Genomic DNA, 57,671 nt, shown 5'->3' with positions numbered 1-57,671 from the left:
AGAAATACATAGACCATGATCTGACAGCATATAATAATGCTTACGGAATAGATATATTTATCGCTCCCGATGCGGGACATAGCAAAGGACTTGGCTCAAGAAGTCTAAAATTAATGTGTTCTTACCTGTTTAATACTTTAAATGCCGACATAATCGAAATATGTCCGAGAAGTGTAAACGAACGTGCAGTAAGAGCATATGAAAAAGCGGGATTCAAACCTTATAAAAGACTTAAAAAAGGGGAGTTTTTTGAAGGTGAATGGTTTGAAGAAATCGTCATGATCATGACTAGATAAGTTAAAAAAGACCTTTATTTTAGGTCTTTTTTATAATGTTTCTTTAATTTTATAAATACAATCTTTTACTTTATATTTTCTTTCTATAGTGCTGTTATTTTCTACATAAATACTAATATTTTCTGATTTAAATATTTGTTTTGCTGTATTAAGTAAGTCTTCAACAGTTATATTTTCAAAGGCGCTTATTTCATTATCAATATTAAAATTTTTATTACCAAGTACAAATCTTTCATAACCGATTAAATCATTTAACTCCTCTGATGAATCAATTACATTAGAAAAATCTTTTAAAAATACTATGACCTCTTCCAAATCATTTTCAGTTATATCATGTTTAATATTTTTTATTTCTCCAAATATTATATTTAATGTTTTTATGAGAAGATGATTATGTACACTGCATGCTAATATAGCGGTATTGAAATCTTCATAATAATTTAAATCACAATCAATATCACCAATATACCCCAAAGTATCTTTAAGCTTGAATGAAAGCCTTGAACCGTCCCCTACAGCTAATATATTAAATAAAATTTCCACCATATGCATATCTATTTTTTTACATATATCGATTCTAATTTCTATTTCGATAATATCATAATCGCTCGGAACAATTGTAATATTACTCTCATCTCTCTTACAAAATTTTTTAGGAACAGTATTTTGCCTTATCAAAGGTTTACTAGAAAATGCAAGAGCCTTCTTTAATTTCTCATTTAAATAATTAATATTATCAGAATTGAAATTCCCGGTTAATACTATCACTGAGTTATCCTTATTAAAAAATCTTCTTTTATAATCATTGATTATATTATATGAAAGGCTATCTATTTTATGGCAGTCTCCCATGATTTCATTCTTAAAACAGCTTCCTTCAAAGTAATTATTATTTACGATATCATCAAAATAATAAGTGCTTTTTTCTTCAATTTGTCTTTTAACAACTTCTTTTTCAGCATTGATTTCTTCATCACTCCATGAAAAATCCTCATATAAATTTACGATTAAATCTATAAAATCATTATAATATTTTGGCAACACCGTTGCATAAAATCTAATATAATCTTTATATGTTGTACCATTTAAAGATACACCCATTTTATTTACCTTTTTATATAATTCTATTTGAGAAATATTATTTAATTTTCTAAAAAACATATGCTCGAGCAAATGGGAAATGCCTCTAACTTTATTATTTTCATATAAAGTCCCACCATGAAAATAAAAACCTATACCAATATTATGCAGATGTTCATTTTTACATATAATCATATTATCATTTTTATCTTTGCTCATAAAATCATCTCCATAGATATTTATTCTTCATTTAAAAAGTTTATTATCTTACTTTTTAATCATAACAGCTTAACGTTTTTAATTAAATTTATATTTTGTCTCGATATTAATTCTTCATAATGAAGAATTATTTATAATAAAAAAAATGAAAAAAAATTAATTTTAATATTTTTATAGTCACACCTTTACAATTCTTCAATTTGAAGAATTTTCTATATATCAAAAAGCAGAAGCCCTATCTTATTTCGTGAGTCTCAGCCCATTCCCAACCACATTGCTTCTGCCTTTTTTAATTTTAGTTCACTGTTCTTTCTCATTAAACATATCATATATTATAATATTTTATAATATATTAATATGTAATCTTATTATATTTTTACTTAATATTAAAATTAAAATTATAAAAATCATAATTTATATCCTTTATTAAATGCCCATTAATTATTAAAGAATTCTTATTGAGCCATTTTACTTTGGCAGTTTCCTCAGCTGCATTAAAATAAATATTTCTTTTTTTACCATTCTTATATTCAACTTCACCTCTAATATAATAATTTGTTGTTGCCCCACCATTAAACAAATAAATATTCACTTTTTTTTCATCATAGGGAGATTTTATAGAAAACAAATATTCTCCTTCAGGTGTAAGTTTTTGTGTTGAAACCCTTGGAAAACACGTTACTACAATAAAAGAGATAAGTATAAAACAAGCAAATATTTTAGCTATAATTTTAATTATATCTTTCATCATTTCTTCTTCCAACTTATACTATTTGAATAGGATCTAATCAACCAAGGACCAATTTTTCCCTTCTTCACGTCTTTTTTAGCTAATTTATATCCATATTTTATCATTTCACTATCTCTAGGGTCATCTCCATAAGATTTATAAAAGCTAAGGCTAGATGTTCCCGATTTAATCTGATATAAACCAGCGCCTAATCTTAATACTTTACTTGTAAACATAAATGCTCCAACTTATCCAAAATGTATATTACCTGGATCATCATAAGCTAATGTTTTTTTACCAAACTTATATTTTTTTGATGACTTTAACTTCCATGAATATTTTAAATCCCATTTCCCTTCGCTTTTAACCTTATTGATAAAATACTTAATACTATTTGTCCTTCCTCCTATTGCTCCATACATATATATATATTGGACCAATAATTTCCTCTAAATGCTTCATAATGCTTTTTCATAGCTTTTCTTAATTTCTTTGTTATGTCTACCTTTTTATGCCCACTTGGATCCGTAAAGTTGATAGGATTATTGGCACAGTAAGCATATAAGTGAAGTGATAACGGTTCTTCAAATTCTCCCCTATAAGTATCTACAGTCACAAACCTTCCTTCATCGGGACTGTAATACCTAGCATTATAATAATAATTTTCCGTCTCTTTATCATACACCTGTCCCGTATAACACACTTCATTTTCCAAACTTTCATTTCCAAGTTTTTCGGTTTCGCCAAACTCGTCATACCTATAAGCAACAGAACCTACGTTATCATCTCCTACAATAGTAGAAGTAGAGTTCCTCGTATCCTTATTATAAGAATAATATTTAGCACTGCCATTTTCAAATCTTGCGCTGGAAATCACATTTAAGCCGATATCGCACAATTCTTCATTTCGAAGAATAATCCGTATAACCAAAAAGCAGAAGCACTATTTATATAGAGAGTTTGACCCAACACAATCCCGTTGCTTCCGCCTTTTTATTTTCTTGACTTGTTTCACACTTTTTTCTTAATAAATATATGATATATTTAAATAAACATTTTCATTATTAATAAAATTTATTTAATTTTATAGATTTAATATAATCTATACATATTTTTTTAAACTTATTTGACCCTAACCCTTCAATACCTAATTCAGTATCTACTTCTTTTACCTTCCATATTTCAGAATCATAAAAAATAACGATTCTCATAGTACTAGTACTTGTTGCATAAATATACTCTGAAGTATTTGGGTCTTCGACAAAATATCCTGTTTTATAGTAAATAATATATTTTTTGTCTTCATTATAAATACATTTTATAGGATACGGTTTAACTAAATTTTTATATTTATCATCTATATAATAATGATATGATTTTATTAGGTTATAATTATCATTTGAAATATTCTTATTATATTTATCATAATTATTACTTTTAATCAATTCTGTTACAAACTCTTCACATTTTTTAGAGTTTTTTTCCTCATTATTTTGTTCATAATATATTTTATCAACAAGTTGAATTGGAGATAATGTTAATATATCATATAAAAAATAAAATATCCCTATTATAAATGATAATATTAATAAAATAAATATAAAATATTTTTTCAATTGATCACATCCTAACTATATTAACTTTCATAAATCTACTATTAGTATCAAAGGATTTAGATAGTGGCCAATAAGCTCTATCCGTGTTATGTCCAGCATATTTTATATCTTTATCTCTAGTTATAGAACTAACTATACCAGCATGATTTACACCAAACCCCTGTAATCTGAAAAATATAAGATCTCCCTTTTTAATATTATTTTTTTGACTTTATCAGCTATATATTTCTTTTTATTTATTTTTACAACTTTTTTCCCTTTCTTCATATATGAATATAATTTAGGTGTCACAGCCCATGCTTTACTCCATGTCCATTTACCATACTTACCATTTATTGGAGTTTTCCTTTTATTACAATACCACTTCTTATTTTTTGCAATTCCTCCATATCTAACACACTGTGAAACAAAGTTAGCACAATCTCCACCACCATTAGTATTAAAATTTGGATAATTTTTATTATATTTAAATGCATATTTTTCTATATATTTAGTAACTTTATTTCTATCATATTTATGCCCACTAGGATCAATAAAGTTAATCGGATTATTAGCACAATAAGCATACAAGTGAAGACTTTGAGGTTCTTCAAACTCTTCCCTATAAGTATCCACGGTCACAAACCTTCCTTCATCAGGACTGTAGTACCTTGCATTATAGTAATAATCCCCGGTTTCCTTGTCGTATACTTGTCCGGTGTAACATACTTCGTTATTAAATTCTGTATTACCCACTATTTCAGTACTTCCGAACTCATCATATTTATATCCCGTTACACCCTTATTTAGTGAGTCCACAACTACAGATGTCGAACCTCGTCCGTCAGAGTTAAGTGTATATACTGATAATTTATTATTATTGAATCTTAAAGTGAAATCTGTATCCAATATATTTTCTATGGTTTTCTTATTATTTTCATCTGTTGTATACAAAATTTCTTCGCCGTTGTAATAATAATTATTCACCTTAGTAACAGGAGTTTCCTTACTACTATCAACAACCTCTTTCCTTATCCTCTGCCCTTCATAATTATACTCATTGTTCTGAGTCAAAGTAACATTCTCCCCGTCCTTAGCCTCAAACTTGGTCATCTGATTGGAGATATCATAAGAATAATTCGTTTCCTTACTTCCGCTCACTTCTTTCTTCGTGTTCCCGTTTGCGTCGTAGGAATATTCCTTTATTATGCTTTCTCCGCTCTTTACCTTTAATAGTTCGTTTAAGTCGTTGTATTCGTATTCTTCCCTCGCTCCGTCTTTTGTCCTGCTTAGCCTGTTGCCGACTTTGTCGTAAGTATATGTTGTGGTGCTTACGCTGTCATTATCCAGCTTATCCGTTACATCGACCTTTGTAAGCCTTGTAAGTTCGTCGTAGGTGTAGCTAAAGAATTTTATCTTCTATAAATTTTCCATTATAATCATAAAGAAATAGATGACTCCTTTCTTGACCTAATCTACTATTTATTAAAATATTTTTTTTATTTATAGCTAATAAATCTAAGTCTTCACCCCTTGTTCCTAATTTATTATATATAGTTATAAGAGGTTTGTTTATACTTTTACCCTTTAAATTATCTTTATAAATATAAAAATTATCTTCATCTTTTGTTATGAGATAAGCATTTTTATGCGTATAGTAACAACTATAATAATCTTCACTGTCCTTTAAATACTTTTGATTTAAAAATGTATAATGTTTATTATTCAAATCGTACTTTAATAATAAAATTTTATTACTATACTTAATAAATATATAAATATAATTATCGGCTACATTAAAATCAACTATCTCATAATTAGATAAATTCTCTCCTTTAATATTTTTTATATCCTTTAAATTAATTTCTGTATTTATTTTATTTTTTTTTAAATCATAATGATAAATTAAATCAGATTTTATATCATCATTTATATTTTTAGGATCTCTTCCTATATAATACAATGTTTTTAAGTCTACAAAAATAAATTTATTTTGATCAATATTGGGAATATTATAAAGTTCATTTTTATTGGTTAGAATTTCTAATTTATTATTATCTGTGTATTTATAAAAATAAACTTTATTATTGGCAATAACATAATTTTCTATATTTTCTTTAATAATTTTTTCATTTTTATTTTCATCTAAACAACATAAATTTCCTGTACTTTCATTTAAGTAATATAATGTATTTTTAAAATAATTCAAGTTTTTTACACTATGATTTGTATCAGAAAAACTTTCATAAATATTTTTATTATTTATGTTATATAAAAATTTGCTTGTTGATAAGTATGAATTAGATTTACCATCTGAAACATACATTTGAAAATAGTTATTAATAATATCATTATTATATAAATCACAATCGTCATTGAACAATGTATTGTTGCTACAAGCACTCAAACTAAATATTATTAATATTGATAATATACTTATAAATATTTTTTTTAACATGTTATATTATTCCTTTAGTTTCCTTTAAAAATGAAATTTATATAAATTTAATAATTTTCTTACAATTCTTCAATTTAAAGAACTTTCTATATATCAAAAAGCAGAAGCCCTATCTTATTTCGTGAGTCTTATCCCATTCCCAATTACATTGCTTCTGCTTTTTGGAGTTTTATATCATATTTCTCTCACATTTAATTTATCATAAAATCATGTATTTTTCAATATATATAGATTAATATTTATGATATATTATATTTATTTCATTATAAATAATTAAAAAGCCCGCTATTCTTCATTATGAAGAATAGCGGGTAAAACAGAAGTACTTTTATGAATATCAGTGAAAGATAATCATTGTAGTATCATATTCCTTTTTTTCTACTCCTGTTTATATCTATTTTTTGATTTTATTAATTAGTTTCCTTAACTGTCCTGCTCCTAAATTCTTTGTTCCTACTTGCTGAGCTCTTATAGATATAAATATTTTATCTGTATATACAAATAAATGAGCTTCTTTTTCATCCCAACTATTTGCTGGTAAGGGAGTATAATTTATATAATAAAAATAATTAAATCCATTAATTGTACCACTATTTAGTACACATTGCCTTTTAATAATAGAAAGTTCACTATTTAAAACCTCTTTTTTTATATAATGTTTTACCCCGTCATATTCTTTTAATAATACTTTTTTTATCTTTTTCTTATCAAAAATGCACTTATTTAAATTTATAAAACAAATATTACTTTCCATATCATCATATTGATACCTTATTCCGTCTATATCATTATCTAATTTTATAAGTTGAGTTAATGGCAATTCATTTATATCTGAAATATTAATTATGTTTTTACTATTATTTCCTATATATTTAATACCTTTTAATGTTTTAATATGATTCTCATTTAATGTAAAACTATTTAAAATTTTTTTAATATGATATATTTCAAAAAACATATCTTTATGTATTTTTATAGAATTATATAGAAAAGGAAAACTAAATATTAATATTATTATAAATATTATATATATTCTTTTTTTCATTAATATGTACCTACTTTACATGTAAAACATATACACTTCCATCTGGATAATCATCAAAATACTTCATTACATTCTTATTCCATGCAGGATCAGTATGTCCAGTATATTTAATACCATATTTTTTTTTCTTTGTATTATTTACCACATTGTTAATCATTGCAGCATGATTTATACTTTTCTTCGGTGTTCTTCTAAAATTTAATATATCTCCTTTTTGAGGTTTATATTTTTTAATAAATTCTTTCATATTAGTATTTTTCTTTATTTCCCCTTTACATGTAACTTTACCTTTCTTTAAATAATCTCGCTGTGGATTAACTTGTCTCCAACTAGATGCAATTTTCCAATCATATTTTTTACGCCAATCTCTTTTTGCATAAGGAGAAGTTTTTTTCTTTACACTTCTTTTTGAGTACCAGTCTTTATCTGTTTTAATACCACCTTTGTATAAACATTGAGAAACAAAATTCGCGCAATCACCAGTTTTATAATAATAATAACCTGTTTTTATATAATCATAATAACCTTTATTCCACATTTTACTTGCATAATTCATAGCCTTACCTCTATCATACTTATGCCCACTATAATCATTATAATTAATAGGATCATTCTTACAATAAGCATACAAATGCAAACTTAGTGGCTCTTCAAACTCACCCCTATAAGTATCCACAGTCACAAACCTACCGTCATCAGGGCTATAATACCTCGCGTTATAATAATAGTCCCCGGTTTCCTTGTCGTATACTTGTCCGGTGTAACATACTTCGTTATTAAATTCTGTATTACCCACTATTTCAGTACTTCCGAACTCATCATATTTATATCCCGTTATACCCCTATTTAATGAGTCCACAACTACCGATGTAGAACCTCGTCCGTCAGTATTGAGAGTATATAGCGTTGGCTGATTGTTATAAAATCTTAAAGTAAAGTCTGTATCTAAAATATTTTCTGTGATTTTCTTATCATTTGTATCAGTTATATACAAAATTTCTTCGCCGTTGTAATAATAATTATTCACCTTAGTAACAGGAGTTTCCTTACTACTATCAACAACTTCTTTCCTTATCCTCTGCCCTTCATAATTACATGGATAATTCTTCATTTCGAAGAATTATCCATGTAATCAAAAAGCAGAAGCCCTATCTTAATAAGCGAGTCTCAGCCCATTCCCAATCCCGTTGCTTCTGCCTTTCGTTTATTTAGTTTATTTCACATTTTACTCACATCAAACATACTATATATTCTATTATTTTTCAATATGTTTAATTTAAAACATATCATTTATAAAAATGTTCATAATTAAAATCCTCATCATACTCTTCACTATTTCTAAAATCATATTTATCTTTTTTTACATCATTTATTTTTTTACCATTAATAACTATACTATTATCATTAATCCATTTGGATTTAACAATATTAACTCTATAGTCCCAATAAATATTTCTCTTTTTTCCAGTATTATTATCTATTATTTCACCTCTAATAGCATAATCGGTAGTCGCACCACCATCACATAAATATGCATTAAAAGTATATTTATGTGATGGTGAACTGCTTCTAAAAATATGCTTACCATTTGGCAAATTAGACATTGAAAAAAAACTTCTATGTATAAATAAGCCAATAAATAAGATAATTACAAAAAATATAATTTTTTTATTTAATAATTTTTTCATTTATTTTTTCCATAACTTTCTCTTATTTGCAATTTTTTGCTTTTGCTGGTTTTTATGCCTATCCCAATGTACATTATAACCTAATCTTATCATTTGAGTATCTCTAGGATCATCTCCGTATGACCACCAAAACTTCCATTTAGATGTTCCACTTTTAATTTGGTATGCACCAGCACCAGCACATAAAACAGCCCTTGAAAAGAAACCAAAACCTACATACCCAAAATGAATATTACCAACATCTGCAGCATCTTTTAATTTAGTTTTATAAAAATAATAAGTTTTATTCTTCTTAAATTTCCATTCTTTTTTTCGTTTTAAATCCCAGGCACCACCAGTTTTTACTAAAGAAACAAAATGCTTATAAAATCCAATTATACTTGAAGGCTTATACCAATGAACATTCTTTTTTATATAAGATAGTAAATGATTATAACTTGAATTCATTTTTTTATCCAACTTATCATTTAAATATACTATTTGTTTTTTCTTTTTCTTATGCCCACTCGGATCCGTAAAGTTGATAGGATTATTGGCACAATAAGCATACAAATGCAAACTTAGTGGCTCTTCAAACTCACCCCTATAAGTATCAACTGTCACAAACCTGCCGTCCTCAGGGTTATAGTATCTCGCATTATAGTAGTAATCTCCAGTCTCTTTATCATACACCTGTCCCGTGTAACACACTTCATTTTCAAAGCTTGTATTGCCTAATACTTCGGTACCGCCGAACTCATCGTACTTATAAGCCACGATACCAACATTATCGTCACCGACAAGAGTTGAGGTGCTGTTTCTAGTATCTTTATTATAAGAATGATACTTAAAATGACTATTATCTAATCTTGCACTTGAGATTACACTACCATCTAAGTTTAGGATATTAGATGAAATAAGCTTATTTTCATTATCTGTTGTACAAATAACATTCCCTCTATCATAAACATAATTATTCACCTTAGTAACAGGAGTTTCCTTACTGCTATCAACAACCTCTTTCCTTATCCTCTGCCCTTCATAATTATACTCATTGTTCTGAGTCAAAGTAACGTTCTCCCCGCCCTTAGCCTCATACTTGGTCATCTGATTGGAAATATCGTAAGAGTAATTCGTTTCCTTACTTCCGCTCACTTCTTTCTTCGTGTTCCCGTTTGCGTCGTAGGAATATTCCTTTATTATGTTTTCTCCGCTCTTTACCTTTAACAGTTCGTTTAAATCGTTATATTCGTAGTCTTCCCTCGCTCCGTCCTTTGTCCTGCTTAGCCTGTTGCCGACTTTATCGTAAGTATATGTTGTGGTGGTTACGCTGTCATTATCCGGCTTATCCGTTACCTCGACCTTTGTAAGCCTTCCCAGTTCGTCGTAGGTATAACTCTTTACTGCATGAATTTTATTTCCCACTTCCGTCAGATAATCGTTGAAAATTTCTTCGGTTAGTATATTCCCGTTCTTGTCATAAGTGAATTTATATTCTTCTTTTGCGTTTGTAAGGTCGTCACCGTTTGCATATTTGATATGAGTCACTCTGTCGAATAAATCATATTCATAGCTTCTTAAAATATAGTTGTCATTTCCCGCGTCAAATCCGGTGTAGTCCTTGATATTTTCCACATTCCCCTTAGGAGAATAAGTGTACTGCCTTACAAGTTTTTCTGCCGAACTCGAAGATGTAACGGCTTTGATGTTCATCACTTTTCCGTTTTCACTGTATTCGTATATGACTTCTTTCGTTCCCGCTTCTAAGTTTGGATAAGTGACTTTGATAAGTTCGTTCTTGTCGTTATAAGAATATCTCAATCTTTCGTTTTCGCTCGGAGTTTCTTTTTCTCCCTCGTAAGAACTTACCAGCCTGTTCCTTCCGTCATAAGAGTTAAGTGTATATCTCACGCTTGATACTTCTTCACCGCTGTACTTGCTTTGAACGACTTTTACTACATTCCCGCTTAAATCGTAGCTGTAGACTATGTCTTCGCTTTTCTTAATGTCATCTTTTCTGAAATGCTCTTCCTTTAAAAGTTTCCCGTCATAATCATATGAGAAGGTCTTATAGTCACCGTTTGAATAAGTTTCTTTTACTTTGTTGTCGTTCTTATCGTAATCGTACTTCGTTACGATTTTCTTTTCCGTCTCGGTCCCTTTTCCTATATCCCTTATCTCTACGGTGTTCCCGAAGCTGTCCGTTACTTCTTCGCTCTTGTTTCCAAGGGCATTTTTTGTTTCTGCCTTCGTGTTGTCGCCTTCGGATATGTTCTCCATAGTCTCGGTTACGTTTTCTCCGGGAAGGATAACTTTATTTAGCTTCTTATCCTCGGTATATCCATATTTTGTCTCATTCCCCATAGGGTCCGTTTCGCTTATCTTATTACCAAGTTTATCATATTTTGTTGTTGTAACAAGGGATTTTTGGTCATCGGCAGTGTAAACTTTGTTTTCCGCATCATAAATCGGATTTTCTATTGTGCATGTTTGCTGCCCCTTTTCATCATAAAGGTTCATGGTAAGTCTGCCATATTTCACATCTGCGTCATCTTCGATGTTAAATGTCTTTATAAGCTGTCCCTGATTGTCATATTCATTATATGTGGTGTTCCCTCTGGAATACTCTTTTACATTCTGTCCGTTTACATCCGAATAACTTATACTTTCTATGCCGTCGGTAGTACTTGTTTCTTTATAAAGGAAATCATAATTTCTATTTTCTTCATTCCCCATAATAAAGTCAGTTTCATTTCCCTCTGCATAACCGTAAGAATTAGTCGTTACGCTCGATTGTCCGTCTTTCACAGTTTCAGTCCTAACAGCCTTATTCATATCGTCATATTCATAAGTGATTTCGCTTCCGTCTTCTTTCTTTTCGTAAACGAGGCTTCCGTTGTTATTATATCTGTTTTCGGTTACTATAGGCTTATTGCTTCCGCCCTCTGCTATTTCGCTGTCGGTAAGTGAGTTCTTCGTAGTCTTTATCACTCTGTCATATCCGTCGTACTCATACATCGTAGAATAACCTTTTGCGTCCGTTTCTTTCGTTACTCTGCCAAATTTATCATATTCACTATTTGTAGTTCTCTCTTCACTTCCGCTTGCATTTTTAGTCGTTTCACTAACGGTGTTGCCCTTATCATCATAAACATATGATGTAGAGCTTATTTTATTTCCTGCGGTTATGTTTTCTTCAATTAAAAGCTCACCGTCTTCGTCATAAGTATTTATCGTTTTATCACCGGAAACCGTTTCTTCTTCTGTAAGTATATTCCCTTTTTCATCATAATCATATTTATTTTGTTCTAGGGTCTTTCCATCTAAAGTGGTTATTTCACTGTCGGCGTCAAATTCTTCGCTGTCATACTTATATTCTGTCACGCTTCCGTCTTCCGCAGTTTCTTTTAGAACGTTTCCTTTAGTATCTGCGATACAAGCGAGGGAGTTATTATCAGGTATCGAATCATACTTAGTGGTGGAAACCTTTTCCTTACTGCCTTTTTGAACCGTTCCGTTACTTAAGGTATAAGTATCCACAGTCTTTGTTGTCTTTACTTCGAGCCCGTTTTCATATTCGCTTACTACTTCGTTGCCTTTAGCATCTTTACTGTATATGATATTTCCGTCAACATTATACTTGACTTCACTGCTTGCAATAACAGTAGGGTCCTCTCCTATAATATTTTTAAGTTTATCTCCTATATCCGCTTTTTTATGGATATATTCTGTTGTCTTATCAAATTTCTGAGCACTTTCATCTCCACCGATTTTACTATATTCATAGCTCTTACCTTCTCCGTTAGGATAAGTTACCTTTTTAACCATGTCAAGCTTATCGTTATCATTATAATAGTCTATGGTATATTCATTATTTTCGCCGTCTTTTATGGTACTAAGATTACTTCCGCTTGAGTATCCGTAACTGTAATCAAGAGAATTATTTTCATCGACATGACTATTTACACTGGCTAGGACTTTTCTATTCTTACCAAGTCCGAAGCTTACATTTTTATATGAATATGTAACGTATTTACCATGAGGCATATTTACTCTTTCAATCATATTTTCATCATTATATTCAAAAGTCATAATGCTTCTGCTGTTTTTGAATTTTTGCTGATTTTCACTGCTCTCGCTAAGCTTGGTTTTATACTCATTATCAAATTCACTTATTGATTTTCCGTTTAAAACTTCGACTTCTTTAAGCAATCCTTTTTTGCCTTTGCTTCTGTAATCTATATTTGAATCCATCGGAGCGTTAATATCTTCATCAAAATACCTATATACCATCGTGTTCCCGTTTCTGTCTTCGGTCGATATTATCTGTGAATTTCTGTCAAAGGTAGAAGTATCACCGTCTTTTGTTTTGATAATATAATTTACATCTATTACTTCACTTAAATCTCCGTCGCTGTCAATATCATCTATATCCAATTTTTCTATTTTAGTTAAAAGAATGTATGTTCCGAACGGACTTTGATATTTTGTCTCTCTGGATACTATATTTCCGCTTGCTTCATCGATATTTTCTTTAACGGATAATTTTTCATTCTTTATCTTTGCAAAATTATAAATCGTACCGCTTCCGTCTTTATAGACCATACCCATTTCATCGCCGTACTCATCATATGTCTGAAGTAATATTTGATTGAATTCATAGTCCCAGCCTATTCCAAGAGGTGTCACACTCGTGGAATTACTGTTATACACTCTCGACATATCTATATCATAATTCTTGCCTTTTACACTTCCGTCGGACTGTTCGTATACGAAGTTACCCATACTTTGCTCTACTTTACCGTTACTTACGGGAGTTTCAAAATCAAAATATCCCAAGTAATCTTTATCTCCGAGGCGCTTTGTATACTCATTTAGAGCAGGCAGTGTAGAAGGATTATTTCCAAGTGTACCGTTACTCTTCCTCACCTTTCCGCTGAAATCTTTGACTGCCTTTACCTTGTATGAAAAGTCTTTTTCGTAATTCATTATAGCGGAAGATCTGGTCATAATTCCTTCATTATTATTGGCATTACTGTACTGATCTATAGGAGTATAGCTGTCAAACCAGTAATTGTCTTTCACACCTTCGGCTACGACTTCGGCTTTATTGACATCAAATGTATCTCCTTCACTTCTGTATATTTCATATATAACATTATCGTTATCGGCTCCTTCGACTTTATCCCAGCTGATTTTGGTTCTGTAATTCAGTCCGCTCTTAACCTGCACGTTTTTAGGATTGTATTTATTCATCATATCAACTTTTAAAACATCCCCGCTTGAACCTTTTGCAAGAACATTAACCGAAGATATTGAAGGAGAGTTTTCACCATTCCCTTTCAAGACAGCTTTTAGTTTTATATTATTTAATTTTAAACTATCTAATATAAATTTATCTCTGCTTCCTCCTAAATAATATTCTTCATCATTATTTACTTTGATATAATCTTTATCATTAAGACTTAAGTAATATTCGACCTCACAGCCTTCAGGAATGGTATCTTCTGCCATGACTTTAAGAGATAATGTATTTTCTGATACGATCCCGGCAGCATCAGACTTGATTATGTATTCGCCGGATATGCTCTTATCTGTAAGGCTTATCAAATTATTTTCTCTTTCTAAGTTAGTTAAAGTCTCATCACTTACATCGATATTATCATATAAATTATAATCATAAGTCGGAACAGAATATTTAGGTGTTTCACTTACTGTATCCCTGACGATCAAACTATGTATACTGTCATCAGAAAATTTTTCATTATCTGAGAAATCAAATTTACCGTCTTCACCCTTTGATTCAGTACTTCCATCTATATAATAACTTGTATTATTCTCGTTATAAGATTCGTTTTGAAGGGTCTTTAAACTAAAGGAAGCTTTTTCTTCCCCAACCAAAACCATATCTTCACTTTTTCCACCGTCAGTAACAGTAGTTTTTTCTACACTAAAATCTGCATCGTGATGTATGACATCTTTCTTTTCAACTACAATTACATTATTGGTATTATTAACGTTATTACAAGTATCTTTAGCTTTTACTTTAATACTTAATTTCTGTCCTATAGGGTATTTATCATTATCCTTCAAATTTAAAACAGCTAAAGTACCGGAAATATTATCTTTTTCTTTTGGATTATCAACAGTTTTTACTAAAGTATAATCAGACTCTACCGTATTTTCTCCATTTGCAATCATAACATCGTAACTAAGTAAATGCGGATCTTCCACTGTACCTTTTAAGAAAACCAAATCTATAAATTTAGAATTCATAGCAGGTTTAGATATGCTAATAACAGGTGCGGTAGCATCTACGGTGTACTTCAAGCTTCTTATAGTACCGCTTACGCCGTCATGATCTACAGCTTTAAAGTAAAAAGTATGTGTTCCTTCCTTTAGGTTTTCAACACTAAGGTTTGCTGTTTTATTTTCATATCTGTTATTCTCATCTATATTAGGATTGGAATCTTGTATACTAATCCAATTTTCTTTATTGTCCATGGCATACTCGATATGATCTACTTTGGATATACTTTCGTCCCCCCTGACCCAACTGTAATTTAGTTCTATATTATCATTGCTTCCTCCAAACACCTTAGCAAAGTCTACTATAGGTGTAGGCGGAGGATTTGATATGCTTACATTTCTTAAAACTTCATTCTTGTTTCCAGCCTTATCATTTACGACTATTTTTATTTTATAATTACCCTCGTCATAATTTGTTGTATCAAAATTATAATTTCCGCTGTTTTCAGTGAGCAGTTTTTCTTTTCCATTACTGTAAACAAGATATATCTTACTATCCTTTATCCCGCTTATAGCATCAGCTGCCGTATATGAAATATTGGAAACCAATTTCAAGACGGCATTTTCATCGGGAGTATTTATGTCAATTTCAGGAGAGGTCGTATCTTTATTATATATAAAATCTTTTTCATCATAAATTAGGTTATCACTTGAATAAAATCTTAATCTGACTTTGTATTTTCCGTCAACCAGTGTATCTATATTTCCAAATACATTACTTACATCATATTCTTTATATTCCTTTGGATATCCTGTTACGGAAGAAGGGAAAACAAGATTTTTTTCACTAAATCCGCTAACGGCAATCCCGTCTTCTTTTAAAACATTACAAGTTATCTTACCTAAATTTAATTCTTTATCACCGTCTTTATAGTTGACCTTCCAAGAAATAAACATTTCTTTATTGACGTTATTAATATATGTATCATCAGATAATGACGAAGTCGTATTTGCATGATCTATCTCAGGTTTTACCATATTAGAAATAGAATGATTAGCACTTTGAACAAAAGCAGATTTATTGTTAGCCTTATCAATACTGGCAATCTTAACATAAACGTTCTGGTTCGCTTCCACATTGGTAAAAGTATAAGTAGACATATTTGCAGTGGTAACATTCTGGATAACATTCCCGTCTTCACCGTAAAGTATGATATTGTGTTTAGCAACACCGGATGAATTGGTTCCAGGGTCACTTCCCGATGTATAAGTTACTTTAACTTTAGAAGTTGTTTGAGATGTACCGTCTCTGCTTGAAGTTAATTTTATGTTACTGACTTTATTAGGTGCAGTATTATCGACATAAATATAACAATATGTACCACTTCCTTTATTATTGCCTTTATCTACTCCTCTGATCCCTATGCCGTACCTGCCTTCGCTCCAGCCGCTTGATAAGGCAGCTTTTGTATTATAAGTACCGCTTGCCGCTACAGTTCCCGTATTCTTATATGCCATAGTTTCTGTTGCATTATCAAATACATTATCAGCCTTATATCTTATATGTCTTGCCTGAACAGCTTCTAAACAATTTGAAGTAACACCTGTCCATTTTACAGCTAGAGCTTTATCCCCGCTTTTATTGTTTACATAAACTGTTTTGGCACCATTTACCGTTACTTCTGCTTTTCCCGGCGGTTTAGGAGAAGGAACAGTATAGTTGACAGAAAGAGTAGGTCTCTTTGCCGCAGTGGAAGATCTCGTACCATGGAAAGAATTATAATTTTTAGTACCTGAACTTTCTACACTCGCTTTTAGCAATATACCGTAATTAGCCTGTGTACCCCTTGCCCATTCCTGTACAAGCTTTGTTATATTCAAAGAATGCACTGCGGTAGTATTGCTAAGCTTCTTTGAAGCATATACAGTCGAAGTCCATTTAGGTCTTTTGTTCCATGTGACCTCACCCAATGCCCAAGATGAAGCATTTTTATGAACTTCCACGGTTGAAAAAGGTGAACCGTTACTTAGCTCATAAAGTTTTAATGCGGCACTTGTGACATAATTATTCTTGATTTTAGCACTTAGCTCAGGAAATTTCATTAAAGTCCTGCAGACTTTATCGGTGGAACCATAACCTATCGGCATTTTTCTGATCGTACTAACGTAGAAATTTGAAGTTGGATATCCGCTTTCTATATATACATCTTTAACGCCGTCTGTAGACTTTGCGGTATATGTAGGGTCGATAATAACAGGATATATTCTGTTATCATCATCAAGATAATCCCTTGATACCGTTAAAATAAGTTTATATTTATCATTTTCTTTATCTATTTCCTCTAAAGAATAATGTAAGTCTTCACTGTATGCACCGCCTTCGGAGCTGTCTGTCATATAAGGCACTAAAATAGCACCCTTCTCTTCTCCCGAAATTTTATCATTAAAAAGAACTCCTCCTACTTCGGGAATAGTAGGAACCATTCCTTTGCAGGTAAGTTCATAATAAAATTTATTATTATCCGGTTTTTTATTTAAAATTATATTTTCTTTAATACCGTTATCCAAAGGTATATATTCAAGCTTTACGTTCTTATCATCCGTACCGTATATAATTTTGGTATTCTTTTCTTCATTACCTTCATATATATCCGTTACATTCTCTTTTTGTAATTCACCCTTTGTCTCATTGCTATCTGCTTCTTTTTCAAATATCGGTCTGAAGGTAACTTGATCTTTACCATCTTTGGAAACCGATATAAGTTTATTATCCGCAAAATCCGAAGGCAGCATAACATCGGTCACACCACTTACATTTTTATATTTGTAATCGGAAGCACTTCTGCTTCTCTTTTGAGGAAGAGTCTCAATGGAACTGTCGTAATCAACATATTCACCGTTTTCGTCTTTTTCTCTGACGTTATCTGTATACATGTCGATCGTTCTGGAACCATCTTCGTTTTCATAAATGGTGTAATCTTTCCCTTTTTCGATTACATCATCTTTTCTCGATGTATCTACTCTCATGCTTTTTACATCACTATTTTCAGAAGCCTTAGCAAATATTGGCGAAAATCCGCCCAAGAAAACTTCAAAAAACAATAAAAATGCTACGAGTAGCGATACAAACTTCTCTATTCTTCTTCTAATTTTTCTTTCCTCTTTCATTTTATACTCCTTTATACCACAAGCTCGCACCATGTTATTTACACATGATATTCACTTAATTTTCATATAATAAGAATATCATATAGTAATATCGTTTACAACAATATTTGATAAAATATGTCATTATTTACCATTATTATTTCTTATTAAGTAACATAAATAAAAAAGACTTCATTTAGAAGTCTTTTTCTATGATTTTATAATTATTTTCTATCGTCTTTTTAACATCGATCCTTCTTTGATTGGAGCTTCCAACAAAGGTTTTATCATAAGTTTTATTTTTAAGCTCAAATTTTCCATCCATTATATAATCATTTAATTTTATAAGCTTTAATATATAAGGATCATTTTCACTCATTTTCAATAAATCTTCAAATAAAAATCCGGTATAGGTAATTAAATTCAAACCTTTATTTTTAATTTCCTTCCCTATTAAATATAAACTTTTAGCCTGCATGAAAGGTTCTCCGCCTGAAAAGGTCACACCGCTTAAAAGGGGATTATCAAATATAGCATTTAATACTTTTTCATGACTGACAACTTGTCCGCCGTTAAAATCATGAGTTTGGGGATTATGGCATTCAGGGCATTTATGAGGACACCCCTGGACAAAAAGAGTAAACCTCAGTCCCGGACCGTCTACAATGGATTCTCTGACAATGCCGGCTATCCTTATTTCTTTTTCTTCATCCATACTAAAGTCTTTCCATATTAGAATTTAGAGAATGTTTTACCCTATCCTGCTCTTCACTTCTTTTAGCATCATTAAATCTATCCAAAGTACCTACCAAATATCCGGTTATCCTTCTTATCCTATCGAAAGGAATAGGTTTTACTTTCGCACTTCTTCCGATATATCCGCTTTCTTCATCCGCATATAAATTAAGTTCAATCACTTCACTGTTTTTTTCTCTTTCAACTTCTTTGATATATGCTTTGATTTCTTCTTTAGTTAAATTATCTATATTTCCGTATACATACACATTAGTATCATTTATTTTAGTTTCATAAGTTAATTCTTTTGCTGTGTTCATTATATTACCTCCTATAAGTTTTCCATTTGTGAATTTAGTGAATGCTTCACTCTATCAGATTCTTCAGCCCTTTTTCCATTATTAAATCTATCCAAAGTACCTACCAGATATCCTGTTATCCTTCTTATTCTTTCGAATGGAACGTCCGTGTCATCTTCTTTTCTGTGACAGTGAGGGCATTCATCATAGATTACCCCGTTATATCCGCATACAGGATCTCTGTCAACAGGATGATTTATAGCACCGTAACCAAGTCCCATATCTTTCATACATCTTACTATTTTTTCAAATGCTTCTAAATTCTTTGTAGTATCACCGTCAAGCTCAACATATGTTATATGCCCGCCGTTTGTCAGTTCATGGAAAGGTGCCTCTTTTTTGATTTTATCAAAGGCACTTATATCATATCCAACAGGTACATGAAATGAATTTGTATAATAATCTTTATCGGTTACACCTTCGATAATACCATATCTTTTTTTATCCATCCTTACAAATCTTCCGGATAATCCTTCGGCAGGAGTTGCAACCAAAGAAAAATTGAGACCGCGCCTTTCTGTTTCTTCATCTACTTTATCTCTCATGTGAGAAATGATTTCAAGTCCGAGTCTTTCGCTTTCTTCACTTTCCCCATGATGTTTGCCGACTAAAGCAGTCAGTGTTTCCGCAAGCCCGATAAACCCGATACTTAAAGTACCATGCTTCAAAACTTCTTCAACCGTATCATCCGGCTTTAAATTTTCAGAATTGATCCATACTCCTTCACCCATTAAGAACGGAGAATTTCTTACTGTCTTTGAACATTGTATTTTAAATCTGTGCAAAAGCTGTTTAACACAAAGGTTCATCTCATCATTAAGCATTGAATAAAATTTATCAATATCACCTTTTGCTTCTATAGCAAGTCTAGGAAGATTTATGGAAGTAAAACTTAAATTTCCTCTGCCGGTCACTATTTCATTATCTTTATCAACATTTGCCATTACTCTTGTTCTGCACCCCATATAAGCAATTTCAGAGTCCGGATCTCCCTCTTTATAATATTTTAAGTTGAAAGGAGAATCTATAAAGGAGAAGTTAGGAAATAGTCTCTCACTGGAAACTTCTATGGCAAGTTTAAACAAATCATAATTAGGGTCTTCAGGATTGTAGTTAACTCCTTCTTTTACCTTAAATATTTGAACGGGGAAAATAGGAGTTTCTCCGTTTCCCAAACCTGACTTTGTTGCAAGCAGGATATTTTTAATAATCATTCTTCCTTCGCTGGAAGTATCGGTTCCGTAGTTTATTGAACTGAAAGGAACCTGTGCACCGGCTCTGGAATGCATAGTATTTAGATTATGTATAAGTGCTTCCATAGCCTGATATGTAGCTTTGTCGGTTTCTTTCAAAGAACTTTTCTTTGTAAAAGAAATTAGAGTATCAAAGTCGTCATGGTCTAATTTATCCAGTTCTTCTCTCTCAAGTTTTAAGAATTTTTCATTATCATCAAGCGTAGGATACAAACCTGATTTTTCTTCGATATTTTTATATATATCCTTAGAGACTTCTTCACTGTTTTCTATCCCGGCGAGAAGTTCCAAGGCTTTAGCCATATTTGTGACATAAATTTTTCTATATGTCTTTTTTACACCCTGAGCTAAATCATAATCGAACTTCGGAATACTTTGCCCACCGTGCTGATCATTTTGATTGGACTGTATGGCAATACAAGCAAGTGCGGAATAAGTCCTTATATCCTTTGGCTCTCTTATAAATCCGTTCCCTGTAGAAAATCCGCCTTTAAATAATTTTGTTAAATCTATCTGACAGCACGTCGTAGTTAAAGTATAAAAATCCAAGTCATGAATATGAATATTACCTTTGGCATGTGCGGCAGCATGTTTTTCGTCCAAAATAAACATTTCATAAAAGTTTTTTGCACCCTCGGAACCATATTTTAGCATGGTTCCCATGGCGGTATCACCGTTTATATTTGCATTTTCTCTCTTTACATCATTTTCAATGGAGCTTTTGAAAGTCAGATCTTCATATATCTTCATCAGCTTGGTATTCATCTCTCTGACTTTATTTCTTTCCGCCCTATATAGTATGTAATTCTTTGCAGTTTTGGCATGTCCACTTTCAATCAAAGTCTTCTCAACCGTATCTTGTATTTGTTCCACAGTAGGAACTATATCTATATACTTATCGTTTAAAATATTATCTACTTTATCAGATAGCTCTTTTGCCGTAGCATAATCCTGTCCGCCCGCTGCTTCGGCTGCTTTATAAATGGCATCTGTTATCTTCTTCTTTTCGTATTTACTTGTACGTCCGTCTCTTTTTAAAATCTCTGTTACCATCATTATTCTCCTATATTTTCTAATCGGTTCAACTGCCTCATCAAGGCTACGTTAACAATTATATATTGTGGTATATAATATTGTCAAGCACAAAAAACACAATATATTGTGTTTTATTGATTTTACTTGACTTGGGAAATAATATAAGTAATTAAGAATTTTTCCTGTTATGAATTATAAATATATACTCGTATTTTAGACTTAAAATTAAAAAGAATATAAATGAAAATTCTGAGAAAAATACATATATGGAAAAGATATGTTTTTTTAATACGAAATCTTATGATAGAAAATGGTTTGATTATTACAACAAAAATTATGAAATAGAATTTTATGAGAGCAGACTTAACAAAAACTCTGCTATTTTAGCTTCGGGTTCCAGCGGCATAATTTCTTTTGTAAATGACAATTTGGATAAGGATACTATTGATGTTTTATATGACTTGGGAATTAAAGTAATAGCATTAAGATGTGCCGGATATAATCATGTCGATTTAAATGCGACAAAAGATAAAATAAAAGTACTGAACGTTCCTTCATATTCTCCAAGCTCAGTAGCTGAATATGCAATAGGCATGTTTTTAACTCTAAACAGAAAAATACACAAAGCATATACCAAAACAAGAGATTATAATTTTAGTCTAAACGGTATGGTTGGATTTGATTTAAAGGGAAAGACAATAGGCATAATCGGAACGGGGAAAATCGGAGAAGAACTTATAGATATATGCAAAGGTTTTAAAATGAATGTGATTGCATACGATCTATATCCCAAAAAAGATAGTGATATACAATATGTCGATTTAAACACTCTTTTAAATACCAGTGATATAATTTCTCTTCACTGTCCTTTAACCGAAGATACAAAATATCTAATAAATGAAGAAAATATAAGAAAAATGAAAAAAGGAGTTTATATAATAAATACTTCAAGAGGAGAATTAATTGAAACTGATTCATTAATAAGTGCTCTTAAAAATGGCTTTATAGGAGGAGCTTGCCTCGATGTATATGAAGGTGAGAAAGATTTCTTTTACGAAGATAAATCAGATCTAATCAAAAGAGATGATAAACTATCGGCTTTAGTTTCAATGCCAAATGTTATACTCACATCTCATCAAGCTTTTCTGACAGATGAGGCTTTGAAAAATATCGCAAAAACTACAATACAAAACTTAGATGATTTTTATGATAGAAAAGAATTAAAAAATGAAGTTAAAATAAAAGGATAGACTAAAGTCTATCCTTTTAAGCTATCTGCTCACTTTCTCTATTAGCTTTTTTCCTGTAAATCACTTCCCAAGGCAGATACATCAACAGCCAAGCACTCAGTACTAAAACAATCAAAGCTATTAAATAACCTCCGCCAAAGATATCATATAAAAATACCAACGGAGACCCTTTGGACGGTCCATTTAAGAACATAAAGTTCGTATCCCATAATTTATTTATAAAATATATAGGTACAGCAAGGATACCTATAAGTAAAGACGTCTTTGGTAAATTCCTAAAATCAGGTTTCAATCTGCCGCTGTATAAAAGCATCGTAACAAATACAACCAGCCACGTATGTATAGTAAAAGAATTTATATTTGAAAAATGCATCATCGGATACTCAGTCCAGTTCGGAAACAATAATGCCGCCAAAGCTCCGGGAAAAGACAATGCATATAAATATTCACCACTTACTTTACCGGGTTTAAACGCATACCAAAAAGTTATAAATATTGATATCCCGCACAAATGAAGAGGCAAATGTTCTAAATTTAAGGTGCCTGCATAATAATGAAGGATATCCTTTAATATTTCCTGAAAAACAATAAGTATGGCAAAAAATTTTAAGAGCTTATTTTGCTGTTCTACACTTAATTTAACGAATTTCTTACACATAAATATATTAAAAACAAATATAATAAACAGTAAAATCAGATGTTCCATACCATAAGCATGCCATTTTAATGATGAAGGAACTATATTTGGATTTGCAAAAAAATATTTTAAAGTCATGATCATTCCTCACTTTATTTTAAGCTAACTGCTCAATTTCACTTTCTTTCTTATATTTGATTTCCCAAGGCAAATACATTGATATCCATATGATAAAAATTAAGCATATACCCGCAAATATATACCCCGGACTTCCAAACAAATTTTCGAGAAGTACTAGAGGAGAACCGGGAGAGGGAGTATTTAAAAACATAAAATTAGTTCCAATGATTTTATTAATTCTAAATACTATAAGTCCGACAGGAAACATAAACATTATACAACTATTTAAATATTTATAATTGGGCTTTAATCTGCCGGAGTATATCAGTAACATCGGTACCATAAGAAGCAGCATATGAAATATGGTAGAATCTATATTTGTAAAAGATATCCTAGCAAACTTGGTCCAATCGGCAAACATAAGTGCAGCAACCGAAGCAGGAAGAGAAAAAGCATATAAATATTCTTTATTCAACTTATTGGACTTAAAGGCATACCACAATGTCATAAATATGGAAAACCTACATAAATGAAGCGGTATATCTTCGTAAATCAAGACTCCCGTCAAATAATGAACTATATTTTTAAATATTTCTTGCATGAGCATAAAAACCGCAATCTTTTTTATAAAACTATCTTGCTTTTTTATGTCCCATAAAGAAAATTTTTTACACATATATATAACCACAAAACCTACACAAAGAAGTGTTAATAAATGACCTATATCAAATAATCTCCATGTAAGTTCCTCCGGTACATAGCCTCCGCTATCCGGGGAGACAAAAAAATATCTAAAATCCATAATGCCCTCTTTTTATACAAATATAGACTTATTATAGTATTTTTTTATATTAAATTCCAGTAAATACAAAATAAAAGTCTCTTACTAGATTAGTAAGAGACTTTATTTAAATCATATTTTCAAATTCATTTTCGGAAATTATCTTAACACCGAGTTCTTTAGCTTTTTCTTCTTTACTTCCCGCATTCTCTCCGGCAAGCACGTAAGTTGTCTTTTTGCTGACCGAAGAAGAAACCTTTCCTCCGTAATTCTCAATTATCTTTTTAGCGTCATTTCTTTTATACTTTGATAAGGTACCGGTAAGAACAAAAGTCATTCCTTCAAATTTCAAATTATCATTTTCTTCGTCGATATATTCCATATTTACTCCGACGGCTTTTAATCTTTCTATTAAAGCAAGTTTAGAAGGATTTTTAAAGAAGTTTATAATTTCGGTAGCCATTTTATCGCCGATTTCATTGATATCTACGATATCTTCATAGGAAGCGTTTATTAAATTATCCATTGTCTTAAATCTCTTAGCTAATAATTTAGCTCCTTGCTTACCTACTAAGTTAATAGATAATGCAAACAATAAATCTTCAAGTGAATTTTCTTTGGATTTTTCTATTGCATTTAACATATTGGAAACGGATTTCTCACCCATTTTTTCAAGGCTTTCTATTTTCTCTTTCTTATTTTCCAGTTTATAAATATCACTGACATCCTGAATCAAATCTTTTTCAATCAAAGTTTCAAGGACTCTTTCTCCGAGAGTATCTATATTCATAGCTTCCCTTGAAGCAAAATGAATTATTTCCCGGGAAACCTTAGCGGGACAATCAACATTGATACACTTGACCGCACTATTTCCTTCTTGTCGTACTACTTCCTTGCCGCAAACAGGACAGTTTTTAGGCATTTCAAATAGTTTTTCATCGCCGTTTCTGTCTTCTTTAACAGAGCTTATGACCTGTGGGATAATCTCACCGGCTTTTTTCACTATTACATTATCACCTATCCTTATATCATTGTCATTGATATAATCCTCATTGTGAAGAGTAGCCCTGCTCACGAACGACCCGTCTATCCTAACGCCTTCCAGAATTGCAACAGGTGTAAGAGTACCGGTCCTACCCACATTTACAATGATATCTGTAAGTTTTGTCTTGACTTTTGTTTCGGAAAATTTATATGCTATAGCCCATCTAGGATTTTTATTTGTAGAACCTAAAAGTTCTCTCTGTTCGAGATCATTCAATTTAATAACAGCCCCGTCTATTTCATAAGGCATGGATCTTCTGCTGTCTTCTTTTTTGATAAGCTCATCAAAGATATCCTTTATATTATTAAATATCTTATATTCACTTACTTTAAACCCTAAAGATTTTAAATAATCAAGACTTTCACTATGTGATGATAATGTCTTTCCATCGATATGTTCAAGATTAAATATAAAACAGTCAAGATTTCTCTTTGCCGCTATTTTTGAATCAAGCTGCCTTATGGAACCCGCTGCCATATTTCTCGGATTAGCAAAAAGACTGAGCCCCTCTTTTTCTCTTTCTTTATTTATCTTTTCAAAGTTATCTTTATAGATAAGTACTTCGCCTCTGACCGTCAAGTCGACTTCTTCATTGAGTTTCAGAGGAATTGATTTAATGGTTTTTACATTTAAAGTAACATCTTCGCCTACTTCACCGTCACCTCTTGTAGCCCCCACCGATAAAAGTCCTTTTTTATAAGTAAGGACTATTGTAAGACCGTCAAATTTATTTTCCAAAGTATACGTTGGATTTTCAATCTCCTTCTTTACTCTTAGGTCAAAATCTAAAAGTTCATCATAAGAAAAAGCATTAGCTAAGCTTAGCTGCTTATACTCATGCTTTACTTTATCAAAGGCATCAAGAGCCTTTCCCCCTACTCTGTCGGTAGGGGAATATTCTTTTTTATACTGAGGATATTCTTCTTCAAGTTTACTTAACTTCCTAATAAGCATATCATAATCATAATCAGATATGCTTGGATTATCCTCTTCGTAATATTTTCTGTTATGTTCTAATGACTCTTCGGTTAATTTTTCTATCTCTTTTTTTATATCTTCCATTATATACCTTTAAAATATATGAAGTTTGTTACACAACTGTTTAGGTTCTTTTCCGCTGATATAATATCTTATTTCCTTGTTTTCTTTATCACATTTCTCTTTATTGAATAAAAGTCCTGTTGAAGCATCAACGGTTGCTTTGGTAACCATTCTGTCTGAGTATTTGCTTACATCTTCTTCGGGAACAGAAACAGTTTCAACTTCAAGCCTTGTAAAATATTCTCTATTTGTTACATCTATATTATCTTTTACAACTAATATATTTTTATACTCAACTTTTTTATCCGAAGTATTATTAGTATTTACATTCGCAATTTTGCCAAAATCATCTATTTTATCAGTATTGTTTACATACCTGTTATAGAAGGAAGCAACACCGGATGAACTTATTCCATATAATATTTTATTGGATGGAGTTCCGACCCAAATACTTGTAGCAAGGTTTCCAGTCACACCGCAGAACCAGAAGTCTTTATTATCATGTGTGGTACCTGTCTTACCAAAAGTTTCGTACTGAGTCTGCGCAAGTGAACCAGTACCATATCTAACAACGCCTTTCATACATTCAACTATTGCGGAATTTGCTTCACTTGTTCTTATCCTCTTTGAAGTTGAAGGTTCTCTTTCATATAGTACTTTTCCGTCCTTGGTAGTGATTTTATCAACAAAATAATAAGGATACTTTTCTCCGTCATTTGCAAAAGCAGAATAGGCATTGGCAAGTTCCAAAGGCTTAAATCCATAAGTAAGTCCGCCAAGTGCGAATGCATAGTTGTTATCGTTATATACCGGATCGTCTTTAACATCTACAAGCGTTGAAAATCCAAATTCTTTTACCGCATCATATCCTGCAAGGTCCCCGTTTTCTTTAACACCGAGTTCATCGTATAATCTTAAACAAGCAGTGTTTAGTGAATTTGTTATTGCCTTTTGTATAGTTACTCTTCCGTAATATTTATTTCCGTAATTTTTAGGAGAATATCCGTAAAGGTTTATCGGCCCGTCCTGAACGGTTGAATATATGGTCTTGTCAGGTTGCTCCAAATATTTAGATACATATAGTGGTTTTATCGTACTTCCGGGCTGACGAGGTGTATTTGCCATATCTATTGAAGATGATCCTCCATAATAGGCAAGAACTTTCCCGTTCGAGCCGTCTACAGTTACAAAAGCCATATCCGCACTGTCTTTGAGTCCGTAAGCAGACATAAAACTATCTACACTCTTTACCCCTGCAGTTTGAAGACTCATATTAAGAGAACAATAAATTTTTATACCGTCCTGATTTATCATTTGTTCAACTTTTTCCTGAGCCTTTTTCTTACTCATTTGATTTTTATTTGTAAAACTGTTTACAAGAACATTTTGAGCTTCGCTTAATACTCTTTGTGAATAAGCACCGCAGCCTTTCCTTGTTCTTCCGTTAAAGTTCTTTTGAGAATCACTTTTTCTGATAGATATTTTAACGGCTTTTGCCTTTTCATTTTCTTCATGAGTTATATATCTGCTGTCCTCCATAGCATCCAAAACTTCTTCTTTTCTGATTTTAGACTGCTTATATCCTGTCTTGGTAGTTGGATTATATACTGTAGGGGCCTGAGGTATACCTGCGAGGAGTGCACATTCCTCAAGAGTCAAGTCTTTTACATGCTTTCCGAAAAATCTCTTTGAAGCTTCTTCTACACCGTAAGTTCCCTGTCCCATGAATACATCATTTAAATAAATCTCTACTATCTCATCTTTACTGAATTCCTGCTCAAATTTAACGGCAAGGAGAATTTCTTTTATCTTTCTTGTATATGTACGCTCATCCGATAAGAATAGCCTTCTTACAACTTGCTGAGTTATGGTTGATGCACCTTCATGAATGCCGTCTCCCTTAAGGTTTACCGCAATTGCTCTGAATATCCCTTTAAGGTCAAATCCGTGATGTTTATAAAATCTTCTGTCTTCTATTGCAACCACGGCATGAACCAAATCTTCCGGCATATCATCTATAGATACAAGTGTCCTATTTTCATCATAAATCTCACCTACCAACTTCTTATCGCTGGTTAAGATCTGAGTTTTCAGCTTAGGCGAATATGTATATCCGGAAATATCCGGTAATGTAAGAGATACATACATAAATAATGTAGCACCGGCTAAAATAATTCCTATTAATAATATCCCTAATATTTTTGTTAAAGACTTTTTCAATGTACTACCTTCCGTTACAATAATATTTTTATTTTATTTATATTAAAATTTACAAAAAAACTGTTTTTTTTAATTTATAATAATAATAGTATAAAAAATGTAAAAAAAGAGGCTTTTCATGAATTATTCACAAAAAATTAATAATTTTCGCTTATTTATTATATCTATTATTATAACGTTATTAATATTACCATGTTTTCCGTCGTTAGTAAATGGAAAGGACGAAAAAAAACTTACGAAAATAATGGGTGAAAACTCCGCTTGTACAGCTGAACAAATGTATACATATTTAATAAAAAACAATAAACCGAACACCAAAAATACGATCACAAAAAAGTATGCTTTAAGCTTCGTCAAAACAACGATCAAAGAAGCAAAAAAAGAAGGTGTTAGACCTGATATCACATTTTGTGTAATGATGCACGAAACCGGATGTTTAAATTACGGAGGAGATGTAACAAAAGAACAAAATAATTTTGCGGGGCTCGGAACGACCGGAGGCGGTGTTAAAGGTGCTAAATTCAAAACAATGACGATAGGTATAAGAGCAGTCGTCCAGCATCTTAAATGCTATGCTTCTAAAGAGCCTCTAAAGGGAAAATGCGTAGACCCGAGATGGAATGATTCTCTGAGGGGAAAAGCTATGTATGTCGAATATTTGGGTTATTCGGATAATCCATATAAAAAAGGCTGGGCATATCCGGGAAAAGGATATGGTAAAAAAATATTGACTCATTTAAACAAGATAAAAAAAATAGGGACAAAAGTAAAAGAGGAGAGTAAGGATAATTCAAAAGATAATGATGAAAAAATTATTTTAAAAAGAGAAAAAAAAGATCAAGTGGTAAATACTACTTTATCTGTGGGATTTAATGTCTTATTGATATACCTGATGTTATTGATACTTCATAAAATCAATAAAAGTGAGCAGAAAGATAAAAAATATAATAAATCCAGAAAGAAATAGTTTATTGTTTTAAATTTAGGGATACTAATTATTCATTTTTAGGATCCCTTATTTTAAACCGAAATAAATATAAATTTTAAGCTCAAATATTAATCTTAATCCAAAAAAGCCCCATCGGGGGAGGTGCTTTCTCGGTTTGGCGTTTTAAATTAACTTACCCTTTTTATTTTAAAGATAGTCCCTCCAACTCCTGCTATTGCAATTATAGCTATCAAGCCATAAAATATAGCGTTTGAGCTGTCGGAAGTATCCGGGGTATCTATTTTTGTTTTGCTGTTTGTCTCGGTTGTCTTCGTTACAGTGCTTCCATCAGATACAGAGTCTTTATCTTTTCCTTCTGTTCCCTGTTTTATAAGCTTTGAAATTGATACATGGGAACTTTCATCTTTCGCTCCGCACACACTACATTCCATATGCTTCTTTCCTTCTTTTTCATATGTAGCCTTTTCATCTATCACTTCTTTATTAAATTTATGTCCCAAAGCAGGTATATTTTTCTCCGAACTGTCATCCTTTAAATCACAGTATTTACATTTCATATATTTCAAGCCATTTTCAGTACAGCTTGCAGCTTTTTCTGTCACTTCTACACTATAATCATGTACTCCAGTTGCAGGAATCTCGATAGGCTCAATAAATACATCTCCGCAAGTATCACATTTAAAAACCTTAGTGCCTTTGGCTGTACAGGTAGGTTCTTTGGTAATCTTCCAGCTGCAGTCATGAAGTCCTGTAGCAGAGAGGGCTATGGTAGTTTCCGGTACATTCGTATTCCCGCAGTCACAAGTCCCTGCTTCATACGTAACGCTGCCGTCTTCCCCGCAGGTAGGCTCGGTCCTTGACTTAACATTATTACTGTGACATACTCCCTCAGTAGAAAAACTGACTCCGCTGTAAGAAAATTGATTAGCATCAAAATTTTGTTTTACCTGTGACGGACTACCGGCAGAACCGCTGTGTCCGTAAACCGTACCGGAGTTAACATAAGCCAGCGGTTTAGTAAAATCAATATTTAAAGAAGGTGAATGAATTGTAAGCTTTGCATCTGTACTGTTAAGACGATTATCAATAAAACCGGAATCTAAAGACGTCAGGCTTGCAGGAAGCTCAACTTCTCTTGTTGTATTATTCCAATTCATAAAAGACTTAGAAGCTATGGATTCTACCCCTTCCAGCACTTTAACGCTTTCTAACCACTCATTTCTTATCATATTGCTTCCTATTGTTTTTATATTGCCCGGTATCACAAGATTATCCACCCTGATATTAAAAAATGCATAATCAGGGAGCGCGGTAAGATTCCTGGAAAATCTTAATTTTTTGGCATTATAACAACCTGAAAATGCTGATTCGCCTATCGATGTAACAGAATCAGGTATATATATACTCTTTAAATTAGTATTCTGTTCAAAAGCATTGGCTCCTATTTTGATTATTGTATCGGGTATAATTATATATGTACACTTTGTATTAATCTGCTCACTGAAACTCCACTTATAAAATGCATTATCAGCTATGCTCGTAACAGTATATTCAGTACCGTTATACGTTACGCTTGAAGGTATCTCATACATCCCGCTCAACTCCTTGATATTCGTCGTAGGATCGTTCTTTAATGCAAAAGATACTTCATTCGCTGAAGCGTCCGTTACTACATATGTGATCGTAAAAGTCTTCCCGTCTTTCTCAAAAGTATCCTCGAAGGTATCACCTACCGAACGTGCACTCGCAGCCATTGTCTTTTTGCTTACTTCTCCGATTGTTTTACTATCACTATCATTGATATTATTGCTATCAGCCGCAAATACAGGCGTCAGCGTCGTCAATATCATCAAGCATGATAATAAAATACTCAACATTATTCTTCTTCTATTCATTTTATAACCCCTTTAATTAAATATATTTCAATATTTTGTACTGATACTGTAAGTGTAATTTTAGTAACAAATGTGATATACTTAATCTATATCAATAATTTACAGGAAATGACAGAAATATGATGCATACATTTAAACTATATGTAATATTTATGTCTTTTTTCAGGTTTTGTACTTTTATTATAATTTGTGACAAAATGTACACCTTTTTTCCAAAAAAAATAAAAAAATATAAAAAATAATCATAATTGATTAGTTTGTGAAAATAAGGGGCGCGGAATCTACCGAAGGCAGGCGTAGTGCCCCGAAGCCCACGATTAATAGAATTATAATTTCATAAGTAACGACATCTCTTTAAATTTACTTTTAAAAAGTAAGTATTTTTAAATTGAATTATTTATATCATTATATTAATATATAGTTATTGAAAGTGAGGCTTTATATGAAATACGATACAGTAATTTTTGATTTTGACGGTGTAATAGTGGATTCATGGCTGGGCATAGCGAAAGGATTTGTAAAGTGCCTTGGCGAATATGGTATAGAAGAAACGATAGAAAATGTTAAGAAAATGATTGGACCGCCTTTTGCACATCTAATTGTGGATAAGTATGGTTTTTCAAAAGAAGAAGGTGCGAAAGCCATAATGATACATAGAAAATACGTCAGAGAAAAAGGAGTTTATGAAGCGAGTTTATTTGAAGGAGTTTATGAGCTTATAGAAACTCTATATAACAAAGGAGTAACACTTGCCATTGCATCTAACAAACCTCTTGAAAATGTCGTATGCCAGGCTGAATACTTTAAAATCGATAAATTCTTTAAATTTATTAACGGACAGGATGATTTGCAAACAAGAGGAAACAAAGCCGATTTAGTAAGAGAAACAATGAAAGTATTAAATATAAATAATACTAAAAAAACATTGATGATAGGGGATAAACCTACGGATATAGAAGGCGGGCATTTAAATAAATTGGACGCCGTAATGGTAAAATACGGATACGGGAATGAAGAAGAAATTAAAACCTGCAATGCAGATTACTATATAGAAAAACCGCTTGATTTATTGAATATAGTACTTGGAGATTAAAATGATTAAACTACTTGCACTGGATCTTGATAAAACATTAATAAGAGATGATAACACCATATCATACGAAGATAAAAGAGCAATTCAAAAATGTATCGACAAGGGAATAATAGTAAGCATTATATCAGGAAGAAACGACGCGTCTATAAAACCCATCGTCGAGGAATTAAAAATCATAAAAAACAAGCACATTGGTGTAAACGGAGCATTGCTTTTGGACTTCATAAACGGACATGAAGAGCTTGTTACTATAGATAATGATATATATGATTATTTAGTAGAAAAATTCACCTTAGACAACAGAGATTTTATGCCTCTTAATAGAGACGGTTATTTTTATAAAAATGAGGGAGAACTTCTTGATGATGTAAGGACTTGGATAGATGATGAAGGTCTTATTAAAGGGGATTTAACTTCCCTTAGAGACTGCTATAGGATATCGGTACACTTCAAAGATAAAGAGGATCTTGAATATTTAAAAAGCTATTTACCCAAAAGCATATATGGAACAGTCGACAGAAATGTTTATGATATAAGACCAACAAAAGTAAATAAATTTACAGGGCTTGAAGCATTGATGAAACATTATGATATAGATAAAAATGAAGCCGCGACCATAGGGGATCAGGCAAGTGATGTAGAGCTTCTTGAAAATACCAAATATTCTTTTGCAGTACAAAATGCGGATGAATTTACCAAAAAAGCAGCTAATTATGTACTTAAAAAGACTAACAATGAAAATGCTGTAGCGGAGATGATAAATGAATATTTATTAAAATAAAAACACCAATTAGGTGTTTTTTTATTCGTTAAATAAGTTATTTACTTTTGCTGCTACAAATCGGCTGATAGGTCCCGCAAGAATAATATTTATAAAAAATGCCGCACAAAAGTTCCTCGTCCATATCAAAAAATAATTACTTAATATTTCATTTACATAATCCCCCGCAATTACTGCGCCGACCACAGTCATGATAATGAACATTACCGTAAAAATAAAAATCCCATTAAATAACATAAATGCATACTCGCTTTCTTCTTCACTGAAGAAAAAATTTATCCATTTATCTTTTAGTTTCCCTACCGCAAAATTTTGAATAAGATAAGCAGCTATGAATACAAAAGGTAAAGTCCTAAAGCTCAAACAAAAATGCATTTCAGCTGACCTCACCCATATTTATAAATGTCTCCAATAAATTCATCATAAATACCATAATAAAACACATTGAAAATCCACGTACAAATGATTTTTTATTTCCCAATTATATACTTCCAAATAAAAAATAACGCATAACTTCAAACTGATTTGCACCATAAAGCTACGCGTTTCTTTAAATTGTATCATATTTTAAATTTTTAATGTAATAGTGAAATTATAATATTTTATTCGTCATAAGAACCATATTCAAATTCAAAATCATCATCATAATTGATTTCATTCTTAACAGGGACTTCCCTTTTCCTTTTTATATTATTCATGGATCTGGAAACCACATTTACATTTTTCTTTTGCTTTGGTTTACTTATTTTTTTCTCGCTTCTTCTAACAGGTTCAGGGTAATCTTCATCTACACTGGTCCTGATTTGCTGAGTTAAAGACGATGCTTTTTCAAAATGAAGAGCTTCCCCATCTTCATCCTCTACATTCAAAAGTGCAGAGCCGTAATCATCCAGCATATTATCATAAGTATTTACCTTAGGTTTTACGGGTTCTGAATCATATTCTTCATAATAATCCACAGGTTTGTTGATTTCTTTTCTTATTTCCTCAATAGGGCTGGTATCTTCTTCTTCATAATATATTTCTTCTTCAAGATTATCTTTTGAATATTTTGTGAAGAAAAACAGTCCAGCAAATACAATAAGAGCGACAAGAATAAGAAATACATTACCTAAGATGTAAAGCACTCCGGAAACCAGCATTGTACCCGCTAGAGGAACCAGCACTCTTAAAATAAAGTCCTTTTCAAAAATATCTCTCATTTATTTTCATCTCCTATACTAAATTATCATCACTATATGCTTCAGAACTCGTAGGATCATCTTCAACAGTGATGAATTTTGTGTATTCTCCATGGAACTTAAGCTTAACAGTTCCAACACTACCATTTCTATGTTTTGCTATTATAACTTCCGTAGAATCATCCTCACTCTCAGGGTTATAATATTTATCTCTGTATAAAAGCATTACAAGGTCGGCATCTTGCTCAATCGCCCCCGACTCTCTAAGGTCTGAAAGCATAGGCCTTTTATTTGTCCTTGCTTCCGGTCCACGGGATAACTGACTGAGTGCAATCACAGGACATCCAAGTTCTTTTGCTATTCCTTTTAGTGTCCTTGAAATAGTAGAAATTTCCTGCTGCCTGCTCTCAACTCTTTCATTTATGGTCATAAGCTGTAAGTAGTCTATGATAATCAAATCTAAGCCTTCAGTAGCTTTAAGTTTTCTGCACTTTCTTCTAAGCTCTCCCACGGAAATACCTGAGGTATCATTGATAAATAATTTTACATCATTTTCTCTTATAGTCCTTACCATATCATAAAGGCTTGACCACTCGCTTGGGAATATATTAGCTATCCTGAGTCTTGAAGAATCGACCTCCGCTTCTCCGGACATAATTCTGTTAGCCAGCTGTTTTGTAGGCATTTCAAGTGAAAATATGGCTACAGCCTGTTTATGTCTTATAGCGGCATTTTGAGCTATATTAACAGCAAGTGCGGTCTTACCCATACTAGGTCTGGCGGCAATAAGTACAAGATCTCCTTTTTGAAATCCGGATGTAATATCATCTATCGCTTCAAAACCGGAAGGAACCCCTATGACTTTCTCATCCAGCTTTTGAATCCTGTTGAGTTCGTTAACGGCATCACTGACCGCATCCGATAGTTTTGTAAAATCAGTTGTATTATTATCCATGGAAATATCATAAACCGACTTTTGAGCTTTTTCTATCATTGAAGAAGCATCATCTTCATTTGCATAACATTTATCTATAACATCTCCAAGCTCCCTTATAAGCCTTCGCCTTATAGATTTCTCTTTTATGATATCACAGTAGTGCTCTATATTATTTGTCGATACTACACTGTCACCTATTTTAGTTAAAAATTCATAACCGCCAATCTTATCAAATACACCATTTTCTTTAAGTTCATTTGAAAGAGTAAGCGCGTCTACAGCTTTACCTCTGTCCGAAAGAGCCAAAACTGATTTATAAACCCATTTATGCTGGTCATCATAAAAATCATCTACACTTAAAACTTCTCTTACTACACTTATAGTTTCACTGTTTATCAATGTGCACCCAAGAACACATCTTTCCGCTTCACTGTTATGGGGCATAACTTTTAAGCTTAGTTTATCTGCCACTTCCCGACTCCTTATTCAATACTATCTATTTTAATTATTCACTTACTACGTTGATTTTAACCATCGCTTCGACATCTTCAAAAAGTTTTACTTTTACCTTATATTCGCCTTCGGTTTTGATGTTATCCATTACTATTTTTCTTTTATCAACATCTGCTCCGCTTGCTTTTTTTATTGCATCACTCACGTCCATTGATGTAACGGAACCGTAAAGCTTTCCGTCAGGTCCAGATTTTGCCTTTAAATCAACAGATATTTTTTCAAGGTCTGCTTTTGCCTTCTTAGCATCTTCAATCAATTTAGCTCTATTTTCATTTTCAAGCCTTATTTCTTCTTCCAGTTTTTCTATATTTGCTTTTGTCGCTTCAACTGCCTTACCATTCTTAAGTAAGAAATTATTTGCATATCCGGTTTTTACATTTTTGATTTCTCTTTTTTTACCTATACCTTTTATATCTTCAAGTAATATAACTTTCACGTCTAATCCTCCATACTGTATTAATTATTTAACATTATAGCACAGTTTATATTAAAATTATAATGGTTTTTGATTAAGAAAACATTAATATAAATAGATTTAAAGGTTAGTTTCAGATACTTCCTTGACTATTCAATCCAAAAAAAGTAAAATATAGAATAATATAAATCATAGGATAAAGGAGTATATTATGAAAGTAAGTAAAGAAGATGTACTATATACCGCATCTCTTGCCAAGATTGATATAGACGAAAAAGATGTTGAGGCATACAGAGATACTCTTACAAAGCAACTTGAATACGCTAAATCTTTAGATAATGTAGACACTGAAAACGTAAAACCTTTAGCACATGTATTAGACCTTGAAAATGTAGTCAGAGAAGATGAAGTAAAAGAAGGACTTAACATAGAAGAAGCTTTACAAAATGCACCGGATAAAGACGGCAGATGTATTAACGTACCAAAGATGTTATAATTTTAAAAGTAAGCGAAGGTAAAACATGGATAAATTACAAATCAAGATACCCGCAAAAGTCAATCTTGGATTGGATGTAGTGGGTAAAAGAAAAGATAATTATCATGATATTAAAACAGTAATGCATTCAATCAATATTTACGATTATCTAACATTCGAAAAATCAGAAAAAATTGTTATTACCTGCAATAATGACGAAGTCCCAAGAGACGAAAATAACATAGTATATAAATGCATAAAAGAAATCTCCAAACTTAAAAGTGACAGAGATTTATTATCTGTGCATATAGAAAAAAGGATACCTGTATGTGCGGGTCTTGGAGGCGGCAGTGCAAACGGCGCAGCGGCTTTAATTGCTTACAATAAAATCTATGACCTTGGCTTAAGCAGAAATCAGTTATGTGAAATAGGAAGAAAGATCGGTGCTGATATCCCGTTTTTGATCCATAGCGGAGCGGGTATGTGTGAGGGGATCGGTGAAAAAATAAGACCTATTTATCCATATATCCCAAGTTATATCGTACTATGCAAACCCGATTTTGGTGTAAGTACAAAATTTGCATATGACCTTATTGATAATGCCACTGATTTAAAAAGACCGGATTTCACAGCTTTGATGAACGGACTGTTGAACTCTGATAAAAAGAAACTTAAAAAAGGACTTATAAATGTTTTTGAACCTTTTGTTTTAGAAAAGTATCCCGAAATCAGATATATAAAAGACAAGTTTGAAAAATTAGACGCGGTCGGTGTACAAATGAGCGGTTCGGGACCAAGTGTCTTTGCTTTATTTGACAGTCTTGAAAAAGCACAATATGCATATGAAGAATTTTTCAAAGAATATAATACAGTATTCTTAACAAATTTTACAGAAAGCGATAATTCACTTCTTACATATGAATTAAGATAAATTTATAGCATCGGTTAAGTACCGATGTTTTTTATTTATAAATACATTTTTTGATGTAATCAATAATTAAATATAATTAATATAATATCATTATACTAAAAAAGAAAGTCATTAGACTTTCTTTTATTTTTCTACCACAGTAAACCCAAACGTTCCGCTGCCTAAATGAGCTCCAATTGTTGGTCCTATATTATATATATCATTTTCATTTATATTTTTATCTATTGATTTTAATCTTTTTATAAGTTCTTCACAGTTTTCTTTCTCGTTTGAATAAGGGAAATATGCGGGATAATTAATATCTCTGTCTATTTTTTGATATTCTTTTACCATTTTCTTATAAGCTCTGGCTTTACCAAGTGATTTATCTTTCATAAAAAGCTTACCTTCACTGTCAATACTTATGATTGGTTTCATATTTACTGCCTCTCCCAAAGCAGCCTGAGCTTTTGTGAGCCTTCCGCCTTTATGTAGATATTCCAAAGTATCTACCATTACCACGGAACGAAGCTTCGTAACCAAATAAGATAGTTTTTCGTATATCTCTTTACCGCTTAGACCTTCATCTCTTAACTTCACGGCGGTATCCACCAATAATCTTACCCCCGTTACGGCATGTACACTGTCAATGATGAATATGTTATCATAATCTGCAATTTGTTTTGCAATATTTGCACTCTGAACCGTTCCGCTTAAACCGCTTGAGAGTAAAATCGCTATTATATCATCTCCAGCTTCTTTGGCTTCATTAAAATATTTAAGAAATTCTCTCGGTGCAGGCTGAGCGGTCTTAGGGAAAATATCGGTATTCAATAATTTATCATAAAAAGTATCTTTATCAATATCCACCCCGTCATAATAATGTTCTTCATCAAAAGAAACCATTATAGGTACGAATAATATGCCCTTTTCTTTAATTTCATTTTGTTCATAATCCGATGATGAATCTGTTAATATTCTTACTCCCATATTTACCTCCTATGCAATAAACCGACATACCCTGATATCTCATTGAAAATATCGGTCGCGTTCTTAGCCTTATCTTTTCCCAAACTATATACCAGCTTATCTATCAGCTTTAAAATCGCATTATACTCTTTTTTATATACATCAATTTTATCTTCGTTTAAGGATATATAAATAACTCTTTTATCCTCTTCACTTTTTGTTCTTTTAACAAGCCCTTTATCTACAAGCCCGTTTATTATTTTATTTATCTGTGACTTAAGTAAACCGGTTCTTACACATATTTCTTTTATCGCAAGCCCTTTTTTATTGTTTTGAACTGTAAGTTCTTTATATAAAATATGGCATAATACACCCTCATTAAAAGATAAGTTTACCATATACCTTTTATTTCTTAATATTGTTGAAAGATTTATCCATGAATCCAAAAAATCTTCACTTACAGTCTCCATATACCCTCCAAATTAGTTCACAAAGTAAACAATTAGGTCTTATTATATAAAAATTGATATACTTTGTCAAATAAAAAAAGACTTTGAAAATATTCAAAGTCTATGATAAATCAATTTTTCTTATTTCTGTTATTATTTCTTGTTTCATCCATTTCTTCACTGGTCACGCCCCATAAAACCATTCCGATTTTATTCACGGCTCTCTTCCTGACTCTGCTTCCATATTCTCTTGAATATCCCAGATTATCACTTATTTCAGTCATCCTCTGCATTTTGAAGTATCTCATGACAATGACTTTTCTTTCCAAATCCGTGAGACACTCCAAAGCTTTTTCTATTTCAAAAACAAGTGATTGCTTTTCTTTTAACTCTTTTTGAAGAAGTATCTTAAAATCCGCAATATTTGTAGCTTCCGCAGCGACAAAATCATTATATATCCTATTTGAATTAGTCGCGATATAAATCGACCTTGAGGGAAGAGAGGCCGGTTCAAGCTCTTCCAGCCTCTTTTGTATCATTTCAATCCTCTTAATCAAAAAAGGATAATCATATAATCTCTTTTCTGTTTGTTTATATAAATCTGTTTTCATAATAAGCCTCCTGCAACAATCATTACTAAATCGAACGTTCTTTCTACACTTGTAGATTATCACACTATATGTGTGATTGTCAAGCGAAATTATTCATTTTGTGTGATTTTATTGATATTTTTCACACAATTAGTTGATTTCTGTATTGAAAATAATAACAAATTGTGATATTATTAAGGTGGATAAAAGAAAATAAATAATAAATCCCATATACGGAGAAGTAAAATGGATACTATAGGAGATCGAATTAGGAAGCTTAGAAAAGATAATAGTTTAACACAGCAGGAACTGGGACAAAAACTCGGAGTTCATTCTAACACAATTAGCATGTACGAAAAGGGAAACAGAAAAGTATCTGCTGAAATGGCAAATAAATTAAGCGAAATATTTAATGTAAGTGTTGATTATATAACAAAAGGAGAAGACAATAAAAAAAGCAAGGATAATTATACTTCTCTGGATGAAAGTTTATTAAATGATGAAAAATATTTAAACCTTACTCTTAAAAATCTTCTAAAGGATTCTACAATGGTTGCGTTTCAGGATTATAAAAGCTGGAGTGTGGAAGATAAAAAAGAATTACTTTTCATATTACTGGATAAAAAATAAGAATCGCCTGATATCAGACGATTCTTTTATATTTCATTTCTTCCTATGATTGCATTTGCAAGTGTAGCTCCGTCGGTATACTCAAGGTCTGCCCCCTGCGGAAGCCCCTTGGCTATCCTTGTGACCTTAACATCATCAAAAGGCTTTAAAAGTTTCTTGATTACCATAGCGGTAGTTTCACCTTCTACGTTAAAACCTGTGGCAAGTATGACCTCGTCAACATCATCACTGGTGCCTATCCTGCTTATAAGCTCTTTTATCCTTATATCTTCTACCATTATCCCTTCCATAGGAGATATAACCCCCCCGAGGACATGATAAAGCCCATTATACTCTTTTGTTTTTTCAATGGCTATAAGGTCTTTTGACTCACTTACAACCAATATCGTAGATTTATCTCTTTTATTACTTGAACATATATCACAAGGATCTTTATCCGTTATATTGTAACAAATAGAACAATACTTTAATTCTTTCTTTGCTACTTTGATAGCTTCGGATAAACTATCCACATCGCATTGCTCCATATTGATTATATAATAAGCAAGCCTGCTTGCGGTTTTCCTCCCTACACCGGGAAGTTTTGAAAGTTCGTTTATTAAATTGAGTATAGGTTTAGAATAAACACTCATTTTATAATCCCGGAATATTAAGTCCGCCAAGTCCTCCCGTCAAAGAACCCATTTTGCTGTTCGCATCGCTTGACGCTTTATTTAAAGCTTCATTTACGGCAGCAGCGATCATATCACATATGATTTCGGCATCTTCTTCTTTTAGCATATCAGGGTCTACTTCTATAGACTGTACAAGTTTTTCTCCGCTTACAACGGCTTTAACCGCACCCCCGCCGCTTGTTGCTTCATAATTTGTTTCTTCCAATTCCTTCTGCATTCTTTCCATATCAGCCTGCATTTTCTGCATTTGTTTCATCATACCCTGCATATTGCCGCCGCCCATTCCATTCATTCTTCCTTTAGCCATTTAAATTTACCTCCATTATTCTTCACTGGCACCGAATATTTCCATTATCGATGCATCATAATCTTCTTCTACATCCATGATATCATCCACAACTATCTCATTACTGATTTGCGATAATTCCTCATCCGATATATATTCTTCTTCGCTGCTCGACATGATCTCGTCAAGATTGTAATCAGAAGCAATATTGTCATTTTCCAAAGCTTTAGAAACTACCTCATCCTCTTTTACAGGAGTATTCGAAGTTACTTCCGGTTCCGGTTTGATATCATTTTTAATGTTTAAATCTTTTTTTAAACTTTTAAGACTGTTTTTACTGCTATCATTTTTATATCTTAATTTTATCTTTTTGTCAATATAAACAACATCTAAATTTCTGCCGGACTTCTCTTTTAATATATCTTTAAATATTTTATCTCCGTCATTGTCAAAATAAAAGTCCATCATATTAAGTGCTTCACCGGGATATACAGTAAGCACATTACCTTCAAGAGAGACGACTTTAAATTTATTTACGCTCATACCGACAAGCGGATCTTTGGCACTGTTAATTATATAACGCTGTGTGAGAGATAAAATCTTATCAGCTTCTTTGATATCTTTTTTATCAACCACGATTTCATTACTGTCAGGTGTCGTCTTTTTGGGTTTATCTTTGAGTTCTATGACTTCTTCCTTGACAGGAATAACCCCGCCGGAAAAATCCATATTCTTAATTTTTTCGACTTCGGATTTTAAATAAGATAAACTGTTTACTTCTCTCTCAAGAGACCTTATCCTATCATTCAAGAGTTCGATTTGTTGGTTATCAATATTTACAGAAGTATTTTCACTGATTTTAGTATCAAAAGTATTATCTGTCTCACCCGAACATAGATTTATTATCTTTGCGGTAAATAAAAATTCCGGTTCGCTGAAAAACCTCATGTCATTTTTAAGCTTAGCCAGAGAATATAAAATATCACTTATCCTTTTACTGTCTTTAGGACCATTAAAACTTTCTCTTAAAGAAGCAATATACGTACTGCTTTTATTTATTATCTTCTCGGGCTCTTTAACATTTACAGCTATTATTTTATTGGAGTAATATTCCATAAGCTGAGTTATTATACTTCCGACTTCTCTTCCTTTATTTAAAAAGTCATGTATAGCATTAAGGCTCTTATCTACATCATTTTCAAGGATACCGTTAGCTAAAAGGAATATTTCCTCATCACTTATTAAACCTAATATATCATCTACTATTTCTTTTGTGATTTTATTGTCTTTCACTACGGAAATAGCTTTATCGAGTAAACTTAAAGCGTCTCTTAAAGCACCTTCGGTGTTGAGTGCAATAAGCGCCAAAGCTTCTTTTTCATACTCTATTTCTTTTTTATTAAGTATATTGGCAAGATGATTTACTACTACTTCGCTGTCTATCCTGTTAAAGTCAAAACGCTGACATCTAGATAATATAGTAGGTAATATTTTATTTGGTTCCGTGGTTGCAAATATAAATACTATATGGGAAGGCGGTTCTTCCAAAGTTTTAAGAAGCGCATTAAAGGCTTCTGTCGTAAGCATATGGACTTCATCGATGATATAAACTTTATATCTGCCGAAGTTAGGCATATAATTTACTTTTTCTTTTAAGTCCCTTATCTCGTCGATACCTCTGTTTGAAGCAGCATCTATTTCAACTATATCCGCACCGTCTCCGATATTGATATCGTTGCATGAAGCACACTCGTTGCAGGCTTCGCCGTCTTTATTATTTAAGCAGCATATGCTTTTAGCAAACACTTTTGCTGTAGAGGTCTTTCCGGTTCCTCTTATACCGCTGAAAAGGTAGGCATGAGAAATAGAATCATTTTTTATCTGATTCTTTAAAATGTTAATTATATTGTCCTGACCTATAATCTCTTCAAAATTTTTAGGTCTGAATTCTCGATACAAAACAGTGTAGCTCATTATATTACCTCTGCCTTTTTGTACTCAAATATTTTATCCATAAGCTCTTTGATCCTATCCATATCATCGAGTAAATACAGATATCCGAAAACACATTCAAGAGCCGTAGCAAGTCTGTATGTAGAAATATTTACACTCTTTGATGAATGTTTAATTTTTGTATTTCTTCCCCTTAGGGCTACTTTCATTTCATCTTCGGTTAAATAATCCTTTAAAAAAGAAAAAATATCGGCTTGATAAAGGGCAGAGACGTAGTTCATACTCATTTTGTTCAAGTCTTTTACGCCTCTTATACCAAGCCTGATTAATGTCTTTCTTATATTTACTTCGTAGACACTGTCCCCGAGATAAGCAAGTTCCTTGCTTCCAATAGATAAAATATCTTTCTTATTATCTATTTCTCTTTGTGCCACTTTACACCTTCTCTGGTATCTTTTAAAACTATTCCTTTATCAAGCAGATCGTCTCTTATCTTATCCGCAAGAGTAAAGTCTTTATTCTTTCTTGCTTCCTGTCTTTTTTCAATCAGTTCAAGGATCTCATCTTCAAGGATTTCATCTTCCTTTTCTTTTGTAAGTAAGCCCAAAACTCCGTTTAGCTCCATATACATATCATAAGATTTTTTTATCATTTCTCTAGATGAGTTTTCATTTACATTTGAATTTATATCTTTACTGAGTTCATAAATGGTACTTACCGCATTTGCAGTATTTATATCATCTTCCATTGCAGCCTTAAACTCTTCTCTGTATTTTGGAAGAGCACTTATAAATTCTTTTTCATCTTCTTTTAACTCTTCATCTTTTACCTTGTCAAGTAAGAACAAAAGATTTTCTTTTGTATTATATAGCCTGTTAAGACCGCTCTCTGTCTGTTTTAATATATCAAATGAAAAGTTTACAGGGGTTTTGTAATGAGCCGACAGCATAAATAATCTTACGACTTCCAAATCAAAATCCTTTGCAATATCTCTTACCATAAAGAAGTTACCTTTAGATTTAGACATCTTTTCATTGTTTATATTTATATATCCGTTATGAACAAAATAATGTACGAAATCTTTACCGTTAGCACCTTCGGACTGAGCTATTTCATTTTCATGATGAGGGAAAATCAAATCTTCTCCTCCTCCGTGGATATCAATAGTTGAACCTAAATATTTTCTGCTCATTGCTGAACATTCTATATGCCATCCGGGCCTACCTTTTCCCCAAGGAGAATCGAATGCAATCTCACTGTCTTCTTTTTGTTTTTTCCAAAGAGCAAAGTCCAGCGGAGATTCTTTTTCGTCATTCACCTCGACTCTGGCTCCCGAAACAAGTTCATCGATAGGTTTCTTTGAAAGCTTTCCGTAATCCTCAAATTTGCTTACTCTGTAATATACGTTTCCGTCCACATTATAAGCGTAACCGTTCTTTTCCAAATCGCTTATCAAATCGATGATATCCGATATACATTCGCTTACTCTAGGATGAACGGTAGCTTCTTTTATACCAAGCCCTTTGGCATCCGTAAAGTATTCTTTTATATATTTATCAGCGACCGCCTTGCTTGTCGTATGTTCTTCCTTTGCTTTATTGATTATTTTATCATCGATATCAGTAAAGTTTTGAACATAATTGACTTTATAGCCTTTATATTCAAGATATCTTCTCAAAGTATCAAAAATAATGAAGGGTCTGGCATTTCCGATATGGAAAAAGTTGTATACGGTAGGACCGCATACATACATATTTACTTCCCCTTCATTAATAGGTACAAATTCTTCTTTTTTTCTCGTTAACGTATTATATAATTTCATTTATTCCTTCTCCTTAAGCAAACATACACTGTAGGCTTTTATACCTTCTTTTCTGCCACTAAAACCTAGTTTCTCTTCCGTGGTAGCTTTTATACTTATGTTTTTAACAGGAGTATTCATAATAAAAGAAATATTTTCGCGCATTTTTTCTATATAAGGTGCTATTTTAGGTGCCTGCATGACCAGCGTGACATCAGCATTACAAAGTTCATAACCTTCTTTATCAATAAGATTACAAACTTCTTTTAATAAAAGCATACTGCTTATGCCTTTATATTTATCATCAGTATCCGGAAAATGCTTTCCTATATCGCCCAAAGCAAGTGCGCCAAGGATAGAATCCATTAAAGCATGAACCAAAACATCCGCATCGGAATGTCCTATCAGCCCTTCCGGATAATCAATTTTCTCTCCGGCTAAGATAAGATCTTCATTCTTACCCAGCCTATGAACATCATATCCAAATCCTATACGCATTTTTTTACCTCTTTATTTATTTTATTTTTACGATTTCGGCACAAGCAGTCTTGTAAAAAATTTAGTAAAGCCTTTTTCTTTCTTTATGCGAGGTGAAGGTCTATGAAGCATGATTTCATTTTCGCATTGAAGGCATGTAAGTTTTACTATTTCCCCATCTTTATAAACGGCTCTGTGCATCGTATCTTCTAAACAATTTTCACAAAATAAATATGTTTCTACAACAAATTCTTTTGACATACGAATTACCCCATTTCCTATAGTTTATCATATTATGATGTAAAAATAAATTTATTTTTTTCTTAATGTTAAAGAAGAATATCGTCGTTTATAATAACCAGTTTTGAAGAAAAAGTTTTGGTAAATCCGCTTTTTTTATCAAAAATATTATACACATTTTCAAGTGCGTAAATATTTTCTTTTTTAAATACCAAATACCTTCCTTCAACCTCTCCGAGAAACATAAATGCACTGAGCAAATCATTCTTTTGCCACGAAAAAACTTTATTTATTTCACTATCATAAATTATTTCATTATCATAATTATTGGTAGCTTTAAAATATATATCTTTACCTAGATTAATGCTGTTTAAAAATATATTAGTTGTTTTAACTTTTTTACTTATTTTTCCATTTAAAACATCATAATATAAAATCTCATTTTCATAAAATGGTTTAGATAAAAATAAAACTACTTCATTAATTGTTTGTCCTATTATTGTTATATAATTCAAACCTTTATTTGACCTTAAAATATCATAAAAAATATTCTTTTTACTTACTATACTATGTATAAGTTCTCTTAGAGGTATCAAATAAATATTATTTTTAAAATTATTTTCATCATTTAAATCAAAAGAAGTAAAAAAGTTTTTTATGTAGAATTCTTCTATAACAACTATATCTCTGTTTTCATCACTGAAAAGCAAGGGAGCATTCAATAAATTTTTCAAAACTATGTCTTCAACTAATATAAAATCATCTTTTTTATCATACATATATAGTACAAGCTCACTGTAATCAACCGATCTTAAATAGAAAAAAACATATCCCTTGATTACAAAAAAATCTATGATTTTATCATAAGTCTTGATTTTAAAATCAAAAACATGAATGATGACATTTTTCTTGATTTTATAAACGGCGAGTTTATTCATCATTCTACCCATAATATATATACTTTTGTCGTAGTCATCTATTTTAAAATCAAAGTAGTTATCAAACACAAGAATATCCCTGGCAATTGACTTTTCTTTATCATATTTTACCAAAGAATAAATATCATTTTCATCGTCTTCACAAAATAAATAATACTCACTGTCGAAATGAGTAATATAACTGTAGAGCTTCCTATTATTAAAATGTAAGCATTGTAATTTCACATCTCTCTCCTTTAAAAAGTCTTTATTTAAATGTATTCTTTTACCATTTCTTTTATTAATAAAAACTTTGCTTTATAATTTACGTGTGATACAATGTTATTAATTCATGAGATAGTTGGAGGATAAAAATGAATATAAACGAAAAAGTAAAATCATATGAAAAAAATATGGTAAACGATATTAAAAGACTGGTAAGCATCAAAAGTGTTGAGGAAGAACCAAAAGAAGGAATGCCTTTCGGTGAAGGTCCCGCCAAAGCGCTTAACGAAGCCCTTAAAATAGCTGAAGAACTGGGATTTAAAACAAAAAATTTAGATAACTACTGCGGATATGCAGAAGTCGGAGAAGGCAAAGATTTAATAGGTATCTTGGGACACGTTGATGTGGTCCCTGAAGGTGACGGATGGGATAGCGATCCATATATCCCCGTAGTAAAAGACGGAGTTATTTACGCAAGAGGAGCAAATGACGATAAGGGGCCGGTTATAGCTTCACTGTATGCCGTAAAAGTACTTATGGACATGGGCACAAAACTCAATAAAAGAATAAGAGTAATATTTGGTGCAAATGAAGAAACAGGATTTAAATGTATGGAACACTACAAAGAAGTTGAAGAAGACTTAACAATGGGATTTTCTCCCGACGCAGCATTCCCTGTAATATTCGGAGAAAAAGGTATCTGCCAAATAAATATAAAAGGTAAATACATAGATGATGAAAAAATAAAAATAATAGAATTAAAAGGCGGGGAAGCCGCAAATGTAGTTATCCCTAAAATGATCGTTACATTAGAAAACAACAGCGATATTGATATCGAAGAAAAATTTTATGAATATATAAATGAACATAAATTAACAGGAGAAGTCTTAGAAAAGAAAGATAATAAAATAACACTCAGACTCAATGCGGTGTCTGCCCATGCATCAACTCCATGGGAAGGTAAAAATGCAGGAAGCTATTTAATGGAATTCTTAGGCTCTGTAATGAAAGATAATACCTTAGTAAATAATTACAACGATCTTATAGGAAAGGGTTATCTGGGTGAAAACTGCGGGCTAAAAATGGAAGATGAATACGGACCTCTTACATTAAACACAGGAGTGGTGGAAGCAAAGGACGGAGAATTGAAATTAACCATAGATATCCGTTATCCATTAACAGAAGATTTTGAAAAAGTATTTAATATACTTAAGAAGTCATTCAGTGAAACAGGATATGAGTTCGAAGTAATAGAACATAAAGCTCCTCTTTATGTTGAGCCGGATTCTCCTTTGGTTAAAACTCTTCAAAGTGCATATGAAGAAGTAACCGGAGACAGTAAAAACAAACCATATACACTTGGCGGAGGAACTTATGCAAGAGCATTCGATAATGTAGTTGCATTTGGAGCACTGCTTCCGGACGACGATGAAAATGCTCATCAAAGCAATGAAACATTTAAAGTTTCTACCTTACTTACAGCTACGGAAGTTTATGTAAAAGCACTTGAAAAACTATTAAAATTATAATGATTGAATATAAAGAGGGCGCGGAATCTGCGTAAGCAGGCGCAGTGCCCGTCAAATAAAAAGACCGCTGATTACTAGCGGTCTTTTAAATATTTTTCCATTGTATTAACAAATGTTTCTATACTCAATGGTTTTGCGATATGCTCATTCATCCCTGCATCTTTTGCGGCTCTTATATCTTCCAAAAATGCATTTGCCGTCATTGCTATGATAGGAAGAGATTTTACATCGTCTCTATCTAATTTTCTTATTTTCTTAGTTGCCTCATATCCGTTCATTACAGGCATTTGTATATCCATAAACACTAAATCATAATGGTTTGGACTTATATTTTTTATTTTTTCATAAGCTACTTTACCATTTTCAGCAGTATCTACATCAACTTTTGTTATTTTTAATAGTTCTTTTGCAACTTCCATATTAAGTTCATTATCTTCAACAAGTAAAACTCTTTTTGTACTTAAATCTACTTTTATATTTCTATTACTATTATCCTTATCTACATCATTTTTAAGGAAGTAATCAAGCTGATACAAAACCCTTGATTTGACCACCGGTTTGGAGCTGAACATAGAAACACCTGCGAGTTTTGCCTCGTTCTCTTTATTTGTCCACTTTCCGTTATAATAAACGGTAATAGGCGTCTTATGATTTGTTATTTCTATTATATTTTTTATATCCTCAACACTGTTTATATCTTTATAATCCCAATCAATTATAATATTAAAATAGGATTTTTCTTTATTTCTTATTTCCTTGAATATATATAATAATCTTTCTTTTGAACTGATATTTTCTACGTTTAACTCTACATTTTCCAATATATTTTTTATATCATTTATAAAATTACTATCATCACTTATTACTAATATATTTTTATCTATAAATCTTTTATTATATATTTCACTTGCATCCTGAAGTTTAATATTTACTATAACCGTAAACTTGGAGCCCTTGCCTTTTTTACTTTCTACTATAATATCTCCGGACATTAAATCAACTATACTTTTTGTAATCGCCATTCCCAGTCCTGTGCCGTGGACTTTATTTATCCTGCTGTCATCGGCTCTTTCAAATGGAGCAAAAATTTTATTTATAAACTCTTCATCCATTCCGATACCATCGTCCTTAAAAATAAACTCATATCTGCCATAACCTTCTAAAGTAGAATTTACTTCATTAACTTTTAATTCTATATTTCCGCCCTTTGGAGTATATTTCATAGAATTTGATAAGATATTTAAAAGGACCTGCCTTAATCTTAACGAGTCACTAATGACATCAGAATGAATTACTCCCGACGTATCTAAAGATAAATTTTGTTCCTTTTTACTTATATCAGGAGAAATTATAGTAACAACATCTTCTATCAAGTGTAATAAATCTATTTTTTCCGATGTCAATGAAAGTTTTCCGCTTTCGATTTTAGACATATCGAGAACTTCATTTATAAGATTTAATAAATGATCACTGGAAATTGTGATTTTATCCAAACACTCGAGTACCTTAACCGGATTATTTAAATTACTTTTTGCTATAGAAGTCATACCAAAAATAGCATTCATAGGCGTTCTTATATCATGAGACATTCTTGATAAAAATTCACTCTTTGCCTCGTTTGCTCTTGCCGCTGATTCGTAAGCTTCTTTTAGTGCTATTTTATTGTTTTCTTCTTTTTGTATCATATCATGAATATCACGAAGTGTTATAAGTATTTTCTTATTATTTTCAAAATAGCATATTCTGCATTCTTTATGTCTAGGAGGGTTTTGGTTCGATCTGAAATAAACGTTTATCATTTCTTTTCCGCTGTTTAATTCATCTAATATGTTATAAAGACTCATTTGTCTTCTATACTCTTCTCTGTCTTCATCATAAACCCAATCGTCACGAAGACCTTTATCAATTTGCGGTTTATAACTTATAGGCTTTAACATAGTATCTTCCAATGCTGAATATTTTATTGAATATTGCTGTTTATCCAAATCTACTATACTTAAAAATTCATAATCCGAACGTATCATAAACTCACTTATTGCATTAAGTTCAATATTTTGAATTTCCGTAGATTTTTCTTTGGTAACATCTTCTACAATACCTACCACAAGTTTAGGTTTACCACTTTCATCAAACCTAACCGTAGACAAAGTGACCCTGCACCATAGATCTCTGTTTTTTGCCTTAAAAATAGAAACGGCGGTTTTTTTGCCTTTGTGAATATCATCATACATTCTGTAATAATCATCATAATAGCCTTTATCTATATATTCTTCTGCAAAATCTTTGGGCATATTATCATATCTATCTTTACATCCGTAAACTTCGCTGGTTCGCTTGGGCATGACACATAGTTTTTCATCCGGATAATATGTAAAATCACATATATTTGTATTTTCCATAGAAACCCTAAGAAGAGCATTGTTTGCTGCGATTTTATCGGATAGTTCCCTGTTTTCTTTTTCGGCTTTTATATGCTTATCAATATCCAAGAAAACACTTTGGATAATTTTTTCGCCGTTTTCATCTAATATTATCTGTGCATTTCTAAGAACCCAGCAAGTCGTTCCGTTTGGACGTTTTATTTTGCATTCAAAAATAATGGATTTATCCCCTGCATTCCTTAAATTACTATTTTCTTTGGAAATTCTGTTTTTATCTTCCTTAACATATATATCATCTAATGTCCAAATTTTCTTTTTATAAAAATCTTCTTCAGAATAACCAAGAATTTTTATAGCTTCTCTGTTTATTCTTTTAAATTGAATTTTCCCGTCTATATATTTATACTGAGCGATTCCGCATAAAACGGACTGCAATAAATCATTATATCTATTTTTCTCTTCTTCTATTTCTTTCAGTCTTTGCTCTTTTTTTAAAATATCTTCTTTTAAGTTTCTTAAATCGCTGATATTCTGATGATATCCTTTTATAGTGTAAACACCATTATCTTCACTCTCTACCTTACCTGCACATCTAACATAAATTTCACCGAAAATGGGATGATTCCATGGATACTGTACTTCAACGAGCTTTCCTGTTGTTATTATTTTTTCAACAGCTTCCCATACATCGTCGAGATAACTTTCATTTATCCTATCATACCAATGGGCATAGCAAGCCTCGGGTTCCAAAGCTTCTTTAAGTCCGAGCAAATCGAGCATAACATCTTCGCCATACATTTTATTAATATTATTTTTCATGTCTATTGACATCATCCAAAGTCCTGTTTTGGAAGTAGATAATACTTCACTCATTCACTCGGGACTAAACAATTCATTATTTATTTTATTTGGCATTGGAATTACCTTCCTTTTATACTTAATCATAGTAGTATAAAAATTATAAATAATTAATAAAACGTACTATTAATTAAATTATATATTCATTCTAAAAAGGTGTCAATCAAAAGCTTTTAGTATAAATAAAAAGAAAGCAAGATCTATTGCTTTCTTTTTTTGATATTCTCTTTTATTTCATCAAGTAAATCTCTGTACTTTGATGTTTGAATTTTAGGATGCGTTTTTAAATAACTTAAATATCTGAACTTCATCAAATAATTTTCAATTATATCTTTTCTTTCTTCACTAAGCTGTTTAAATGCAAGCTTTTCAAGATATATATCTTCTTTTAGCCTATCGGTTTTGCCGGCAACAATCAGGGTTTCATCGGAAATATGCTTACCAATCCCATCTGAAAATTCAAGGAGTTTATCGCCGATTTGAGATAATCTTTTTAGTTTGGATTTGAACTTAAGTATTGTAGCCACAGTAAGGATCGTATCTAAAATAAATATTACCGAACATACAATAACTGCTATAAGCCCAACTTTCGCGGGAATAAACGTAACAAAAGTATATATTAAAGGATGAATGATATTTATAACAAATACACATGCAAGCCCCCATATAATCGAAAAGCCAAGACATATATAACCATTTAAGTTAAACTTTTCTTTTGAATAATCCCACCATCTTATTGAAAAAATTTTTTCCAAAACGAACCCCGTAGCTAATTCCAGCAATGTGGTAAATATAACAGAACCGATAAATAATATTAGCAAGTTAGATTTTAAGGGCTCTAAAAAATATATTACCAGTAATACTCCAAATCCGTATATCGGACACACCGACCCCCTTAAAAATCCTCTGTTGATAAAATGACCTTCTTTTATGGTTTGAAAGATTATTTCCGTTACCCAGCCTAAAAAACTATATATCATAAAAAAACATAAATATTCATAAATCGTATATCCCAAATAAGTTACCTCTTATAGCGTTAAATTATGACATATTATATCAAGATAATATCAAAAAGTAAATAAATCGGTCATACCTATTTTATTATCAACGGACAGCTTTCCAAAACATCTTCTTCACTTTCAAAGTCATTCATCTTTAAAATGTCTTCTTTCGCTATAAGGTTTTTCTTTCCTATATCCCAAAGGCTTTCATTTTTTTCTTTATAATATACTTTGACCTTAATACTGTCTACGGTTTCCTCTTCGGCTTCAATATTTTCTATTGAAGCTATATCGCTTACTTCCTTTGTATCAAACATATATCCGCTTACGACAACCTCACCGTCAATGCTGATAGTCTGATTTAAACTTGTAACCACAAGATTATTCACATTTACATCTACGAACAAATCAAGATTTTCTCCGCCGCTTATCTCTTCTTTTAATTCAAAAGGCACATTTATAGTGTCGACATAATATCTGCTGTCATTATCTATATATGTAACTACTTGAGTAACCACACTGCCCTCTACGGAAAGTATACTTTCCTCAACGGAGTAATCAAATTTTACATATTCCATATCACCGATAACACCGCCGATCATATCGGTATCAATCAAAGTCTTGCTGTTACTTATTTTCATTTTCTTTTCAAAGTCACTTCCGAGCATTACGATACTATGTTCTTTTAAAACAGGAAGAGTATTTCTGTTTGTACTGTAAGCATCTTCAATAATGTTTACTTCTTTCTTTTCACAGAAAAGTGTACTTGAAATCAGTTCCATAGTTATTTCGATATACGAATCTTCATCATCCATAACGTATTCTCCGCTCACACTTTCTACGCTTGGAACTATATTATAATAATCACATTTCAGTTTAGGATCTTTTTCTATAAAATGATTTATAGGATAAATTAGTTTTTCAATTTTTGTATCACTGTCATCTTCAAATCCAATCTTATAAATCAATGTGACCTCTACTTTAGCACTGTATAATACGCCAACCCCCGAAGCGTTTGTATTGACATCTCTGAGTTTTGCAAATACAAATAAAACATTTACGCTGTCGGATAAAGGTACGTCTTTTTTAAATGTAAAAGTCTCCTTGGTACTGTTTAAATCAAATACCGAACATACATCGGTGTTGGTTTTTATTTCAAGACCACCTATATTATTATTGCTCATTACGTTTATATCTTCGGGAATTATACTGACTCCGCTTATTTTAACATTCGCACTTACTTCTATCCTTCTTTTTTTAATGACTCTCGTTTCTATACTTGCAATACTAGCCCTTAAGTTAAATATCTTATCCCATTTTTCCCCTTCGCCGAGGTTAACGAAAAATTCAATATTCTTATCTACTGATGCTAAAGCTTCGTTTTCGCCCAAATATAAAATATTAAGCTTTAGTACCCCTTTTAAAACAAATTTCCCGTTTTTAAGGGAAATATTTTTTATTACCGCTTCGGTATTACTAAGTAATATTCTTTCTATATTAGACATATTATCTAATATCTTAACGTTCTCAAATACCTCTGTGACTACTTCGATATTGTCTTCTTTACTAGTTAAATTTATCTTTTTTACCATTTGTTCAAATTCCATTTTAATCCTCCTAAATATACTCCTTGTAAAATATATTTATATAAAAGGAAAATATTACTTATTTACAAAAATTTAAATTATAAATGTATAAAAATTTCTATTCATGGCAAATATTTTATTAGTAACATAGTTAAGTTTTTTCAAATATTATAATATGAACCTTATAAATTTGAAAAAGACAAAATAAATTAAAATATAGCTAAAATTGGAGTATAGAAATATGGGTGTAAAAAGAGGAGACATTTATTACGCAGATTTAAGCCCTATTGTAGGCAGCGAACAGGGGGGGCTTAGACCTGTCCTTATTATTCAAAATGATGTAGGAAACAAACACAGTCCGACAGTTATTGTTTCGGCAATAACTTCATCAATGGATAAAGCAAAATTACCTACACATATTTCCCTTTCGGCAAACAGCGAATTACTTAATAAAGACAGTGTGATACTTCTTGAACAAATCAGAACAATTGATAAACAAAGACTTAGAGAAAAAATAGGTCACGTGGATATGAGTACGATGAATAAAGTAAACGAAGGGCTTTCTATAAGTTTTGGAATGTTTCAGTAATTATATTAAACTTAAAAAGACAGATGATATTCTGTCTTTTTTTGATTATTTAATTATATTAAATCAAAATAATATTATGCATAATATATTTCTACCCAGGAAATACTCTGATCCAAATCGAGATAAATAAAATCTGCTTTTATGTTGTTGATCTTATCATAATAAGTACGTTTTCTCAGCGACTGCTCCTTATCCTGAGATACATCTTTAAAATCCGCTCCAAGAATATTTGTAACATCACTTATGGTTTTAATATTCCCCTTAGAATTAATTTTAAATTCAGTTTTCTTTTCGTCTAACCTAGTGAATATAAACGATACTTTGTCTTTATTTGTATTTAATAAAAGTTCATCAAACTTATATCTATAGTCCCCCGAATACTTATTGCTTTTGGTATATTTTGAAAAATCTATATTACTTATATCAGTGCCAATTTTTATATTATCTACAGTTATATTTGATAAATCAACATGTTCTGATTTTAAATTAGAACACCCTGTAAATAACCCCATAATTAAAAGTATCATAATTAATATCTTTACTCTTTTCATTATGCCCTCCGCTAGTTTGTTAAGTAAGTATATGCCCCCTTTATTATTTTTAAGTTATATGATAATTAAATTATTATTATAAAACTATGTAAAGCATGCTTGACATATTATCTATTATATTGTATTATAAAAATGTAAAGTATACTTAACATCATAAATAAGGAGGGAAATACCATTAAAAATATAATAAATGAACTAAGAAAGAAAAATTCAATGACACAAATAGAACTGGCGAAAAAATTAAATGTATCCAGACAAACGATAATATCTTTAGAGAATGGAAAATATAACCCTTCCATAATGCTTGCATATAAAATTGCAAAAGTATTTGATTTATCTATAGAGGATGTTTTTATTTTTGAGGAGGAAGAATAATGAAGAAATACAACAATATGAAGAAATTATTTATAATTTTATTTTTAACCGCTGTTATATTCTTGATATTTAGTATTATAAAACAAAATTATTACATCATGGGATTTACGACTTCGATTTCATTATGTAGTTTAATATTACTAATAAGTTATAAAATAAAAGAAAAAAATAAAGAAAAATTTGAAGCAATGATAAACGAATTTGAAGACGAAAGACTAATATTTATAGAAAACAGTGCAAAATCCATGACTTTAAATTTAAGTATATATATACTTGCGATCGGATGCTTTATAACAGGACTTATGGAATATAAGGAAATATCAATATTTTTAAGTATTCCAATGGTAATAATATTAATTTTATATTTAGGATCTTACTTATATTATAAAAAGAAATACTAAAACCTCTTGACTCTCCCGTAACCGGAGGGAATAGAATTTAGTTAGGGAGGAAAGTTATGTACAAGATAGGTCAATTTTCAATACTTTGCAGAACACCGATAAAAACTTTAAGATATTACGACGAAATAAATCTTTTAAAGCCCGAAAAAGTGGATAAATATACAAGCTATAGATTGTATACCACAAACCAACTGATTCAAATACATTATATCAACTCATTAAAACAAATAGGATTTTCAATAAAAGAAATCAAATCAATGATGTCCGGGCATGACATTGGACTTATCTTAAACAGTAAAAAAAGTGAATTGCAAAGTGAACTTATCGAAATAAACAATAAACTTTCCAAACTTAATTTTATTCTAGATGAAAAAGAGGAGGAAGTTTTAATGAAATATCAAGCTGTAATCAAGAACACGCCGAAATGTATCGTATACTCTAAAAAAATGCTGCTTCCAAACTATGATGCACTTTTTACTTTAATCCCTAAGCTTGGAGAAAAAGTACAAAAAGAAAACCCTGACCTTAAATGTTTAAATCCGGAATATTGTTTCGTAAAAGAATTGGATAAAGAATACAAAGAGAAAAACATAAATATCGAATACTGTGAAGCAGTAACGGATTATGGTAATGAAGTAGATGGTATAGAATTTAAAAAAATCGAAAGCGTAAAAGTCGTAAGTGCTATGCATAAAGGAAGCTACGATAGTATTTCAAATGTATTTAATTTCTTGTTTAAATGGATAAACGAAAATAATTATGAAATAATTGATTATCCGAGGCTTAGTTATATAGACGGGATATGGAACAAAGACTGCGAAGATGAATGGCTTACAGAATTACAAATACCAATAAGATACAAAAGACTGCTATAAGCAGTCTTTTGTATTTACTATTACATCTAATTATCTTTTACTTTATAGTTATTTTTATTTGTAATAAAATCTAATAACTAATTTATTATCACATTTTAACTTATAATATAAAATAAAGTATTTTTATAAACTCTTAAAAATAAAAAAACTACCTAATCGGTAGTCATAATTCTAACTTGGTGACCCCTAGGAGAATCGAACTC

52 protein-coding genes (1 of these 52 running past the window's edge) are annotated in these 57,671 nt (G+C 31.5%); 13 read left to right on the top strand and 39 right to left on the bottom strand.

Translation table 11 applies throughout. The features are described 5' to 3' along the window. Positions 1-296, top strand: the 3' portion of a protein-coding gene (locus tag NSA01_RS07625; protein WP_257480888.1) for a GNAT family N-acetyltransferase. Its footprint begins 262 nt before the window's first position; 296 of the gene's 558 nt are visible here — the last part of the coding sequence; the start codon falls outside the window, past its left edge; it ends in the stop codon at positions 294-296. A gap of 30 nt (positions 297-326) precedes the next feature. On the opposite strand, the gene NSA01_RS07620 is transcribed toward NSA01_RS07625, so the two are convergent. From NSA01_RS07620 to NSA01_RS07555, 15 genes are all read right to left on the bottom strand, one after another. Further along, positions 327-1,595, bottom strand: coding sequence for a M16 family metallopeptidase (locus tag NSA01_RS07620; protein ID WP_257480887.1), 1,269 nt, complete (start codon positions 1,593-1,595; stop codon positions 327-329). Between the two features lie 376 nt (positions 1,596-1,971). After that, positions 1,972-2,346 carry a DUF5412 domain-containing protein gene (locus NSA01_RS07615; RefSeq protein WP_257480886.1) on the bottom strand — a complete coding sequence of 125 codons (375 nt, stop codon included), beginning with the start codon at positions 2,344-2,346 and terminating at the stop codon, positions 1,972-1,974. Further along, positions 2,343-2,561 carry a polymorphic toxin type 44 domain-containing protein gene (locus NSA01_RS07610; RefSeq protein WP_257480885.1) on the bottom strand — a complete coding sequence of 73 codons (219 nt, stop codon included), beginning with the start codon at positions 2,559-2,561 and terminating at the stop codon, positions 2,343-2,345. The genes NSA01_RS07615 and NSA01_RS07610 overlap by 4 nt, the downstream gene beginning before the upstream one ends. 170 nt (positions 2,562-2,731) lie before the next feature. Further along, a complete protein-coding gene (locus tag NSA01_RS07605) occupies positions 2,732-3,223 on the bottom strand; it encodes an RHS repeat-associated core domain-containing protein (protein WP_257480884.1) in 492 nt (163 codons plus the stop codon). Positions 3,224-3,389: 166 nt separating this feature from the next. Next, positions 3,390-3,941 carry a hypothetical protein gene (locus NSA01_RS07600; protein WP_257480883.1) on the bottom strand — a complete coding sequence of 184 codons (552 nt, stop codon included), beginning with the start codon at positions 3,939-3,941 and terminating at the stop codon, positions 3,390-3,392. A 4-nt stretch (positions 3,942-3,945) separates the two neighbouring features. After that, the gene (locus NSA01_RS10100; RefSeq protein WP_373887190.1) at positions 3,946-4,119 is read right to left on the bottom strand and encodes a hypothetical protein; all 174 of its coding nucleotides are present in this window, start codon (positions 4,117-4,119) and stop codon (positions 3,946-3,948) included. After that, entirely contained in the window at positions 4,089-5,081 is a 993-nt protein-coding gene (locus tag NSA01_RS07595; protein WP_257480882.1) for an RHS repeat-associated core domain-containing protein, read from the bottom strand. The genes NSA01_RS10100 and NSA01_RS07595 overlap by 31 nt, the downstream gene beginning before the upstream one ends. 241 nt (positions 5,082-5,322) lie before the next feature. Continuing rightward, positions 5,323-6,378 carry a hypothetical protein gene (locus NSA01_RS07590; RefSeq protein WP_257480881.1) on the bottom strand — a complete coding sequence of 352 codons (1,056 nt, stop codon included), beginning with the start codon at positions 6,376-6,378 and terminating at the stop codon, positions 5,323-5,325. 394 nt (positions 6,379-6,772) lie between these two features. Beyond that, positions 6,773-7,423, bottom strand: a complete 651-nt coding sequence (locus NSA01_RS07585; protein WP_257480880.1) for a hypothetical protein — start codon at positions 7,421-7,423, stop codon at positions 6,773-6,775. Between the two features lie 10 nt (positions 7,424-7,433). Beyond that, entirely contained in the window at positions 7,434-8,534 is a 1,101-nt protein-coding gene (locus NSA01_RS07580) for an amidase domain-containing protein (RefSeq protein WP_257480879.1), read from the bottom strand. Between the two features lie 175 nt (positions 8,535-8,709). Next, a complete protein-coding gene (locus NSA01_RS07575; RefSeq protein ID WP_257480878.1) occupies positions 8,710-9,111 on the bottom strand; it encodes a DUF5412 domain-containing protein in 402 nt (133 codons plus the stop codon). Continuing rightward, positions 9,112-18,507, bottom strand: coding sequence for a DNRLRE domain-containing protein (locus NSA01_RS07570; RefSeq protein WP_257480877.1), 9,396 nt, complete (start codon positions 18,505-18,507; stop codon positions 9,112-9,114). It lies immediately after the preceding gene. 175 nt (positions 18,508-18,682) lie between these two features. Beyond that, on the bottom strand, positions 18,683-19,201 hold the full coding sequence (nrdG, locus tag NSA01_RS07565; RefSeq protein WP_257480876.1) for an anaerobic ribonucleoside-triphosphate reductase activating protein: 519 nt from the start codon (positions 19,199-19,201) through the stop codon (positions 18,683-18,685). 1 nt (position 19,202) lies between these two features. After that, complete coding sequence (gene nrdD / locus NSA01_RS07560; RefSeq protein WP_257480875.1) at positions 19,203-19,541, bottom strand: anaerobic ribonucleoside-triphosphate reductase; 339 nt, start codon at positions 19,539-19,541, stop codon at positions 19,203-19,205. Between the two features lie 11 nt (positions 19,542-19,552). Further along, positions 19,553-21,886 (bottom strand): anaerobic ribonucleoside triphosphate reductase, encoded by a 2,334-nt coding sequence (locus NSA01_RS07555; RefSeq protein ID WP_257480874.1) that lies wholly within the window; start codon positions 21,884-21,886, stop codon positions 19,553-19,555. 248 nt (positions 21,887-22,134) lie between these two features. On the opposite strand from NSA01_RS07555, the gene NSA01_RS07550 reads away from it, so the two are divergent. After that, on the top strand, positions 22,135-23,118 hold the full coding sequence (locus NSA01_RS07550; protein ID WP_257480873.1) for a 2-hydroxyacid dehydrogenase: 984 nt from the start codon (positions 22,135-22,137) through the stop codon (positions 23,116-23,118). 16 nt (positions 23,119-23,134) lie between these two features. Here NSA01_RS07550 and NSA01_RS07545 read toward each other — a convergent pair whose 3' ends face one another. From NSA01_RS07545 to NSA01_RS07530, 4 genes are all read right to left on the bottom strand, one after another. Beyond that, positions 23,135-23,893: a YwaF family protein gene (locus NSA01_RS07545; protein WP_257480872.1), complete on the bottom strand. Its 759-nt coding sequence runs from the start codon at positions 23,891-23,893 to the stop codon at positions 23,135-23,137. Positions 23,894-23,912: 19 nt separating this feature from the next. Further along, entirely contained in the window at positions 23,913-24,677 is a 765-nt protein-coding gene (locus NSA01_RS07540) for a YwaF family protein (protein ID WP_257480871.1), read from the bottom strand. 106 nt (positions 24,678-24,783) lie between these two features. Further along, the gene (gene ligA, locus NSA01_RS07535; RefSeq protein ID WP_257480870.1) at positions 24,784-26,763 is read right to left on the bottom strand and encodes an NAD-dependent DNA ligase LigA; all 1,980 of its coding nucleotides are present in this window, start codon (positions 26,761-26,763) and stop codon (positions 24,784-24,786) included. Positions 26,764-26,772: 9 nt separating this feature from the next. Further along, positions 26,773-28,962, bottom strand: a complete 2,190-nt coding sequence (locus NSA01_RS07530; RefSeq protein ID WP_257480869.1) for a transglycosylase domain-containing protein — start codon at positions 28,960-28,962, stop codon at positions 26,773-26,775. Between the two features lie 118 nt (positions 28,963-29,080). On the opposite strand from NSA01_RS07530, the gene NSA01_RS07525 reads away from it, so the two are divergent. Next, a complete protein-coding gene (locus NSA01_RS07525; RefSeq protein ID WP_257480868.1) occupies positions 29,081-29,929 on the top strand; it encodes a glucosaminidase domain-containing protein in 849 nt (282 codons plus the stop codon). A gap of 149 nt (positions 29,930-30,078) precedes the next feature. Here the strand turns inward: NSA01_RS07525 and NSA01_RS07520 are convergent, their stop codons facing one another. Further along, on the bottom strand, positions 30,079-31,806 hold the full coding sequence (locus NSA01_RS07520) for a leucine-rich repeat domain-containing protein (protein WP_257480867.1): 1,728 nt from the start codon (positions 31,804-31,806) through the stop codon (positions 30,079-30,081). A gap of 442 nt (positions 31,807-32,248) precedes the next feature. On the opposite strand from NSA01_RS07520, the gene NSA01_RS07515 reads away from it, so the two are divergent. Continuing rightward, entirely contained in the window at positions 32,249-32,899 is a 651-nt protein-coding gene (locus NSA01_RS07515) for an HAD hydrolase-like protein (protein WP_257480866.1), read from the top strand. Between the two features lies 1 nt (position 32,900). Continuing rightward, entirely contained in the window at positions 32,901-33,680 is a 780-nt protein-coding gene (locus NSA01_RS07510; protein ID WP_257480865.1) for an HAD hydrolase family protein, read from the top strand. Between the two features lie 21 nt (positions 33,681-33,701). On the opposite strand, the gene NSA01_RS07505 is transcribed toward NSA01_RS07510, so the two are convergent. From NSA01_RS07505 to rplI, 4 genes are all read right to left on the bottom strand, one after another. Beyond that, a complete protein-coding gene (locus NSA01_RS07505; protein ID WP_257480864.1) occupies positions 33,702-34,055 on the bottom strand; it encodes a hypothetical protein in 354 nt (117 codons plus the stop codon). A 227-nt stretch (positions 34,056-34,282) separates the two neighbouring features. Continuing rightward, complete coding sequence (locus tag NSA01_RS07500) at positions 34,283-34,882, bottom strand: TipC family immunity protein (protein WP_257480863.1); 600 nt, start codon at positions 34,880-34,882, stop codon at positions 34,283-34,285. Positions 34,883-34,895: 13 nt separating this feature from the next. After that, entirely contained in the window at positions 34,896-36,269 is a 1,374-nt protein-coding gene (gene dnaB, locus NSA01_RS07495; protein WP_257480862.1) for a replicative DNA helicase, read from the bottom strand. A gap of 34 nt (positions 36,270-36,303) precedes the next feature. Next, on the bottom strand, positions 36,304-36,747 hold the full coding sequence (rplI, locus tag NSA01_RS07490) for a 50S ribosomal protein L9 (RefSeq protein ID WP_257480861.1): 444 nt from the start codon (positions 36,745-36,747) through the stop codon (positions 36,304-36,306). A 190-nt stretch (positions 36,748-36,937) separates the two neighbouring features. On the opposite strand from rplI, the gene gatC reads away from it, so the two are divergent. Both gatC and ispE read left to right on the top strand, forming a co-directional pair. Beyond that, positions 36,938-37,222 carry an Asp-tRNA(Asn)/Glu-tRNA(Gln) amidotransferase subunit GatC gene (gatC, locus tag NSA01_RS07485; RefSeq protein WP_207658566.1) on the top strand — a complete coding sequence of 95 codons (285 nt, stop codon included), beginning with the start codon at positions 36,938-36,940 and terminating at the stop codon, positions 37,220-37,222. A gap of 25 nt (positions 37,223-37,247) precedes the next feature. Further along, a complete protein-coding gene (ispE, locus tag NSA01_RS07480; RefSeq protein WP_117531095.1) occupies positions 37,248-38,132 on the top strand; it encodes a 4-(cytidine 5'-diphospho)-2-C-methyl-D-erythritol kinase in 885 nt (294 codons plus the stop codon). A gap of 123 nt (positions 38,133-38,255) precedes the next feature. Here the strand turns inward: ispE and NSA01_RS07475 are convergent, their stop codons facing one another. The 3 genes from NSA01_RS07475 to NSA01_RS07465 all read right to left on the bottom strand — a co-directional run bounded on the left by NSA01_RS07475 (position 38,256) and on the right by NSA01_RS07465 (position 40,140). Further along, the gene (locus NSA01_RS07475; protein ID WP_257480860.1) at positions 38,256-39,101 is read right to left on the bottom strand and encodes a DegV family protein; all 846 of its coding nucleotides are present in this window, start codon (positions 39,099-39,101) and stop codon (positions 38,256-38,258) included. Positions 39,102-39,103: 2 nt separating this feature from the next. Continuing rightward, entirely contained in the window at positions 39,104-39,550 is a 447-nt protein-coding gene (locus NSA01_RS07470; protein WP_257480859.1) for a MarR family winged helix-turn-helix transcriptional regulator, read from the bottom strand. A 110-nt stretch (positions 39,551-39,660) separates the two neighbouring features. Beyond that, positions 39,661-40,140, bottom strand: coding sequence for a sigma factor-like helix-turn-helix DNA-binding protein (locus tag NSA01_RS07465; protein ID WP_257480858.1), 480 nt, complete (start codon positions 40,138-40,140; stop codon positions 39,661-39,663). 225 nt (positions 40,141-40,365) lie between these two features. On the opposite strand from NSA01_RS07465, the gene NSA01_RS07460 reads away from it, so the two are divergent. Then, positions 40,366-40,749 carry a helix-turn-helix domain-containing protein gene (locus NSA01_RS07460; protein ID WP_257480857.1) on the top strand — a complete coding sequence of 128 codons (384 nt, stop codon included), beginning with the start codon at positions 40,366-40,368 and terminating at the stop codon, positions 40,747-40,749. A gap of 26 nt (positions 40,750-40,775) precedes the next feature. Here NSA01_RS07460 and recR read toward each other — a convergent pair whose 3' ends face one another. From recR to NSA01_RS07420, 8 genes are all read right to left on the bottom strand, one after another. Continuing rightward, positions 40,776-41,381, bottom strand: coding sequence for a recombination mediator RecR (recR, locus tag NSA01_RS07455; RefSeq protein ID WP_257480856.1), 606 nt, complete (start codon positions 41,379-41,381; stop codon positions 40,776-40,778). Between the two features lies 1 nt (position 41,382). Further along, the gene (locus NSA01_RS07450; RefSeq protein ID WP_007050431.1) at positions 41,383-41,730 is read right to left on the bottom strand and encodes a YbaB/EbfC family nucleoid-associated protein; all 348 of its coding nucleotides are present in this window, start codon (positions 41,728-41,730) and stop codon (positions 41,383-41,385) included. A gap of 15 nt (positions 41,731-41,745) precedes the next feature. Beyond that, positions 41,746-43,683, bottom strand: a complete 1,938-nt coding sequence (gene dnaX, locus NSA01_RS07445) for a DNA polymerase III subunit gamma/tau (RefSeq protein ID WP_257480855.1) — start codon at positions 43,681-43,683, stop codon at positions 41,746-41,748. Continuing rightward, positions 43,683-44,096, bottom strand: a complete 414-nt coding sequence (locus NSA01_RS07440; RefSeq protein ID WP_257480854.1) for a Mini-ribonuclease 3 — start codon at positions 44,094-44,096, stop codon at positions 43,683-43,685. The genes dnaX and NSA01_RS07440 overlap by 1 nt, the downstream gene beginning before the upstream one ends. Further along, positions 44,078-45,484, bottom strand: coding sequence for a cysteine--tRNA ligase (gene cysS / locus NSA01_RS07435; protein WP_257480853.1), 1,407 nt, complete (start codon positions 45,482-45,484; stop codon positions 44,078-44,080). The genes NSA01_RS07440 and cysS overlap by 19 nt, the downstream gene beginning before the upstream one ends. Continuing rightward, on the bottom strand, positions 45,485-45,961 hold the full coding sequence (gene ispF / locus NSA01_RS07430) for a 2-C-methyl-D-erythritol 2,4-cyclodiphosphate synthase (RefSeq protein ID WP_257480852.1): 477 nt from the start codon (positions 45,959-45,961) through the stop codon (positions 45,485-45,487). It abuts the gene before it with no gap. 27 nt (positions 45,962-45,988) lie between these two features. Then, entirely contained in the window at positions 45,989-46,201 is a 213-nt protein-coding gene (locus NSA01_RS07425) for a zinc ribbon-containing protein (RefSeq protein WP_257480851.1), read from the bottom strand. Between the two features lie 68 nt (positions 46,202-46,269). Next, positions 46,270-47,343 (bottom strand): hypothetical protein, encoded by a 1,074-nt coding sequence (locus tag NSA01_RS07420; RefSeq protein WP_257480850.1) that lies wholly within the window; start codon positions 47,341-47,343, stop codon positions 46,270-46,272. A 128-nt stretch (positions 47,344-47,471) separates the two neighbouring features. On the opposite strand from NSA01_RS07420, the gene pepV reads away from it, so the two are divergent. After that, the gene (pepV, locus tag NSA01_RS07415; RefSeq protein WP_257480849.1) at positions 47,472-48,851 is read left to right on the top strand and encodes a dipeptidase PepV; all 1,380 of its coding nucleotides are present in this window, start codon (positions 47,472-47,474) and stop codon (positions 48,849-48,851) included. 74 nt (positions 48,852-48,925) lie between these two features. On the opposite strand, the gene NSA01_RS07410 is transcribed toward pepV, so the two are convergent. The 3 genes from NSA01_RS07410 to NSA01_RS07400 all read right to left on the bottom strand — a co-directional run bounded on the left by NSA01_RS07410 (position 48,926) and on the right by NSA01_RS07400 (position 54,698). Continuing rightward, the gene (locus NSA01_RS07410) at positions 48,926-52,105 is read right to left on the bottom strand and encodes a response regulator (RefSeq protein WP_257480848.1); all 3,180 of its coding nucleotides are present in this window, start codon (positions 52,103-52,105) and stop codon (positions 48,926-48,928) included. Positions 52,106-52,290: 185 nt separating this feature from the next. Further along, complete coding sequence (locus tag NSA01_RS07405; protein WP_257480847.1) at positions 52,291-53,106, bottom strand: putative ABC transporter permease; 816 nt, start codon at positions 53,104-53,106, stop codon at positions 52,291-52,293. Between the two features lie 77 nt (positions 53,107-53,183). Further along, complete coding sequence (locus tag NSA01_RS07400; RefSeq protein WP_257480846.1) at positions 53,184-54,698, bottom strand: DUF3794 domain-containing protein; 1,515 nt, start codon at positions 54,696-54,698, stop codon at positions 53,184-53,186. A gap of 220 nt (positions 54,699-54,918) precedes the next feature. Between NSA01_RS07400 and NSA01_RS07395 the strand changes: the two genes are divergently transcribed. Beyond that, a complete protein-coding gene (locus NSA01_RS07395; RefSeq protein ID WP_007050443.1) occupies positions 54,919-55,266 on the top strand; it encodes a type II toxin-antitoxin system PemK/MazF family toxin in 348 nt (115 codons plus the stop codon). A 74-nt stretch (positions 55,267-55,340) separates the two neighbouring features. On the opposite strand, the gene NSA01_RS07390 is transcribed toward NSA01_RS07395, so the two are convergent. After that, positions 55,341-55,817, bottom strand: a complete 477-nt coding sequence (locus NSA01_RS07390; protein ID WP_257480845.1) for a hypothetical protein — start codon at positions 55,815-55,817, stop codon at positions 55,341-55,343. Positions 55,818-55,991: 174 nt separating this feature from the next. On the opposite strand from NSA01_RS07390, the gene NSA01_RS07385 reads away from it, so the two are divergent. From NSA01_RS07385 to NSA01_RS07375, 3 genes are read left to right on the top strand one after another with little or no spacing between them, the layout of a single operon-like run. Beyond that, positions 55,992-56,192, top strand: a complete 201-nt coding sequence (locus NSA01_RS07385) for a helix-turn-helix transcriptional regulator (RefSeq protein WP_257480902.1) — start codon at positions 55,992-55,994, stop codon at positions 56,190-56,192. Further along, positions 56,192-56,593 (top strand): hypothetical protein, encoded by a 402-nt coding sequence (locus NSA01_RS07380; RefSeq protein ID WP_257480844.1) that lies wholly within the window; start codon positions 56,192-56,194, stop codon positions 56,591-56,593. The genes NSA01_RS07385 and NSA01_RS07380 overlap by 1 nt, the downstream gene beginning before the upstream one ends. A 56-nt stretch (positions 56,594-56,649) precedes the next feature. Further along, entirely contained in the window at positions 56,650-57,468 is an 819-nt protein-coding gene (locus NSA01_RS07375; RefSeq protein ID WP_257480843.1) for a MerR family transcriptional regulator, read from the top strand. Positions 57,469-57,671 lie beyond the last annotated feature (203 nt).

It is taken from the genome of Anaerofustis stercorihominis, assembly GCF_024623185.1.
In the GTDB taxonomy this organism is placed as follows: domain Bacteria; phylum Bacillota; class Clostridia; order Eubacteriales; family Anaerofustaceae; genus Anaerofustis.
The sequence above is the reverse complement of the archived record's forward strand: the minus strand, read 5'-3'. Positions and strand labels throughout refer to the sequence as shown.

What these genes read in the sequence shown, in the direction of transcription:
- NSA01_RS07375 (WP_257480843.1), top strand. Translation starts at nt 56,650, where the DNA reads ATGTACAAGATAGGTCAATTTTCAATACTTTGCAGAACACCGATAAAA.
- NSA01_RS07450 (WP_007050431.1), bottom strand. Translation starts at nt 41,730, where the DNA reads ATGGCTAAAGGAAGAATGAATGGAATGGGCGGCGGCAATATGCAGGGT.
- NSA01_RS07425 (WP_257480851.1), bottom strand. Translation starts at nt 46,201, where the DNA reads ATGTCAAAAGAATTTGTTGTAGAAACATATTTATTTTGTGAAAATTGT.
- NSA01_RS07580 (WP_257480879.1), bottom strand. Translation starts at nt 8,534, where the DNA reads ATGAAGAATTATCCATGTAATTATGAAGGGCAGAGGATAAGGAAAGAA.
- NSA01_RS07575 (WP_257480878.1), bottom strand. Translation starts at nt 9,111, where the DNA reads ATGAAAAAATTATTAAATAAAAAAATTATATTTTTTGTAATTATCTTA.
- NSA01_RS07380 (WP_257480844.1), top strand. Translation starts at nt 56,192, where the DNA reads ATGAAGAAATACAACAATATGAAGAAATTATTTATAATTTTATTTTTA.
- NSA01_RS07610 (WP_257480885.1), bottom strand. Translation starts at nt 2,561, where the DNA reads ATGTTTACAAGTAAAGTATTAAGATTAGGCGCTGGTTTATATCAGATT.
- nrdG (WP_257480876.1), bottom strand. Translation starts at nt 19,201, where the DNA reads ATGGATGAAGAAAAAGAAATAAGGATAGCCGGCATTGTCAGAGAATCC.
- NSA01_RS07515 (WP_257480866.1), top strand. Translation starts at nt 32,249, where the DNA reads ATGAAATACGATACAGTAATTTTTGATTTTGACGGTGTAATAGTGGAT.
- NSA01_RS07410 (WP_257480848.1), bottom strand. Translation starts at nt 52,105, where the DNA reads ATGAGTGAAGTATTATCTACTTCCAAAACAGGACTTTGGATGATGTCA.
- NSA01_RS07390 (WP_257480845.1), bottom strand. Translation starts at nt 55,817, where the DNA reads ATGAAAAGAGTAAAGATATTAATTATGATACTTTTAATTATGGGGTTA.
- ispF (WP_257480852.1), bottom strand. Translation starts at nt 45,961, where the DNA reads ATGCGTATAGGATTTGGATATGATGTTCATAGGCTGGGTAAGAATGAA.
- NSA01_RS07500 (WP_257480863.1), bottom strand. Translation starts at nt 34,882, where the DNA reads ATGAGAGATATTTTTGAAAAGGACTTTATTTTAAGAGTGCTGGTTCCT.
- ispE (WP_117531095.1), top strand. Translation starts at nt 37,248, where the DNA reads ATGGATAAATTACAAATCAAGATACCCGCAAAAGTCAATCTTGGATTG.
- NSA01_RS07620 (WP_257480887.1), bottom strand. Translation starts at nt 1,595, where the DNA reads ATGAGCAAAGATAAAAATGATAATATGATTATATGTAAAAATGAACAT.
- cysS (WP_257480853.1), bottom strand. Translation starts at nt 45,484, where the DNA reads ATGAAATTATATAATACGTTAACGAGAAAAAAAGAAGAATTTGTACCT.
- ligA (WP_257480870.1), bottom strand. Translation starts at nt 26,763, where the DNA reads ATGGAAGATATAAAAAAAGAGATAGAAAAATTAACCGAAGAGTCATTA.
- NSA01_RS07525 (WP_257480868.1), top strand. Translation starts at nt 29,081, where the DNA reads ATGAATTATTCACAAAAAATTAATAATTTTCGCTTATTTATTATATCT.
- NSA01_RS07550 (WP_257480873.1), top strand. Translation starts at nt 22,135, where the DNA reads ATGGAAAAGATATGTTTTTTTAATACGAAATCTTATGATAGAAAATGG.
- dnaX (WP_257480855.1), bottom strand. Translation starts at nt 43,683, where the DNA reads ATGAGCTACACTGTTTTGTATCGAGAATTCAGACCTAAAAATTTTGAA.
- NSA01_RS07470 (WP_257480859.1), bottom strand. Translation starts at nt 39,550, where the DNA reads ATGGAGACTGTAAGTGAAGATTTTTTGGATTCATGGATAAATCTTTCA.
- NSA01_RS07460 (WP_257480857.1), top strand. Translation starts at nt 40,366, where the DNA reads ATGGATACTATAGGAGATCGAATTAGGAAGCTTAGAAAAGATAATAGT.
- NSA01_RS07585 (WP_257480880.1), bottom strand. Translation starts at nt 7,423, where the DNA reads ATGAAAAAAAGAATATATATAATATTTATAATAATATTAATATTTAGT.
- NSA01_RS07590 (WP_257480881.1), bottom strand. Translation starts at nt 6,378, where the DNA reads ATGTTAAAAAAAATATTTATAAGTATATTATCAATATTAATAATATTT.
- nrdD (WP_257480875.1), bottom strand. Translation starts at nt 19,541, where the DNA reads ATGAACACAGCAAAAGAATTAACTTATGAAACTAAAATAAATGATACT.
- NSA01_RS07465 (WP_257480858.1), bottom strand. Translation starts at nt 40,140, where the DNA reads ATGAAAACAGATTTATATAAACAAACAGAAAAGAGATTATATGATTAT.
- NSA01_RS07510 (WP_257480865.1), top strand. Translation starts at nt 32,901, where the DNA reads ATGATTAAACTACTTGCACTGGATCTTGATAAAACATTAATAAGAGAT.
- NSA01_RS07395 (WP_007050443.1), top strand. Translation starts at nt 54,919, where the DNA reads ATGGGTGTAAAAAGAGGAGACATTTATTACGCAGATTTAAGCCCTATT.
- pepV (WP_257480849.1), top strand. Translation starts at nt 47,472, where the DNA reads ATGAATATAAACGAAAAAGTAAAATCATATGAAAAAAATATGGTAAAC.
- NSA01_RS07570 (WP_257480877.1), bottom strand. Translation starts at nt 18,507, where the DNA reads ATGAAAGAGGAAAGAAAAATTAGAAGAAGAATAGAGAAGTTTGTATCG.
- NSA01_RS07505 (WP_257480864.1), bottom strand. Translation starts at nt 34,055, where the DNA reads ATGCATTTTTGTTTGAGCTTTAGGACTTTACCTTTTGTATTCATAGCT.
- NSA01_RS07475 (WP_257480860.1), bottom strand. Translation starts at nt 39,101, where the DNA reads ATGGGAGTAAGAATATTAACAGATTCATCATCGGATTATGAACAAAAT.
- NSA01_RS07555 (WP_257480874.1), bottom strand. Translation starts at nt 21,886, where the DNA reads ATGGTAACAGAGATTTTAAAAAGAGACGGACGTACAAGTAAATACGAA.
- gatC (WP_207658566.1), top strand. Translation starts at nt 36,938, where the DNA reads ATGAAAGTAAGTAAAGAAGATGTACTATATACCGCATCTCTTGCCAAG.
- NSA01_RS07615 (WP_257480886.1), bottom strand. Translation starts at nt 2,346, where the DNA reads ATGATGAAAGATATAATTAAAATTATAGCTAAAATATTTGCTTGTTTT.
- NSA01_RS07520 (WP_257480867.1), bottom strand. Translation starts at nt 31,806, where the DNA reads ATGAATAGAAGAAGAATAATGTTGAGTATTTTATTATCATGCTTGATG.
- recR (WP_257480856.1), bottom strand. Translation starts at nt 41,381, where the DNA reads ATGAGTGTTTATTCTAAACCTATACTCAATTTAATAAACGAACTTTCA.
- NSA01_RS07545 (WP_257480872.1), bottom strand. Translation starts at nt 23,893, where the DNA reads ATGACTTTAAAATATTTTTTTGCAAATCCAAATATAGTTCCTTCATCA.
- NSA01_RS07540 (WP_257480871.1), bottom strand. Translation starts at nt 24,677, where the DNA reads ATGGATTTTAGATATTTTTTTGTCTCCCCGGATAGCGGAGGCTATGTA.
- NSA01_RS07400 (WP_257480846.1), bottom strand. Translation starts at nt 54,698, where the DNA reads ATGGAATTTGAACAAATGGTAAAAAAGATAAATTTAACTAGTAAAGAA.